Source organism: Pseudomonas sp. B21-032, from assembly GCF_024748965.1.
GTDB lineage: Bacteria > Pseudomonadota > Gammaproteobacteria > Pseudomonadales > Pseudomonadaceae > Aquipseudomonas.
Genome location: NZ_CP087180.1, coordinates 461,374 through 519,044, shown reverse-complemented (window position 1 = coordinate 519,044; position 57,671 = coordinate 461,374). Strand labels below are relative to the sequence as shown.

The 57,671-nt window shown below is 62.7% G+C and carries 48 protein-coding genes, 2 pseudogenes and 1 riboswitch (1 of these 51 running past the window's edge); of the genes and pseudogenes, 21 read left to right on the top strand and 29 right to left on the bottom strand.

Annotated features, from left to right (window positions below):
- The 3 genes in view from LOY54_RS02285 to LOY54_RS02275 are tightly spaced (at most 47 nt apart) and all read left to right on the top strand, a layout consistent with a single transcriptional unit that may run on beyond the window.
- Positions 1-865 carry the 3' portion of an FAD-binding oxidoreductase gene (locus LOY54_RS02285; protein WP_093376795.1) on the top strand. The gene continues 311 nt to the left of window position 1, outside the view, so 865 of the gene's 1,176 nt are visible here — the last part of the coding sequence; its start codon lies off the left edge, out of view; it ends in the stop codon at positions 863-865.
- Entirely contained in the window at positions 862-1,671 is an 810-nt protein-coding gene (locus LOY54_RS02280) for an aldo/keto reductase (protein ID WP_258609067.1), read from the top strand. Before LOY54_RS02285 ends, LOY54_RS02280 begins: the two co-directional genes overlap by 4 nt.
- A 47-nt stretch (positions 1,672-1,718) precedes the next feature.
- Positions 1,719-2,681 carry a hypothetical protein gene (locus LOY54_RS02275; protein ID WP_045193775.1) on the top strand — a complete coding sequence of 321 codons (963 nt, stop codon included), beginning with the start codon at positions 1,719-1,721 and terminating at the stop codon, positions 2,679-2,681.
- Between the two features lie 33 nt (positions 2,682-2,714).
- On the opposite strand, the gene hldE is transcribed toward LOY54_RS02275, so the two are convergent.
- The 3 genes from hldE to LOY54_RS02260 form a co-directional block, all read right to left on the bottom strand.
- Positions 2,715-4,136 (bottom strand): bifunctional D-glycero-beta-D-manno-heptose-7-phosphate kinase/D-glycero-beta-D-manno-heptose 1-phosphate adenylyltransferase HldE, encoded by a 1,422-nt coding sequence (gene hldE, locus LOY54_RS02270; protein ID WP_258596061.1) that lies wholly within the window; start codon positions 4,134-4,136, stop codon positions 2,715-2,717.
- 131 nt (positions 4,137-4,267) lie between these two features.
- Positions 4,268-6,076 carry a lipid A export permease/ATP-binding protein MsbA gene (gene msbA / locus LOY54_RS02265; RefSeq protein WP_045193777.1) on the bottom strand — a complete coding sequence of 603 codons (1,809 nt, stop codon included), beginning with the start codon at positions 6,074-6,076 and terminating at the stop codon, positions 4,268-4,270.
- Between the two features lie 15 nt (positions 6,077-6,091).
- Positions 6,092-7,267, bottom strand: a complete 1,176-nt coding sequence (locus LOY54_RS02260) for an O-antigen ligase (protein WP_258609066.1) — start codon at positions 7,265-7,267, stop codon at positions 6,092-6,094.
- A gap of 99 nt (positions 7,268-7,366) precedes the next feature.
- Between LOY54_RS02260 and LOY54_RS02255 the strand changes: the two genes are divergently transcribed.
- Positions 7,367-7,969, top strand: coding sequence for a toluene tolerance protein (locus LOY54_RS02255; RefSeq protein ID WP_045193779.1), 603 nt, complete (start codon positions 7,367-7,369; stop codon positions 7,967-7,969).
- A gap of 5 nt (positions 7,970-7,974) precedes the next feature.
- On the opposite strand, the gene LOY54_RS02250 is transcribed toward LOY54_RS02255, so the two are convergent.
- The 10 genes and pseudogenes from LOY54_RS02250 to putP all read right to left on the bottom strand — a co-directional run bounded on the left by LOY54_RS02250 (position 7,975) and on the right by putP (position 18,737).
- Complete coding sequence (locus LOY54_RS02250; protein ID WP_258609063.1) at positions 7,975-9,069, bottom strand: glycosyltransferase; 1,095 nt, start codon at positions 9,067-9,069, stop codon at positions 7,975-7,977.
- Between the two features lie 48 nt (positions 9,070-9,117).
- Complete coding sequence (locus LOY54_RS02245) at positions 9,118-9,891, bottom strand: glycosyltransferase family 2 protein (protein ID WP_093376811.1); 774 nt, start codon at positions 9,889-9,891, stop codon at positions 9,118-9,120.
- Positions 9,892-9,958: 67 nt separating this feature from the next.
- Positions 9,959-10,915, bottom strand: a complete 957-nt coding sequence (locus tag LOY54_RS02240) for a glycosyltransferase (RefSeq protein ID WP_045193782.1) — start codon at positions 10,913-10,915, stop codon at positions 9,959-9,961.
- Positions 10,916-10,966: 51 nt separating this feature from the next.
- Positions 10,967-12,061, bottom strand: a pseudogene (locus LOY54_RS02235) (PIG-L deacetylase family protein); the annotation flags it as partial.
- A 98-nt stretch (positions 12,062-12,159) separates the two neighbouring features.
- Positions 12,160-12,367 (bottom strand): annotated as a pseudogene (locus LOY54_RS27505) (PIG-L family deacetylase); the annotation flags it as partial.
- The gene (locus tag LOY54_RS02230; RefSeq protein WP_258596052.1) at positions 12,364-13,260 is read right to left on the bottom strand and encodes an antimicrobial resistance protein Mig-14; all 897 of its coding nucleotides are present in this window, start codon (positions 13,258-13,260) and stop codon (positions 12,364-12,366) included. The gene LOY54_RS02230 and the pseudogene LOY54_RS27505, both read right to left, overlap by 4 nt.
- The gene (locus LOY54_RS02225) at positions 13,260-14,390 is read right to left on the bottom strand and encodes a glycosyltransferase (RefSeq protein ID WP_258609060.1); all 1,131 of its coding nucleotides are present in this window, start codon (positions 14,388-14,390) and stop codon (positions 13,260-13,262) included. The genes LOY54_RS02230 and LOY54_RS02225 overlap by 1 nt, the downstream gene beginning before the upstream one ends.
- Positions 14,374-16,131 (bottom strand): carbamoyltransferase, encoded by a 1,758-nt coding sequence (locus LOY54_RS02220; RefSeq protein WP_038997493.1) that lies wholly within the window; start codon positions 16,129-16,131, stop codon positions 14,374-14,376. The genes LOY54_RS02225 and LOY54_RS02220 overlap by 17 nt, the downstream gene beginning before the upstream one ends.
- Positions 16,132-16,289: 158 nt before the next feature.
- On the bottom strand, positions 16,290-17,126 hold the full coding sequence (locus LOY54_RS02215; protein ID WP_258609058.1) for a 23S rRNA (adenine(2030)-N(6))-methyltransferase RlmJ: 837 nt from the start codon (positions 17,124-17,126) through the stop codon (positions 16,290-16,292).
- A 126-nt stretch (positions 17,127-17,252) separates the two neighbouring features.
- Positions 17,253-18,737, bottom strand: coding sequence for a sodium/proline symporter PutP (gene putP, locus LOY54_RS02210; protein ID WP_195885531.1), 1,485 nt, complete (start codon positions 18,735-18,737; stop codon positions 17,253-17,255).
- 352 nt (positions 18,738-19,089) lie between these two features.
- Here putP and putA point away from each other — a divergent pair, with 352 nt between their 5' ends.
- Positions 19,090-23,043 (top strand): trifunctional transcriptional regulator/proline dehydrogenase/L-glutamate gamma-semialdehyde dehydrogenase, encoded by a 3,954-nt coding sequence (gene putA / locus LOY54_RS02205; protein WP_258609055.1) that lies wholly within the window; start codon positions 19,090-19,092, stop codon positions 23,041-23,043.
- A gap of 73 nt (positions 23,044-23,116) precedes the next feature.
- On the opposite strand, the gene LOY54_RS02200 is transcribed toward putA, so the two are convergent.
- Positions 23,117-23,584, bottom strand: a complete 468-nt coding sequence (locus tag LOY54_RS02200; protein WP_258609053.1) for a hypothetical protein — start codon at positions 23,582-23,584, stop codon at positions 23,117-23,119.
- Positions 23,577-24,176: a hypothetical protein gene (locus LOY54_RS02195; protein WP_258609051.1), complete on the bottom strand. Its 600-nt coding sequence runs from the start codon at positions 24,174-24,176 to the stop codon at positions 23,577-23,579. The genes LOY54_RS02200 and LOY54_RS02195 overlap by 8 nt, the downstream gene beginning before the upstream one ends.
- A gap of 189 nt (positions 24,177-24,365) precedes the next feature.
- On the opposite strand from LOY54_RS02195, the gene LOY54_RS02190 reads away from it, so the two are divergent.
- The 7 genes from LOY54_RS02190 to yccS all read left to right on the top strand — a co-directional run bounded on the left by LOY54_RS02190 (position 24,366) and on the right by yccS (position 35,497).
- Positions 24,366-26,168 carry an acyl-CoA dehydrogenase gene (locus LOY54_RS02190; RefSeq protein WP_258609050.1) on the top strand — a complete coding sequence of 601 codons (1,803 nt, stop codon included), beginning with the start codon at positions 24,366-24,368 and terminating at the stop codon, positions 26,166-26,168.
- Between the two features lie 32 nt (positions 26,169-26,200).
- The gene (locus tag LOY54_RS02185; RefSeq protein WP_258609048.1) at positions 26,201-27,643 is read left to right on the top strand and encodes a TldD/PmbA family protein; all 1,443 of its coding nucleotides are present in this window, start codon (positions 26,201-26,203) and stop codon (positions 27,641-27,643) included.
- A complete protein-coding gene (locus LOY54_RS02180; RefSeq protein WP_258609046.1) occupies positions 27,643-28,974 on the top strand; it encodes a TldD/PmbA family protein in 1,332 nt (443 codons plus the stop codon). Before LOY54_RS02185 ends, LOY54_RS02180 begins: the two co-directional genes overlap by 1 nt.
- Before the next feature lie 40 nt (positions 28,975-29,014).
- On the top strand, positions 29,015-30,472 hold the full coding sequence (mdtD, locus tag LOY54_RS02175) for a multidrug transporter subunit MdtD (RefSeq protein WP_258609045.1): 1,458 nt from the start codon (positions 29,015-29,017) through the stop codon (positions 30,470-30,472).
- A 105-nt stretch (positions 30,473-30,577) separates the two neighbouring features.
- The gene (gene dbpA, locus LOY54_RS02170) at positions 30,578-31,915 is read left to right on the top strand and encodes an ATP-dependent RNA helicase DbpA (protein WP_249744453.1); all 1,338 of its coding nucleotides are present in this window, start codon (positions 30,578-30,580) and stop codon (positions 31,913-31,915) included.
- A gap of 98 nt (positions 31,916-32,013) precedes the next feature.
- Entirely contained in the window at positions 32,014-33,195 is a 1,182-nt protein-coding gene (locus tag LOY54_RS02165) for an NAD(P)/FAD-dependent oxidoreductase (protein ID WP_258609044.1), read from the top strand.
- A gap of 118 nt (positions 33,196-33,313) precedes the next feature.
- Positions 33,314-35,497 carry a YccS family putative transporter gene (yccS, locus tag LOY54_RS02160; protein ID WP_258609043.1) on the top strand — a complete coding sequence of 728 codons (2,184 nt, stop codon included), beginning with the start codon at positions 33,314-33,316 and terminating at the stop codon, positions 35,495-35,497.
- On the opposite strand, the gene LOY54_RS02155 is transcribed toward yccS, so the two are convergent.
- The gene (locus LOY54_RS02155; RefSeq protein ID WP_093376858.1) at positions 35,498-36,238 is read right to left on the bottom strand and encodes an ABC transporter substrate-binding protein; all 741 of its coding nucleotides are present in this window, start codon (positions 36,236-36,238) and stop codon (positions 35,498-35,500) included.
- Positions 36,239-36,470: 232 nt separating this feature from the next.
- On the opposite strand from LOY54_RS02155, the gene LOY54_RS02150 reads away from it, so the two are divergent.
- Positions 36,471-36,923 (top strand): GNAT family N-acetyltransferase, encoded by a 453-nt coding sequence (locus LOY54_RS02150; RefSeq protein ID WP_093376860.1) that lies wholly within the window; start codon positions 36,471-36,473, stop codon positions 36,921-36,923.
- An 80-nt stretch (positions 36,924-37,003) separates the two neighbouring features.
- Here the strand turns inward: LOY54_RS02150 and LOY54_RS02145 are convergent, their stop codons facing one another.
- The 9 genes from LOY54_RS02145 to tkt form a co-directional block, all read right to left on the bottom strand.
- Positions 37,004-37,300: a helix-turn-helix domain-containing protein gene (locus tag LOY54_RS02145; RefSeq protein ID WP_093376863.1), complete on the bottom strand. Its 297-nt coding sequence runs from the start codon at positions 37,298-37,300 to the stop codon at positions 37,004-37,006.
- A 17-nt stretch (positions 37,301-37,317) separates the two neighbouring features.
- Positions 37,318-37,818, bottom strand: a complete 501-nt coding sequence (locus LOY54_RS02140) for a YgjP-like metallopeptidase domain-containing protein (protein WP_045193804.1) — start codon at positions 37,816-37,818, stop codon at positions 37,318-37,320.
- A gap of 39 nt (positions 37,819-37,857) precedes the next feature.
- Positions 37,858-39,978 (bottom strand): bifunctional diguanylate cyclase/phosphodiesterase, encoded by a 2,121-nt coding sequence (locus LOY54_RS02135; protein ID WP_258609036.1) that lies wholly within the window; start codon positions 39,976-39,978, stop codon positions 37,858-37,860.
- A gap of 213 nt (positions 39,979-40,191) precedes the next feature.
- A complete protein-coding gene (fba, locus tag LOY54_RS02130; RefSeq protein ID WP_043863595.1) occupies positions 40,192-41,256 on the bottom strand; it encodes a class II fructose-bisphosphate aldolase in 1,065 nt (354 codons plus the stop codon).
- Positions 41,257-41,351: 95 nt separating this feature from the next.
- Entirely contained in the window at positions 41,352-41,678 is a 327-nt protein-coding gene (locus LOY54_RS02125; RefSeq protein ID WP_045193810.1) for an MliC family protein, read from the bottom strand.
- A 51-nt stretch (positions 41,679-41,729) separates the two neighbouring features.
- A complete protein-coding gene (locus tag LOY54_RS02120; protein ID WP_045193812.1) occupies positions 41,730-41,948 on the bottom strand; it encodes a hypothetical protein in 219 nt (72 codons plus the stop codon).
- 31 nt (positions 41,949-41,979) lie between these two features.
- Positions 41,980-43,143: a phosphoglycerate kinase gene (locus LOY54_RS02115; protein WP_045193813.1), complete on the bottom strand. Its 1,164-nt coding sequence runs from the start codon at positions 43,141-43,143 to the stop codon at positions 41,980-41,982.
- Positions 43,144-43,155: 12 nt separating this feature from the next.
- Positions 43,156-44,223 (bottom strand): erythrose-4-phosphate dehydrogenase, encoded by a 1,068-nt coding sequence (gene epd, locus LOY54_RS02110; protein WP_258609035.1) that lies wholly within the window; start codon positions 44,221-44,223, stop codon positions 43,156-43,158.
- Positions 44,224-44,326: 103 nt separating this feature from the next.
- Positions 44,327-46,324: a transketolase gene (gene tkt, locus LOY54_RS02105; protein WP_093376877.1), complete on the bottom strand. Its 1,998-nt coding sequence runs from the start codon at positions 46,322-46,324 to the stop codon at positions 44,327-44,329.
- Positions 46,325-46,583: 259 nt separating this feature from the next.
- Between tkt and LOY54_RS02100 the strand changes: the two genes are divergently transcribed.
- The 4 genes from LOY54_RS02100 (at position 46,584) to LOY54_RS02085 (ending at position 51,094) form a co-directional block, all read left to right on the top strand.
- Complete coding sequence (locus LOY54_RS02100; protein ID WP_258609034.1) at positions 46,584-47,585, top strand: metalloregulator ArsR/SmtB family transcription factor; 1,002 nt, start codon at positions 46,584-46,586, stop codon at positions 47,583-47,585.
- Between the two features lie 12 nt (positions 47,586-47,597).
- The gene (gene metK, locus LOY54_RS02095; protein WP_038997515.1) at positions 47,598-48,788 is read left to right on the top strand and encodes a methionine adenosyltransferase; all 1,191 of its coding nucleotides are present in this window, start codon (positions 47,598-47,600) and stop codon (positions 48,786-48,788) included.
- 171 nt (positions 48,789-48,959) lie between these two features.
- Positions 48,960-50,639, top strand: a complete 1,680-nt coding sequence (gene ligB / locus LOY54_RS02090; RefSeq protein ID WP_258609032.1) for an NAD-dependent DNA ligase LigB — start codon at positions 48,960-48,962, stop codon at positions 50,637-50,639.
- A 59-nt stretch (positions 50,640-50,698) separates the two neighbouring features.
- Complete coding sequence (locus tag LOY54_RS02085; protein ID WP_045193820.1) at positions 50,699-51,094, top strand: DUF1090 domain-containing protein; 396 nt, start codon at positions 50,699-50,701, stop codon at positions 51,092-51,094.
- 46 nt (positions 51,095-51,140) lie between these two features.
- Here LOY54_RS02085 and LOY54_RS02080 read toward each other — a convergent pair whose 3' ends face one another.
- The gene (locus LOY54_RS02080) at positions 51,141-51,587 is read right to left on the bottom strand and encodes a cytochrome c (RefSeq protein WP_093387186.1); all 447 of its coding nucleotides are present in this window, start codon (positions 51,585-51,587) and stop codon (positions 51,141-51,143) included.
- A gap of 130 nt (positions 51,588-51,717) precedes the next feature.
- Here LOY54_RS02080 and LOY54_RS02075 point away from each other — a divergent pair, with 130 nt between their 5' ends.
- Complete coding sequence (locus LOY54_RS02075; protein WP_258609029.1) at positions 51,718-52,869, top strand: murein transglycosylase A; 1,152 nt, start codon at positions 51,718-51,720, stop codon at positions 52,867-52,869.
- A 6-nt stretch (positions 52,870-52,875) separates the two neighbouring features.
- Here the strand turns inward: LOY54_RS02075 and LOY54_RS02070 are convergent, their stop codons facing one another.
- Positions 52,876-53,262, bottom strand: a complete 387-nt coding sequence (locus tag LOY54_RS02070) for an MAPEG family protein (RefSeq protein WP_093376890.1) — start codon at positions 53,260-53,262, stop codon at positions 52,876-52,878.
- A 25-nt stretch (positions 53,263-53,287) separates the two neighbouring features.
- Positions 53,288-54,121: an EamA family transporter gene (locus LOY54_RS02065; protein ID WP_045193824.1), complete on the bottom strand. Its 834-nt coding sequence runs from the start codon at positions 54,119-54,121 to the stop codon at positions 53,288-53,290.
- Positions 54,122-54,321: 200 nt separating this feature from the next.
- Here LOY54_RS02065 and LOY54_RS02060 point away from each other — a divergent pair, with 200 nt between their 5' ends.
- Positions 54,322-55,557 (top strand): sodium:proton antiporter, encoded by a 1,236-nt coding sequence (locus LOY54_RS02060; protein ID WP_045193825.1) that lies wholly within the window; start codon positions 54,322-54,324, stop codon positions 55,555-55,557.
- Positions 55,558-55,623: 66 nt separating this feature from the next.
- Here LOY54_RS02060 and LOY54_RS02055 read toward each other — a convergent pair whose 3' ends face one another.
- On the bottom strand, positions 55,624-56,022 hold the full coding sequence (locus tag LOY54_RS02055; protein ID WP_010221517.1) for an acyl-CoA thioesterase: 399 nt from the start codon (positions 56,020-56,022) through the stop codon (positions 55,624-55,626).
- Positions 56,023-56,358: 336 nt separating this feature from the next.
- Here LOY54_RS02055 and LOY54_RS02050 point away from each other — a divergent pair, with 336 nt between their 5' ends.
- Both LOY54_RS02050 and LOY54_RS02045 read left to right on the top strand, forming a co-directional pair.
- Entirely contained in the window at positions 56,359-56,865 is a 507-nt protein-coding gene (locus LOY54_RS02050; RefSeq protein WP_123564896.1) for an inclusion body family protein, read from the top strand.
- A gap of 78 nt (positions 56,866-56,943) precedes the next feature.
- Positions 56,944-57,453, top strand: a complete 510-nt coding sequence (locus tag LOY54_RS02045; protein WP_258609027.1) for a hypothetical protein — start codon at positions 56,944-56,946, stop codon at positions 57,451-57,453.
- Positions 57,454-57,552: 99 nt separating this feature from the next.
- Positions 57,553-57,657, top strand: a riboswitch (S-adenosyl-L-homocysteine riboswitch).
- Positions 57,658-57,671 lie beyond the last annotated feature (14 nt).

Sequence of the window (57,671 nt, the reverse complement as noted above, 5' to 3'; positions counted from 1 at the left end):
ACCTGGCACCCTGGCCGGCAACCTCACCAGCTTCTTTGCCAGCAAGGCCGTGCGCGGCCGGGTCGATCAGGTCAAGGGCGAGCAGTTGCCACCCGCCCTGCAGGACCGTGCCTTCAAGGGCAAGGTCTATCGCCTGGCCGAATTGGTCGTCGATGTGCCAAGCCTGCTCAACAAGCTCGCGGAACTGGCCGGTGACAGCCTGCTTGCCGGGCAAAGCATCGAACCGTTTGAAGAAAATGGCGAACTGGCCGGCCTGCGCGTCGATGGCCGCGAAATTCGCGCCCAGCGCGTGGTGCTCAGCGCCGGTGCCGGCAACGCCGCCTTGCTCGAAGCCTTGGGCCTGAGCCAGCCAGCCATGCAGCGCCGGCCGCTGCACATGGTCATGGCCAAGGGCGCCAGCCTCAAGCCGCTGTACGCCCATTGCCTGGGCGGCGGGCCGAAGCCGCGCATCACCGTCACCAGCCACCCGGGCGCCGATGGCCAGTGGGTCTGGTACCTGGGCGGCGACCTGGCCGAAGCCGACGGCGTAGCCCGCGAGCCTGAAGCGCAGATTGCCGCGGCGAAAAAAGAAGTCAGCAACCTGCTGCCCTGGATCGACCTCAGCCAGGTGCGCTGGGCCACCGTGCGCATCGACCGCGCCGAGCCTGCGCAATCGGGCCTGGTGCGCCCCGACAACGCCTTCCTCGCCGAACAGCAGCGCCTGCTGGTGGGCTGGCCGACCAAGCTGGCCCTGGCGCCGGACTTCAGTGACCGGGTGCTGGCCAACCTTGAGCGCGACGGCATCAAGCCAGGCGGCCAGCCGGCCCTGCCCGAATTGCCGCGACCGCCCATGGCCCTGCCGGTGTGGGAGCAACTGCTGCCATGAGCCTGCCGAGCCTGCACGATTTGCATCGGCCCCTCGGCAGTACCGGTCTGACGGTTTCGCCACTGGGCCTGGGCACGGTCAAGCTTGGCCGTGACCAGGGCGTCAAATATCCCAGCGGCTTCACTATTCCCGACGACCACGAAGCACGGATGCTGCTGACCCAGGCTCGCGAGTTGGGCATCAACCTGATCGATACCGCACCCGCTTATGGCCGCAGCGAAGAACGCCTCGGCCCGCTGTTACGCGGCCAGCGCGACCAGTGGGTGATCGTCAGCAAGGTCGGCGAGGAGTTCGAAGACGGCCAGTCGCGATTCGACTTCAGCGCAGCGCACACGCGCTTTTCCATCGAGCGTAGCCTCAAGCGCCTGGAAACCGACTGCATCGACCTGGTACTGGTGCATTCCGACGGCAACGACTTGCACATCCTTGAGCACGAGGAGGTTTACCAAACCCTCGAAGCCCTCAAGCAGGAGGGCAAGATCCGTGGTTTCGGGCTGTCCGGCAAAACCGCAGCGGGCGGTCTCAAGGCGCTCGAGCGCGGCGATTGCGCCATGGTCACCTACAATCTGAACGAACAAGCCGAACGGCCGGTGATTGATTACGCCGCCAACCACGGCAAGGCGATCCTGGTGAAAAAGGCCCTGGCCAGCGGCCATGTGTGCCTTAGCCCGGGTGTCGACCCGGTGCGTGCCAGCTTCGAACTGCTGTTCGCCCACCCCGGGGTCAGCAGTGCTATTGTCGGCACCATCAATCCGCTGCACCTGGCCCATAACGTGGCAACCGTTGCCAAGGTGCTGCGCCGCTGACACTCACGCCGCCGCCGCGGCCGACCCCAACGCAAGACGGAGCCGACATGCCGCGAACGCTGATCCGCAAGAACCCGAGCAACTTCAAGACCCTGCCCTTGCACGTCGAGGCCAGCCCCGAAGGGCTGGTGTACCAGAGCATCGGCATGCCGCTGAACTTCGCCCAGACCCTGCAACGGCGCAAGCCGATCCAGGTTGCCGACAGCCAGCACTTTGCTGTCGAACTGGCCAACCTCGGCGTCTCGGTGCGCCTGACCCTGCGCTGGCAGAACCGCGATTACTGGGTGCTGGTACGCCAGCGCCGCCAGGACCGTGGCGATGTCGTACTAAAACTGATTTCAGGCTATGTGCCGGCTCAGGAGCTGAACCTGCCGCTGCATACGGCAATTCAGGAGGTGGCCGAGGAATGCCTGCTGGAAACCCCGGAAGGCTGGCTGGGCGGGCGCTTCAACGATACCTGGCTGCCAGCGCCCTACGCCGACGCCCTGCACTATCGCGAAGCCCTGCCCTTCGTGCTGACGCCGCAGTCCGGCGCCGCACGCCCGGTACGCTGCGCCAACCTGCAATTGCTGGAACGGCCACGGGCATATGTACACTTGCCAACTGCCTCGCTGCAACTGATCTACGACCTGTGCCTGCAAGTACCACGCGAGGCCAAGTCACTGAGCCTGTTCCACGTCGACGAACGCCTTGAAGGCGACCAACTGGTCGCGCGCCTCAACCGTAAACGCCCCGACCTGTACCTGATGCCGCTGGAAGACGGCCAGCCACGCGCCGAGCTCTACACCCTGAGCAAGGATCGCCTGGTGCCGGCCAGCACCCGCGGGCTGTACCTGGCAGAAAGCTTTGCCCAACAGGATGGCTGGCTGGTCAGGGATGAGCGGATTCGCTGGAAGGATTGGGTCAGGCAGCAAGGCCTGACACCCGCAAAACCGGACAGCGGCTTGAAGCGGCTGACCGGCAGGGCACGGGAGTTGTTGCAGATGGCGCGTGGCGGGCTGCGCAAGTAGAACCGAGTGCGGGGCGACTTGCCCCGCGATGCTTCAGTTCTTGCGAATCTTCTCGACGATGGCGGTGGTCGAGCTGTTTTCCACCAGCCCCAGCACCTTCACGGAACCGCCGTAGGCCTTGACGATGTCGGCGCCGACCACCTGGTCGATGCCATAGTCACCACCCTTGACCAGCACATCCGGCTTGACCTGGCTCAGCAGGTTTTCCGGGGTGCCCTCAGGGAAGCTGATCACCCAGTCCACGGCGCCGAGGCCAGCGAGTACGGCCATGCGCCGGTCAACGCTGTTGATCGGCCGGCCCGGGCCTTTAAGGCGGCTGACCGAGGCGTCGTCGTTGACCGCGACGATCAGGCGATCGCCCTGGGCCCGGGCCTGCTCCAGGTAGGTCACGTGGCCGGCATGGAGAATGTCGAAGCAGCCGTTGGTGAAGACGATCTTCTCGTTGTGCGCGCGGGCATCGTCGATGGCCAGCAGCAACTGGTCGAGGCTCAGTACGCCACGCTCGGAACCCTCTTCGCGCTGGATCGCGCGGCGCAGCTCGGGGGCACTGATAGCTGCAGTACCCAGCTTGCCCACCACGATACCGGCGGCAAGGTTTGCCAGGCCGACCGCATGAGGCAGCTCTTCACCGGCAGCGATGGCGGCGGCGAGGGTCGAGATCACAGTGTCACCGGCACCGGTCACGTCGAACACTTCACGGGCCCGGGCCGGCAAGTGCAAGGCCGGGTGATCGGGGCGCAGCAGGGTCATGCCGTGCTCGCCACGGGTCACCAGCAAGGCACCCAGTTCCAGCTCGCTCATCAACTGGGCGCCCTTGGCCACCAGCTCGGCCTCGTCGGCACAACGGCCAACGATGGTTTCGAACTCGCTGAGGTTCGGGGTGATCAGGCTGGCGCCTCGGTAGATCGAGAAATCCTTGCCCTTGGGGTCGGCCAGCACCGGAATGCCTTTGGCGCGGGCGGCCTGGATCAGGCTCTGGTGGTTTTTCAACGCGCCCTTGCCGTAGTCCGACAACACCAGCACCTTGACGCCGTCGAGCAAGGTATCGACCTCGGCGCCCAGGGACAGCGGGTCGGTGGCGAAGGGTTCTTCGAAATCGATACGCAGCAACTGCTGGTGGCGGCTCATGACCCGCAGCTTGACGATGGTCGGCTGATGGGCAATACGCTGGAAGATCGAGCGCACACCGGCAGCCTGCAGGCTGTTGGCCAGGCTGTCGGCAGCCTCGTCCTGGCCGGTCACCCCGACCAGCGCCGCCGGCGCGCCAAGGGCAGCGATGTTCAAGGCGACGTTGGCGGCACCGCCCGGACGGTCCTCGATCTGTTCGACCTTGACCACCGGCACCGGCGCTTCAGGTGAAATCCGTGAGGTACCGCCATGCCAGTAGCGGTCGAGCATGACATCGCCCACCACCAGTACCGGGGCTTGATCGAAACGCGGCATGGACAACTTCATGGGCAACCCATATACAAAATAATTAACAGGGGCAGGATATTAGCACAGGCAAAGCGACGGCTTGTTTACCGCCTTGTTGCCAGGCATTCCAGGGAAACGCTGCCGGGGCACAAGGCCCCGGCGCGGTTGACTCAGGTGATGTCGACCTTGGCCGGCTCGTCCAGGCCCATGGCGTGCAGCCTGGCGTAAAAGCCGTTGGCTGCCAGCAGCTCGGTATGGGTGCCACGCTCGACCAGCTTGCCCTGGTCCATGACCAGGATCATGTCGGCCTTCTCGATGGTCGACAGGCGGTGGGCGATCACCAGGGTGGTGCGGCCTTTCATCACATGATCCAGGGCTGCCTGGATGTGGCGCTCGGACTCGGTATCCAGGGCCGACGTGGCCTCGTCGAGAATCAGCAATGGCGCATTCTTAAGCAACGCCCGGGCAATCGCCAGGCGCTGGCGCTGGCCACCGGAGAGCAGCACGCCGTTTTCACCGACCTGGGTGTCGAAGCCTTGCGGCAACTGCTCGACGAACTCCTTGGCATAGGCATCGGCGGCAGCGGCTTCGATCTCGGCCCGCGGCGCCCCGGCCAAGTCGCCATAGGCGATGTTGTTGGCCACGGTGTCGTTGAACAGGGTCACGTGCTGGGTCACCTGGGCGACGTGCTTGCGCAGGTTGCGCAGGCGGTAGTTCTCGATCTCCACGCCGTCGAGGAGGATCTGTCCGTCATCGTGGTGATAGAAGCGTGGTATCAGTGCCGCCAGGGTCGATTTGCCGCTACCTGAACGCCCCACCAGGGCGATCATCTGCCCGGGCTCTGCGGTAAAGGAAATATCGGTCAGCACCTGGCGGTCAGTACCCGGATAGGTAAAGTTCAGGTTGCGCACTTCAAGCCGCCCGACCACGCGGTCCAGCTCGACGGTGCCGCTGTCGACCTCCGGCGCCTCGTCCAGTTGCTCGAAGATGCTTTCGGCACCGGCCAGGCCTTTCTGGATGGTCGAGCTAACCTCCGACAACTGCCGAATCGGCTTGGGTAGCAGACCCGCTGCGGTAATGTAGGCTACCAGGTCACCGGCAGTAGCCTCGCCACGCAGGAACAGCACCAGGAACATCAATGCCGCCATGGCGGTGTAGATCACCAGTTGCAGCATCGGCGTGTACACCGCGCCGGTCTTGGTCATGCGCAACTGCTTGTCAGTGTTGCTCTGGCTGGCGTTGGCAAAGCGCTGCTGCTCGTAGCTCTCGCCACCGAAGCTGCGCACCACGCGGTAGCCCTGGATGGTTTCCGAGGCAACATGGGTGACATCACCCATGGCCACCTGGATCTTCTTGCTCTGCTTACGGAATTTCTTGCTCGCGGTACCGACCATCACGGCGATGATCGGCAGGATCGCCAGCATCACCAGGGTCAGTTTCCAGTTCATCCACAGCAGGTAGATGAACAGGAAGACCACGGTCAGGCCTTCGCGGATCACCACCTTGATGGCATCGGTCGCAGCACCGGTGACCATGGTCACGTTGAAGGTGATGCGCGAAATCAGGTGGCCGGAATTGTGGCTGTCAAAGTAGCGGTTGGGCAGCACCAGCAGCTTGTTGAACAACTCGACCCGCAGGTCGTGAACCAGACCCAGGGAAACCTTGGCCAGGAAGTAGTTGCCCAGGAACGAGCCCAGACCCTGCCAGGCGGCGATCAGCACGATCAGCAGCGGCACGGCCTGCAGCAGTTGCAGGTCCTTGAGATACGGCACGTTGGGGAACAACACCGCCTGCGGGTTGCTCAAGCCATCGACGAAGTACTTGAGGATGCCGGCCAGCATCGGCTGGGTCGAGGCAAAGATCACGAAGCCGATGATACTCAGCAGAAAAATGCCGATATACGGCTTCACGTAGCTCAGCAGCCGGAAGTAGATTTTCAGGCTGGAGCTCTGCTCCGCCTCTCGCGGTGTTTCGGCCATCGTCGAGCTCGCTGTTCAGATAGAACCGGAAATTTTATCACAGCCTGGCGCCCGGGCACGTACCCAGACCAGGACAGTGGCCAGGCCGACCGGCAGCCAGCTGATGAACCACTCGGCACGCGGGGTGCCGGTCAGGCTTGCGGCGTCGAACTGCATGGCCAGGGTCGAGAACAACCACAGGCCCATCAGACCTTTGCCAAAGGCTGTATCGCGGGTTTTCCAGATTTCGCGCAAAGTGCACAGCCACACCGCCAGCCACAACAGCATGCCGGGGATACCCAGTTCGATGGCAATGTGGGTGAACATGTTGTGGGTGTGGTCGAACTGCATACCGGCGGCGCTGATGGAGTAGAACGACCCCAGGCCCAGGCCGGTCCAGGGATGTTCACCGATCATCTGCAGGCTTACCTCGAAGATCTCCGGCCGGTAGGACGCCCCCCGGTACATGACCAGCGAGTACAACAGCGCAAAACCAATGGCAGCGCCTACCAGCGCTGTTGCAGCAATCACCCGGCTTCTGCGGTCACGGCACCAGAGCGGCATGGCCAGCATCGTGATCAGCAAGCCCAAGGCCGCACCACGACTCTGGCACAACAACACGAATGCCCCCAGGCAGAGCAGGGCAACACCCCAGAGCAACTGCATCAGGCGTTGTTTAACTGGCCAATGGATCATCCAGACAATCGCTGCGCCGATGACGTAAGAACCAAGGATTGGGTGGGAAATTTCACCGATGCCATACAGCCTGGATGCCCACTCCTCGCCGCGGACCAGATAAAACTGCACGATCGACAATACGGCACCGATAGCCAGCCCCGCCCCACCCAGAAGCATCAGCAGGCGAATGCGCTGCTCCCCGAGTTGGGCCAACAGGGGGAAGAACAGCAGGAATACCGCTATGTACAGCAGGCGCTTGAGTTCACGCCCGGGCTCCTCTGTGGCGGCCCACGACAAGCTCAAAGCGGTCCAGCCGAGCATCAGCAGCAACGCCAGGCACAGTGCCTTTTGTGCATGCCAAAGCTCGACCAGCAATGCGCGGGCAGACCACAGCATGACCAGCGTAGGCAGCCACAGAAACGCAACCAGCCCTTGCTGGTAAAGCTTGTTGCTTGGCGCCAGGGCAATGCCCACCAAAAACCAGAAAAAGCCAATTGCCAGCCAGGCCTGCGCCCAGCGCCTCGAATACATCATGCACTTCCCCATTGATTCAACAACACCGGCATGGTGCAACCCTGAACTTTTCGGCATTATTGCCGGTCATTTTGCTTGCCCGCTAACAAGGCCCCTACCATGCAATGTTCCCGGCTCCCCCAAGTCGACTTCAATCAGCTGACGCTTGGTGCCCAGATACTGGAGGCCGACAGCTACGGCGCTAAAGTCTACCTGTTAACAGACGGCAATATCCTCAAGCTCTTCAGGCGCAAGCGGTTAATTTCATCTGCGCTGCTGCGACCTTACTCCCGACGCTTTATCGATAACGCGGTGATGCTAAAGAAAAAGGGAATTCCTACGCTTGAAGTGCTGGAGTACTACAAGCTGGACGCACCTGGAATGACGGCGGTACTGTACCGTCCACTGCCCGGCAAAACCTTGAGCCAGCTGTCTCGCGAGCCCGGTTTCAGCTGGCAGGAACGCCTTCCGGATCTGATCGGACTGGTGCGCCACCTGCATCAGGCGGGTATTTACTTCCGCTCACTGCACCTTGGCAACATTGTTGTTACCCCTGAGCAGCAACTTGGCTTGATCGATGTCGCCGACATGCGTTTCCTGCGAGCCCCGTTGTCCAGCCGAATGATTCGACGCAACGTGCAACATTTTGCCCGGTACATTGCCCGGGAACAGTTGGCTGACCAGTTTCCCCTGGCTGAGCTTGAGCGCGCACTGCTGCCGTAAAGAACTCAGGCCCTGCCCAGTAACGCCCTGGAAGCCTGACTGAAGCGTTGCCAGGCCTGCTCGGGCTGCAGGGCCTGGTATTGAGCGTTGGCAACAGTGCTTGCCTGAAGATCCGAGCACGCGGCAATCGCGTTGCTCCAGGCGCCGACATCACCCGCCGGCGCATAGTAGCCTGCGCTTCCCAACTGCTCGCGAAACACCGGCAACTCGCTGCACAGGACAGGCACATCGGCCATTACCGCCTCTTGCAGCACCAGGCCCAACCCTTCGGAGTGCGAAGGAATCAACAGCCAGTCAAATGCCCTGTAGAGCTTTTCCAGCCCGACACAGTGCCCTGGCATCGAGACTTTCTGAGCCAGGTCAAGCGCCTGGATCCGCGCCTGCAACTGTGAGCGCAAGCCGCCCTCACCGAGGATCACCAGGCGCAGATCAGCTTGCTGCCGAGCAGCCTGGGCAAAGGCATCGAGCAAGTAGTCAAAACCCTTGCTATCGACCAACCGGCCGACTGCGCCCAGGACACGTACGCCGTGCTCCGCGAGCCCCAGCGCCTGACGTGCCTGTTGCCGGCCTAGCAAGTTGCGACGAAAGCCATCTGGTTCAAGGGCGGTACGCAACACCTGCACCGGCACCCCGAGGTCTTGCTCCAATGCATCGGCAAGGGTTTGTGAGACGGCGACAAACGTCAGCCGAGAGGCAGGAAAAGCGCGCAACAAGGCAATATCGGCCCGGCGCAGGCGGGTCTTGCCATGAAACACGACGGTGGCCCGCAAGTCCGGCATGACCTTGAGCAGCGGCAGTATCAAGCGCGACACGCCCAACCCGTCAAGCAACAGCACCTGAGCATTGGCTTGTTCCAGCGCATCGCGAAACCGCCCCCGCAACCAGGGACGCAATGCGCGCCAGACATGCCGCCCCTTGAGCAGGCGATGGGACAAATGCCACTCGCGCGTTGACTCACCGCCATAGCAGGCACCCTGCCCCTGCAGCAGCCAACTGCTGATTTTCGCCCCAGGCCCGGCCTGGGACAGAATGTGTTGATGCACCTTGTGCACCGAGACATACGGCGAACCGCCAGCCCACATAATGTTGACGATATTCACGGGGATGTACCCCTTGTATCGGACTGGATCACTGGCAAGCCAGTTGAATCAATTCGCAAGAAAGCCAATAGCCACTCCCACTGCCAAACCGATCAACAAGGCAGCTGCCAGCTTGACCCGCTCGCGCTGACGCCGGCGTGCTTTGCGCTGACGCTCTTCAGGCAGGCTGACGTGCATGCCAAAGCCGGTATGCAACACGGCATCACCTTCCAGGCTCACGCCGGTCAGGTTCAATTCTGCATAGCGCTTTGACAGTGCCTTTTCACCAGCATAGGCGGCGAACGGCGCACAGCGCTGATAATCGCTCAAACGGCGCAACCCCGGGTTCAGAGAAAAACTCTGCCACTCAGGCTTGTCCGACAACAACGGGTAGCAGGGCACACCGGCAATCACCTGGCGCTCACCAAGGTGGATGTAGGGGCTATGCAACTTCAGGTCATAGACATAACTGCGCAACCAGACCTGAAGCAGCTCAGGGCTGACCGCCAGGATCGCTTGCGAGTCTTCGACGAAGCCAGGACGGTAGAACTCCCAGTCATCTTCACAATGGAAGATGTAAGAGGTTTTTACATGGCTGTAAGCGAGATCGATCGAGGCCAGCTGCCCCAGTTTCGGACGATTGACGAAGACCTTGCAGTGCGGCTTCCAATGCTCGGGCACAGCCTGGTGAACAGCGTCATCTCCCGAATCTTCGGTGATGAACACTTCACGGATAGGCGCGGTATTGAAGCGGTCAAAGCTTTCCAGCGTAAGTTTTAGCAAATCGAAGCGTCCGCAACTGGTGACAACCAGTGTTACGTCGCTATCTTGGCAGAATCGCACCGGACTCCCTCCCCATAAACTGTATTCAAATGTTCGAGACTACTTGCCTGGTTTCAGGACAGCCGGCTCATATGCCCAGTCTCAAACGCAAGCGTTGCCAGCCGGTCAGGGCTGGACGGGGACGAAGAGGTGGCTGCATTTTTTCCACGATGCTACGACCTACCTGGGCGAAGCTGAATTGCGAGACGGCCAGATCACGGCCGTTGTTGCCGATACGCTCGACCAGCCCGGGGTCGGCACGCAATACTTTCAGCTTCTCTTGCAACTGGGCAATGCTGTCATAGAGCACCACGTTATGCATGTCTTTCAAACCCAGGGCGCGATTTTCCGCCTCACCCTGGTCAAAGGCCAGCAAAACGCAGCCACAGGCCATCGCCTCGAAATTCTTGATCATGTATTCGCCCATGCCGACATCCGCGCTAACAAAAAAACGGATGCGGTTGAGCGTGTCGCAATACTCTTCACCGGACTTGGTACGGGTTACCAGCAGGTTTTCCACCTGCGCCAACTCATCGAGCAATGCCTTGCGGCCACTGTAGGCAACGCTGTTGGTGCTGCCGACAAAAGCCAGCTCGATATCCCGTTCACGACCCTGGTCGGCCAACAGCTGCTGGTCGTAGCCCTTGGGTACGAACTCGGCATCGAAACCCTCCTGACGCAGGCGCTCACTGACCATGTAACCGGAACTGATGACCCGCGCCCAAGGCAGTTGGCGGTAATGGGCGCTGAACTTGCCGGTGTACTTGCAGGGGATGTAGTTCTGGTAGGCATCATGTTCGAGGATGACCAGATTGGGCACCGTGCGAATGAAACCGACCTGGCGAATCTCTTGCTTGAAGCGCAGGAAAAACACGATCCGGTCGTACTTGTCGACGTCGACTTCGCGGCGGAAGTAGCGGCGCAGGTTGCGCTGCTCGTCACTGCTCAGCCAGCGCAGGTCGCAGTCGCTGTGCGCAGCAACGCCGTCATACAAACGGTCGAGGATCGCCCGTTGTTCTTTCTGCACCAGAAATAGAACTTTCATTGTCTTCCTTGCGGCGCTCAGGCCACAGCTTTCAATCTTGTAGCATCGTGATCAGAGCTCACGACGCCAGAACAATTCGTGTCGACGCACAGCCTTGCGAAAGAATTCGTTCTCGCCATAGGGCGAAGGACGACGCCCGGCCAGCCAGCGTTGCAGCAGGCGGCGCAGGCGGCGCTTGAACGGCGCAGGCGGCTGCAGGTCGTGCATCATGCCCAGGGCCATGGCTTTGTCGCGCTGGGCGGGCAGGCCCAGCACCAGGCAGTAGGGAGACCAGGCCTGGGCTGCTTGCAGTTGCGGCGGCAAAGCAATGCCTGCACCGCTATTACCCATGGGCCAGCGGTCGTTGTCATGCAGGTGATTGGCATAGCACAGCAGGGTTTCAGGCTGCCACTCAAGGCCTTGCAGCGCTTCGAGCACAGCAGCCTGGGCGCAGATATGATCAGGGTGCGGATCGAGGGTCGGGTGCGGCATCACCAGCACCTGCGGTCGGGCCCTGAGCAACAGTGCACGCAGATCGGCCAGCAGGTTGTTCCAGGTTGGCGCGCCGTCTTCATCACCCGGCAGGGTCAGCGGGTTGAACTGGCGAAACAGGCGGGTATCGGCAAGCCCGGCCTCGCGCGAAGCCATTGGCTCTGCAGGCGCGGCCTGCATGGCCGGGAGTTGCAAGCAGAAATACCCCAGCTGCACGCAGCGAGACTCGGGCACCCCGGCCCAACGCGGCACAGCGATGCTGTCCCAGGCTCGTAAACGACCTTTCAGGCGCGCAGCCTCGGCCTTTACCAGGCCCATTTGCTGGTAGTGTTCGGCTTCGATTTCACCGGCAGTCAAGGTCACCACCCAGGTTTCCTCGGCCTGGCTGTAGAAGCCAAAGGCTGCGAGCTCGGCATCATCGGCATGGGGCGCAATGACCATGACCCGGCGCTGGCGAAGATCGGCCTGTGGCGCAACCCATAGCGTTGCCTCGCCCACCAGGCGGCAGTGGCGTCCACGCAGGCGCAACTGTCCAGCCATCAACGCCTCGGCCAGCCCGGTGAGGTTCAGGTAACGCAGACCGTTCACGCCCCGCTCGAACGTCTGAACGTCGTCACTGCCCAGGCTTACCGCAGGATCAAGGAACCGCCCCAGCCAATTGCTTTTCAGGTGCACCTGAAGAATCACCGTCTGCTCAGCACCAAGCTGCAGCGGCGATTCCAGGCGCACAATTCCATCGACCAGTCCGACCGAATGCGCCACACAGTCTGGCGGGAACTGATACTGATAGTCTTCAGCCGGAGAGTAGAACAGATGGTCGGCAAACCACGCCTCGTGGGCGACCCACAACAGCGGCAACAGCAGCAACGGCAGCCACCACTGGACAAAAAACCCCAGGGCAAGCAGCACCAACAAGCCGATCAGCAGCCCGAGGCGCTTGTTGCGCCGGTGGCGCTTGAGCAACTGCTGCTTGCGGCTCACACCTGAAACACCGGCACGGGGTTGCACCAACGGTCCTTGTACTCGCGATCGGCACGGCCGAAGGAGAACCGCAAGGGTTTGTTACGCGTACGGGCATCTTCCCAGGCAGCCTGGGTATTGAGGAAGCTGAGCACGCTACCTGGGCTGAAAGCCTTGGTTTGCGGATCGACACCACCGTTGATGTACTCGACGCTGATCCACGCTGGCGCTTCGACCCGATAAACCAGCTGGATGGCAATCGGCGCATCGTCAAGAAACAGCACCGAACCGATCAACAGCTCGCGCAGGCGCTCGATCACCTCGGCCATGCGCTCGGCGCCAGTAGCCGGAAACTCCCAGCGGCGCTGGAACAGGTCGCAGTAGATCGCCGCAAGTTCGCTACTGGAAAAATCCGTGACCGGCCGCACCTGGCCGCCCGCCTCTTCCAGCAGGCGCAATTCACGGCGCTGGTTGTAGCGAAACTTCTTCGACAGGTCTTCCGGCGTACGGGCCATGGCCAGCGATTCGGCCTGCGCCTTGAGGTTGGCAAAACGGCCCTGGTTGAGCTCGGACAGATAACGCCCGGCATGACGCAGCGGCGCCTGGGCATCGGCAGCGGCGGGCAGGATCAGCTCGGCATTGCCCAGGTCGTACAGGCCTTTTTTGCCCTGACGCTTAAGCACATCTTTGGACAGCGCCAGGTAGCGACCCCAGGTGGGAATCGCAGCCTTGAGCTCGCCGTTTTGCTCCCAGCCCAGGTAACGCACCGGGATCTGCGCCAGGTCAGCCAGCTGTTCAACAACCAGTGGATGGGTGGCGACACTGCCGCCAAACTTTTCCCAGGCCAGGGCGTAGGTTGGCGCATCGATCTGCGTCCAGCCGCGCTCGCGCCAGCCCTGAATATGGTTGAGCATCAGGCCTCCGCTGTCAGGGCACGAACGTGCGGCAGTTGCCAGAAGGACTCGCGCACTGCGGCATCGGAGAAGCGCTCGCGCAAACGCTCAAGCATGCGCCCGGCGCACTCCTGGCGCTGCCCGGCATCCAGTGCGGCCAGGTGCTGCAAACCTTGCCCAAGACGCTCGGCGTCGCCCAGCGGGAAGAGGATGCCGACACCCTCGACCACCTCGACCGCACCGCCGCAGGCCGTAGCCAGTAGCGGCACGCCGGCGACCATGGCTTCGAGCAGGACCATGCCGAATGGCTCATGGTCGGAGCTCAAGGCGAAGGCGTCAAAAGCACGAAAGTAGCGACGAGCGTCAGGCACCTGGCCGAGAAAATCCACCTGCGCGGCGATTCCCAGTTCGGCGGCTTGCTCTTTGAGTTGCTGCTCCAGGCGACCCTTGCCAAGAATGGCCAGGCGAGCGCCGGCCGGCAGTTGCGGCAAGGCCTGGGCGAAACCACGCAGCAAGGTGGCCTGGTCTTTGTCTGGATGCAGGCGGCCGACGTTGCCGACGATCCACGCTTGCGGGTCCAGGCCCAACGCCTCGCGCGCCTGCGCGGCGGGCACCTGGCTGGCCTGCAGCGCCTCGATGTCGATGCGATTGTAGAGGGTCTGGATACGCTCGGCCGGCCACTTGCGCAGGCATTTGCGCATGTCGTCGCGCACTGCGTCAGAAACACCGAGCAGGCTCAGGCGTTTGCTGAACAGGTTGGCAAACAGCTGGCGGCTGCGGCGCAGGTAGTCACCGAAGGCGTGGTGCACGCCGACCACTGGCAAGTTGCTGCCGAGCAAGGCGATATAGATCGGCTTGAAGCGGTGCGCGATGCAGAAGCTGAACTGGCGGCTGGCGACGATCCGCCGCAAGGCGCGGATCGCCCCCAGCTTCAGGCCACGAATGGCCTTGGAGCTGAACTCGAGGAAGATCACCTCGTCCGAGGCGCAGCCGGCCGCGACCTGAGGGTCGGCAGCGCCGGTCAGGAACACCGTCGTGACCTTGTAGCCGCTACCGTCGAACAGGCTGGCGTACTGGCGCGCACAGTCCAGGAACGGACCGTCATAACCATGACAGAACTGCAGGACGCGTTTTTCAGCCCTGGACGTCATAAGTGTCCGCGCCGTCCTTGACCACCAGGATGTCTTCCATGATCAGGTACTGCAGGTCCGAGCCGAAGAACATGTTCAGCGCATCGGTCGGCGAGCAGATCATCGGCTCGCCACGACGGTTGAGCGAAGTATTCAGCGACACGCCGTTGCCGGTCAGGGTCTCCAGCGCCTTCATCATGTCGTAGTAGCGCGGGTTGTACTCGCGCTTGAGCACCTGGGCGCGCGAGGTGCCGTCTTCGTGGACGACTTCCGGCACGCGGGTCTTCCACTCTTCAGCCACTTCGAAGGTGAAGGTCATGAACGGCGCCGGGTGATCGATCTTGATCATCTGCGGCGCGACGGTGTCGAGCATCGACGGGCAGAAAGGCCTCCAGCGCTCGCGGAACTTGATCTGGTGGTTGATGCGGTCGGCAACGCCTTCCACGCTCGGGCAACCGATGATCGAACGACCGCCGAGGGCACGCGGGCCGAACTCCATGCGGCCCTGGAACCAGGCCACCGGGTTGCCGTCGACCATGATCTTGGCGATCTGCTCGGGCATGTTCTCCAGCTTGCGCCATTTTGGCTGGCTCGGATGACGGGCACAGGCGGCAATCACATCTTCGTTGGAGTACGCAGGGCCGAGGTAGACGTGCTCCATCTTCTCAACCGGTACACCACGGGCGTGGGACACATAAGCAGCAGCTCCGACCGCGGTGCCGGCGTCGCCGGAAGCCGGCTGGACGAACAGTTCCTTGAGGTCAGGGCGGGCAATGATCTTCTGGTTGAGCTTGACGTTAAGCGCGCAGCCGCCAGCGAAGGCCAGTTTGCCGGTCTCCTTGAGGATGTCGCCCAGGTAGTGGTCGATCATCTGCAGGGCGAGCTTCTCAAACAGCGCCTGCATGCTCGCGGCGTAGTGGATGTACGGCTCGTCGGCGATGTCGCCTTCGCGTTTCGGGCCCAGCCACTCGATCAGTTTTGGCGAGAAGTAGAAACCCTTGCCCTTCTCTTTATAACGACGCAGGCCGATGACATTGGCGTAGTCGGTGTTGATCACCAGCTCGCCGTTTTCGAACGAGGCCAGGCGCGAGAAATCGTACTTGCTGGCGTCGCCGTAAGGCGCCATGCCCATGACCTTGAACTCGCCATCGAGCATTTCGAAACCGAGGAACTCGGTGATCGCGCCGTACAGGCCACCGAGGGAGTCCGGATCGAAGAATTCCTTGATCTTGTGGATCTTGCCGTTTTCGCCGTAGCCAAAGAAGGTCGTGGCGTATTCACCCTTACCGTCGATACCGAGGATCGCGGTTTTCTCTTTGAAACCGGAGCAGTGGTAGGCACTGGAGGCGTGGGCCAGGTGGTGCTCGACCGGCTCGATCTTGACCTTTTTCGGGTCGAAGCCCAGTTGCTCCAGGCACCAGACGATCTTCTTGCGGTAGCGCTTGTAGCGACGGTTGCCCATCAGGATCGCATCAAGGGCGCGGTCCGGGGCGTACCAGTAACGCTTGGCGTAGTGCCAGCGAGCCTCGCCGAACAGGCTGATCGGGGCGAACGGAATCGCCACCACATCAACGTCGGACGGCTTGATACCGGCCTGCTCCAGGCAGAACTTCGCCGATTCGTAGGGCATGCGGTTCTTTGCATGTTTATCGCGCACGAAGCGCTCTTCTTCAGCGGCGGCAATCAGCTTGCCGTCGATGTACAGGGCCGCGGAAGGGTCATGACTAAGGGCGCCGGACAGGCCAAGAATCGTCAATGCCAAGGGTCTAGCCTCTTCAATCTGTAAATATGCGCGCTGGCACGTGGGCCGAGCGGCAGCCAAAGAGCGGGATTATAACGCAAAGCGTAGGAGCGGGCTTGCCCCGCGATTGCATACATTCAGACATACCGCATCGCGGGGCAAGCCCGCTCCTACAGCGGTTACTCGGCGATCAACCAATCCATCCGCCAGCTGCCCTGAGTCTGCGCCAGCACCTGCGACAGCCATGGCAACAGCGTGCGCAGTTCTTCTTCCAGGCCCCATGGCGGGTTGGCGATGGCCAGGCCCGAGCCGTTGAGGCCCTGCGGGCTGTCCTGCGGGTGCACATACAGCTCGACCCGCAGCAGTTTAGGCGCGCCGGTGCTGGTCAGGTCCTGGTAGAAGCGCACCAGCTGGCGCTGGTCCTTGATCGGGTACCAGATGGCCGCGACAGTCTGGCGCATGCGACTGATGGTCTCTTTCATCGCCTGGGTGCAACGCTTGAGCTCGTCGGCCTGCTCGAACGGCGGGTCGATCAGCATCACCGCACGCTTTTCCTGCACCGGCAGCAAGGCCCGCGGCACATGCCAACCCTCGCCCAGGTGCACGGCAACGCGCGGGTCCTTCTTCATGTTGTCCTTGAGCAGACGACCGTCTTCGGGGTGCTTCTCGTTGAGCAGCACGCGATCCTGCTGACGGGCCAGGCGTCGGGCCAGTTCCGGGGAGCCCGGGTAATAGCGCAGCTCGCCATCGGGGTTCATCTTGTGCAGGATGCGCAGGTAGTCTGCGGTGATTTCCGGCAGGTCGTCGCGCCCCCAGAGGCGGCCGATACCTTCCAGCCACTCGCCGGTACGTGTCGCCTGATCGCCCTGCAGGTCGTAAAGACCCAAGCCTGCATGGGTGTCGAGGTAGGCGAACGGCTGCTCCTTGCGCGACATCAACGCGATGAGGCGGGTCAGCACAAGGTGTTTGAAGACGTCGGCGTGGTTGCCGGCGTGAAAGGCGTGACGATAGTTCATGGCAACTCCTGCAAGACCGCGCAGTTTACCTTGTCCCGCAGGCGCCGTCAGGCACGGCCCGCCAAAACGACCAAGGCCCGGACTCTCGCGAGGCCGGGCCTTGGTAAGACGCCACTCAACAGTCGATCAATGACCGGCCTTGAACGCCTCGTCGGCGGCTTCGAAGCGCGAAACCATCGCCTTCGACGGGCTGCCGGCCCGGCTGACGAAGTAGATCGCCAGGGCGCCGAGGATGAAGCCCGGGATGATTTCGTACAGGCCCCAGATGGAGAAGTGCTTCCACACCACCACGGTGATCGCACCGACCAGGATACCGGCCAGTGCGCCGTCACGGGTCATGCCTTTCCACAGTACCGAGATCAGTACCACCGGACCGAAGGCAGCACCGAAGCCGGCCCAGGCGTAGCTGACCAGGCCCAGCACGCGGTTCTCAGGGTTGGAGGCGATCAGGATGGCGACCACGGCCACCAGCAGCACCATGGCGCGACCGACCCAGACCAGCTCCAGCTGCGAGGCACCCTTGCGCAGGAAGGTCTTGTAGAAGTCTTCGGTCAGGGCGCTGGAGCACACCAGCAGCTGGCAGCTCAGGGTACTCATGACAGCCGCCAGGATGGCCGACAGCAGGACACCGGCAATCCATGGGTTGAAGAGGATCTTGGCCAGCTCGATGAACACACGCTCGTGGTTCTCGGTGACCGGGCCTGCGACTTCAGGGTGCGCCGAGAAGTAGGCGATACCGAAGAAGCCCACAGCGCAAGTACCTACCAGGCAGAGGATCATCCAGGTCATGGAGATGCGACGGGCCTTGGCGATCGACTTGACCGAGTCAGCGGCCATGAAGCGCGCCAGGATGTGCGGCTGGCCGAAGTAGCCCAGACCCCAGCCCATCAGCGAGATAATGCCGATGAAAGTGGTGCCCTTGAGCATGTCGAAGTTGCCCGCGTCCTTCAGCTCGATGGCAGCGAAGGTGGTGTCAAAACCGCCGGTTGCGATCAACACGATAACCGGGGTCAGGATCAGGGCGAAGATCATCAGCGTAGCCTGGACGGTGTCGGTCCAGCTCACTGCCAGGAAACCACCAACGAAGGTGTAGGCAATGGTTGCCGCCGCACCAGCCCACAGCGCTGTCTCGTAGGACATGCCGAAGGTGCTTTCGAACAGACGGGCGCCGGCAACGATGCCGGAGGCGCAATAGATGGTGAAGAACACCAGGATCACCACGGCGGAGATGATCCGCAGCAGCCCGCTGTTATCTTCGAAGCGGCTGGAGAAGTAATCCGGCAGGGTCAGCGCATCACCGTTGTGCTCGGTCTGCACCCGCAGGCGGCCGGCAACAAACAGCCAGTTCAGATAGGCACCGATGATCAGGCCGATGGCGATCCAGCTTTCCGACAGGCCCGACATGTAGATAGCGCCCGGCAGGCCCATCAACAGCCAGCCACTCATGTCCGAAGCACCGGCCGAAAGCGCGGTAACCACGCTGCCGAGGCTGCGACCGCCAAGAATATAGTCGGAAAGGTTGTTGGTAGAGCGATAGGCCATGAAGCCGATCAGCACCATTGCCGCGATATAGATCACGAACGTGATCAAGGTTGGATTGCTTACACTCATTGTTGCGCCCTGGCGTTTGTTTTTATGTAGCGACAGCCTCGAAGAGGTTGCACCCAGGCCGCGAATCCTATGCAACAACGCAAAGAGGGTGCAACCTGTTTTTACAATCAAGTTGCACCTCGTCGGAAATTTTGCGTAACAGCGGGTTTTTGCTCCCTTTTGGAGCAAGAAGACCTGTTTTCAGAAGAAAATGCACCACAAACAGCCATTTTTGCTGTGTGGTTTTACCCTCCGGACGAGTAGCACTTTTTTCCTGCATATTTTGGGTTGCACTAGGTTGCACCCAAAATCGCGCACGGCTAATCTTGGCGCCAGCTTAAGCCACAGCCTGTGGCAATAATGAGGATAAGAAATGGCGACGACCACCCTTGGGGTCAAACTCGACGACCCTACCCGTGAGCGACTCAAAGCAGCTGCGACCTCTATCGATCGCACGCCGCACTGGTTGATCAAACAAGCGATCTTCAATTACCTGGAGAAGCTCGAGGGTGGCGCCACCCTGACCGAACTCAACGGTCAGCCCGGCATTCATGCCGACGATGCCGGTGAAGTACAGGCCGACCACGCCCACCAGTGCTTCCTAGAATTTGCCGAAAGCATCCTGCCGCAGTCGGTCTTGCGCTCGGCCATCACCGCCGCCTACCGCCGCCCTGAGCCGGAAGTGGTACCGATGCTGCTGGAGCAGGCGCGCCTGCCGGCCGCCATGGCCGAGGCCACCAACAAGCTGGCCGCCGGCATCGCCGAAAAACTGCGTAACCAGAAGAGCGCTGGCGGCCGTGCCGGCATCGTTCAGGGCCTGCTGCAGGAATTCTCCCTGTCGTCGCAGGAAGGCGTGGCGCTGATGTGCCTGGCCGAAGCCCTGCTGCGCATCCCCGACAAAGGCACCCGCGACGCCCTGATCCGCGACAAGATCAGCACCGGCAACTGGCAGCCGCACCTGGGCAACAGCCCGTCGCTGTTCGTCAACGCCGCCACCTGGGGCTTGCTGCTGACCGGCAAGCTGGTCTCGACCCACAACGAATCCGGCCTCACCTCTTCGCTCAGCCGCATCATCGGCAAGAGCGGCGAGCCGATGATCCGCAAGGGCGTCGACATGGCCATGCGCCTGATGGGCGAGCAGTTCGTGACCGGCGAAACCATCGCCGAAGCCCTGGCCAACGCCAGCAAGTTCGAAGCCAAGGGTTTCCGCTATTCCTACGACATGCTCGGTGAAGCAGCACTGACCGAGCACGACGCACAGAAGTACCTGGCGTCCTACGAGCAGGCCATCCATTCGATCGGCAAGGCCTCTCACGGTCGCGGCATCTATGAAGGCCCGGGCATCTCGATCAAGCTCTCGGCCCTGCACCCACGCTACAGCCGCGCCCAGTACGAGCGCGTCATGGACGAGCTGTACCCGCGCCTGCTGTCGCTGACCCTGCTGGCCAAGCAATACGACATCGGCCTGAACATCGACGCCGAGGAAGCCGACCGCCTGGAGCTGTCCCTGGACCTGCTCGAGCGCCTGTGCTTCGAGCCGCAACTGACCGGCTGGAACGGTATCGGTTTCGTCATCCAGGCCTACCAGAAACGCTGCCCGTATGTGATCGACTACGTCATCGACCTGGCCCGCCGCAGCCGCCATCGCCTGATGATCCGCCTGGTAAAAGGTGCTTACTGGGACAGCGAGATCAAGCGCGCCCAGGTCGAAGGCCTGGAAGGCTACCCGGTGTATACCCGCAAGGTGTACACCGACGTTTCCTACATTGCTTGTGCACGCAAACTGCTGTCGGTGCCGGAAGTCATCTACCCGCAGTTCGCCACCCACAACGCCCACACCCTGTCGGCCATCTACCATATCGCCGGCCAGAACTATTACCCGGGCCAGTACGAATTCCAGTGCCTGCACGGTATGGGCGAGCCGCTGTACGAGCAGGTTGTCGGCAAGGTCGCCGATGGCAAGCTGAACCGTCCGTGCCGCGTGTATGCCCCGGTCGGTACCCACGAAACCCTGCTGGCCTACCTGGTTCGCCGCCTGCTGGAAAACGGCGCCAACACCTCGTTCGTCAACCGTATTGCCGACCAGTCGATCTCGATCCAGGAACTGGTCGCCGACCCGGTCGCCACCATCGAACAGATGGCTACCCAGGAAGGCAATACCGGCCTGCCGCACCCGCGCATTCCGCTGCCGCGTGACCTGTATGGCACCGAGCGGGCCAACTCCGCCGGTATCGACCTGGCCAACGAACACCGCCTGGCTTCGCTGTCCTGCGCCCTGCTGGCCAGCGCCCACAACGACTGGAAAGCTGCGCCGATGCTCGGTTGCGCCTCCAGCACCGAAGCAGCTGCGCCGGTGCTGAACCCGGCTGACCTGCGCGATGTGGTGGGTCATGTCCAGGAAGCCAACGTCACTGACGTCGACAACGCCATCCAGTGCGCGCTCAATGCCGCGCCGATCTGGCAGGCCACCCCGCCGGCCGAACGCGCCGCGATCCTGGAGCGTGCCGCCGACCTGATGGAAGCCGAGATCCAGCCGCTGATGGGCCTGCTCGCCCGCGAAGCCGGCAAGACCTTCGCCAACGCCATCGCCGAAGTGCGTGAAGCCGTCGACTTCCTGCGGTACTACGCCGTCCAGGCGCGCAACGATTTCAGCAACGACGCTCACCGCCCGCTGGGTCCGGTAGTGTGCATCAGCCCATGGAACTTCCCCCTGGCGATCTTCAGTGGCCAGGTTGCCGCGGCACTTGCCGCCGGTAACCCGGTGCTGGCCAAGCCGGCCGAACAGACCCCGCTGGTTGCCGCCCAGGCCGTGCGCCTGCTGCTCGAAGCCGGTATCCCCGAAGGCGTAGTGCAACTGCTGCCGGGCCGCGGCGAAACCGTCGGCGCCCGCCTGGTCGGTGACGATCGGGTCAAAGGCGTGATGTTCACCGGCTCTACCGAAGTCGCCCGCCTGCTGCAACGCAACATCGCCGGCCGCCTGGATGCCCAGGGCCGTCCGATCCCGCTGATCGCCGAAACCGGCGGCCAGAACGCGATGATCGTCGACTCCTCGGCGCTCACCGAACAGGTGGTCATCGACGTCGTATCTTCTGCCTTCGACAGCGCTGGCCAGCGTTGCTCGGCCCTGCGCGTACTGTGCCTGCAGGAAGATTCCGCCGATCGCGTGATCGAAATGCTCAAGGGCGCCATGGCCGAAAGCCGCCTGGGCAACCCTGAACGCCTGGCCGTGGACATTGGCCCGGTGATCGACGCCGAAGCCAAGGCCGGTATCGAGAAGCACATCCAGGGTATGCGCGACAAAGGCCGTACCGTGTACCAGATGGCAATCGCCGATGGTGAAGAGATCAAGCGCGGCACCTTCGTGATGCCAACCCTGATCGAACTGGAAAGCTTCGACGAACTGCAACGCGAGATCTTCGGCCCGGTCCTGCACGTGGTGCGCTACAACCGCAAGAACCTCGACCAGTTGATCGAGCAGATCAACGCCTCCGGCTACGGCCTGACCCTGGGTGTCCACACCCGGATCGACGAAACCATTGCCAAGGTCATCGACAACGTCAATGCCGGTAACGTCTACGTCAACCGCAACATCGTCGGCGCCGTGGTCGGCGTGCAGCCATTCGGCGGTGAAGGCCTGTCCGGTACCGGCCCGAAAGCCGGTGGCCCGCTGTACCTGTACCGCCTGCTGTCGACCCGCCCGGCGGGCGCCATCGAGCAGTCGTTCCAGCGCACCGACGGCGAAAACGCCCCGGACACCCGCCTGCGCGACAGCCTGAGCAAACCGCTGCAAGCCCTCAAAGCCTGGGCGGCGAGCAATCAGCTGAACGACCTGAGCGGCCTGTGCGAGCAGTTCGCCCAGCAATCGCAAAGCGGTATCAGCCGCCTGCTGGCGGGCCCGACCGGCGAGCGCAACAGCTACACCATCCTGCCGCGCGAGCACGTGCTGTGCCTGGCCGAGGTCGAAGCTGACCTGCTGACCCAACTGGCGGCGGTACTGGCCGTGGGCAGCTCGGCGGTGTGGCCGGAAGGCGAGCTGAGCAAGACCCTGCGCAATCGCCTGCCGAAGGAAGTGCAAGCGCGCATCCAGCTGGTGGCCGACTGGAACAAGGATGACGTGGTATTCGACGCCGTCCTCCACCATGGCGACTCCGACCAACTGCGCGCCGTGTGCGAGCAGGTGGCCAAGCGCGCCGGCGCCATCGTCGGTGTTCACGGCCTGTCGTCGGGTGAAACCGCGATTGCCCTGGAGCGCCTGGTAATCGAGCGCGCACTGAGCGTCAACACTGCTGCTGCCGGTGGTAACGCGAGCCTGATGACGATCGGCTGATAGCCAGCAGCGCCTCTATCGCGGGTCAAGCCCGCTCCTACAGCGTAGGAGCGGGCTTGACCCGCGATGCTTTCTAGCCCAGAAACTTCGCACGTTGATGACGTACCAGCCACCCCAGGCTACCCGCCTTCACGACCTCGGAAGCAATGACGAAAACCAGCATGAGCCAGAGACTGTAGGCTGGCGACAGCTTTGCCCACACCAATAGAATCGAAATGGACGGCACCATGAACATCAGGCGAAAAGGAGTCTGTAGCAAACCGAGATAAGCCCCCGACTTTCGCCCCGCCAGCAACAGCAAGCAGCTGACAATGATCGAAAGATGCAAGGTGAAGCTCATACCCGCCAGCCACTTGGCGAGCATGCCATGATCCTGAAGCAACCCGATCATGTTTTGGGCGTCGGTGTAATAGGGAATCTGACCGCCACGAAGACTACCCTGGACATAAAAGACTATAAAAAGTGCATCCATCCCACCCCACCAAAACCGGGTCATACGTGGGAGCTGATTCATAGGCTGACGACCGAAGGCCTCAGACATCAACAAAGATCCCGATGAAAAAACCTGCCAGCAAAACCACGAGAAAAGACACCAGCACTATCCAAACCAGAATCCCGACCGACATCCAGGCCCAATTCAGGAGTGACAAGCGGGAATTAGACTGGCCTTTCGGGTCGCCTACGCAGGTGTTTATCGCCCCCTGAATCCTGGCCATTACCCAAAGAATCACGACATCCATAGCCAATACCGCACTCAACAACGGCAGCGGCGCCAGCTCCATCATCTGGTTTGCCCACAACGAGAGCGCTGTCAGCAGGATCAAGGCGCATACCAACCAGAACGGTGACCACCTGTAGCTACGACCAGACAGGTGTAATTGCCGATCGACCCTGCTCAGCAGGCTGTAAAGAAACAGAATGCCGAAGATGCTTCTTACCAGCGGCAACACTCGCTCCCCGGTTTCCCGCCGGTAGAGCGCCCAGCTTTGGTAATGGCAAAAAAGCCAATAAAAACCAAAGGTGAACAGGTTCATCACGATCATCTTTCTGATCGATACGACGAAGAACATTGGCCCCCTGCCTGGAGCATCAGAGAGATCAGGGCTCATCGAAGCGGTGCTGTTAGTGGTCATGGCTACGGCCTTCGGTAATGGGCCGACTATCTAAGCCTGCTCGTGCATCACAGATCTGCCCTCTGGCTCCGAAGCAAGGGTACGAACATTCCCAAACGCCTTGTGCCTTGCCATCACCCGTATCTATTTCACTGTGCAGTAGCATCGTCACTACCTAGACTCGGCCCATCCCCAGACAGGAATGCCGCCATGTCCGAGACCCTGCTCAGCGCCCGCAACCTGGCCTTCGAACTCTACGAAGTGCTCGACGCCGAGGCCCTGACCCAACGCCCGCGCTTTGCCGAGCACAACCGCGAAACCTTCGATGCCGCTCTGAGCACTGCGCGGACCATCGCCGAGAAGTATTTCGCCCCGCATAATCGCAAGGGCGACGAGCACGAGCCGCGCTATGAAAATGGCGAGGCGCTGTTGATCCCCGAGGTCAAGCCTGCGGTCGATGCCTTCCTTGAAGCCGGCTTTCTCAACGCCAGCCGCGACTTCGAAGCCGGTGGCATGCAGTTGCCGACCTTGCTCTCGCAAGCCTGTTTCGCCCACTTCCAGGCGGCCAACGCCGGTACCACGGCCTACCCGTTCCTGACCATGGGCGCCGCCAACCTGATTGAAAGCTTTGGCAGCGACGAGCAGAAGCGCCTGTTCCTGCAACCGATGATCGAAGGCCGCTTCTTCGGCACCATGGCCTTGACCGAGCCGCACGCTGGCTCGTCCCTGGCCGATATTCGCAGCCGCGCCGAGCCAGCCGGCGATGGCAGCTATCGGCTGCGCGGCAACAAGATATTCATTTCCGGCGGCGACCATCCGTTGTCGGAAAACATCGTGCATATGGTCCTGGCCAAGCTGCCCGATGCGCCGCCCGGGGTGAAGGGCATTTCGCTGTTTATCGTGCCCAAGTTCCTGGTCAACGCCGACGGCAGCCTCGGCCCGCGCAACGATGTGTTGCTGGCCGGGTTGTTCCACAAGATGGGCTGGCGCGGCACCACGTCGACGGCGCTGAACTTCGGCGACAACGGCCAGTGCGTCGGCTACCTGGTGGGCAAGCCACACCAGGGCCTGGCCTGCATGTTCCAGATGATGAACGAGGCGCGTATCGGCGTCGGCATGGGCGCGGTGATGCTTGGTTATGCCGGCTATCTGTACTCGCTGGAGTACGCCCGCCAGCGTCCGCAAGGGCGCCTGCCAGACAACAAGGATCCGGCCACCGCTGCCGTGCCGATCATCAATCACAGCGACGTCAAGCGCATGCTGCTGACCCAGAAGGCCTACGTCGAAGGCGCCTTTGATCTGGGCCTGTACGCCGCGCGGCTGTTCGATGACACCCAGAGCGGCGAAAGCGATACGGTTCGCCAGCAGGCCCATGAACTGCTCGACCTGCTGACGCCGATCGTCAAGTCCTGGCCTTCGGAGTTTTGCCTCAAGGCCAACGAGCTGGCCATCCAGATTCTCGGCGGCCATGGCTACACCCGCGAGTACCCGGTCGAACAGTACTACCGCGACAACCGCCTGAATCCGATTCACGAAGGCACCCACGGCATCCAGTCGCTGGACCTGCTCGGGCGCAAGCTGGCGCAGAACGGTGGTGCCGGGCTCAAGCAACTGGTCCGCCTGATCGCCAGCACCTGCGAGAGAGCCCATCCGCACAGCAGCCTGGATCGTCTGCGGGTACCGCTGGAGCAGTTGCTCAATCGCCTGCAGGAAGTGACCCTCGGCCTGCTCGGCGATCTGGCCCAGGGCCAGGTCAACGCGGCCCTGGCCAACTCGGCGCTGTATCTAAAGGCATTCGGTCACTGCGTGATCGGCTGGCGCTGGCTGGAGCAGGCAATCCGCGCTGAGCAGGGTCTGGCCCGGGGCAACCCGGCCGATCGCGACTTCTACCTGGGCAAATTGCAGGCCGCGCGTTATTTCCTGACCTGGGAAGTGCCGGGCTGCCATAATGAGCTGGCATTGCTCGCGGCCCGTGACGATACCTGCCTGAGCATGCACGACGAGTGGTTCTGAGGGGGAACCACCGCGCACACGGAGGTTCCCGCATGTTCGAGTTGACCGCATTGCTGCGCCAGCGCTTCGCCGCTCTGCGCAGCAGTGGCGAATTTTTCTCCCTGCGTTATGTGCAGCAAAGCCAGCAACACCTGTCGGTGCGCAAGAATATCGCCGAGCCGCCGTTTCTCAGCCGCGACGAAGGCGCGATGCTCACCGTGCGCATCCATGGCGTGGAAACCTACGCCGCCACCGCCGACCTCTCGCAAGCCGGCTTGCAGCGTGCCTTGGAGCAGGCTGAGGCACTGGCCCGGCAAATCGCCGGGCGCGCCCTGCTCGACCTGCGCGAGCAACCGCTGGCCACAGGCCGCGCCGATTACTGCTCGCCCAACCTTGAGCAAGCCTTCCCGTCCCTGGCCGACTGCTACGCCCTGCTTGCCCAGGAATCTGCCAGCGTGCCGGACGACAGCCGCCTGGTGAACTGGCAGGCAAGCCTTGGCATCAGCACTATCGAGCAGATCTACCTGAACACCGCCGGCGCCGAACTGCGCCAGGCCCAGCGCTTTATCTACCCGGGCTTCAGCACCACCGCCTTCGACGGCCAGGACAGCCAGACCCGTACCCTGGGCCGGGAGAACTTCGGCCAGCAGGGCGGCCTCGATGTAATCGAGCGTTGCGGCCTGGTTGGTGCCGGGGCCAAGGTCGCCGAGCAGGCCCTGCAACTGTTGCTGGCGCCGAACACCCCCAGTGGTGTGCGCGACCTGCTGTTGATGCCCGACCAGATGATGCTGCAGATCCACGAATCGATCGGCCACCCGCTGGAAATGGACCGCATCCTCGGCGACGAGCGTAATTACGCCGGCACCAGCTTTGTCAAAGCCAGCGACTTCGGCAGCCTGCAGTACGGCTCGAAATTGCTCAACGTAACCTTCGACCCGTCGATCCGCGAAGAGCTTGCCAGCTACAGCCACGACGATGACGGCAGCGCTGCGCACAAGCAGTACCTGATCAAGGACGGTTTGCTGGTCCGCCCGCTCGGTGGTGCCCTGTCGCAGTTCCGTTCCGGCCTTGAAGGGGTGGCCAACAGCCGCGCCTGCGGCTGGAACCGCGCACCGATCGACCGCATGGCCAACCTCAACATCGAGCCGGGGGACAAGACCCTGGCGCAACTGATCGGCGGTATCGAACAGGGCATCCTGATGCGCACCAACCGCTCGTGGTCGATTGATGATGCGCGCAACAAGTTCCAGTTCGGCTGCGAATGGGGCCAACTGATCGAAAACGGCGAGCTCAAGGGCGTGGTCAAGAACCCCAACTACCGCGGCATCTCCGCCCGGTTCTGGGGCAATCTCAGCGCCGTCGGTGACGCCAGCACCTTGCAGGTACTGGGCACGCCAAACTGCGGCAAGGGCGAGCCGAACCAGGTGGTACGCGTGGGCCACGCCTCCCCCGCCTGCGTATTCAGCCAGATCGACGTATTCGGAGGAGACGCCTGATGGCTGCCACCCCACTGCAAAGTTTCCAGCACCTGGTCGCCAGCCTGCGCGACGCGGTGTGCGCGCCAGAGCATTTCACCTTGAGCTACAGCGGCGAGCACTCGCAGTTCATCCGCTTTAACCACGCCAGAGTGCGCCAGGCCGGCGAAGTGCAACAGGCCAGTTGCGTGCTCAAGCTGGTCGCCGACGGGCGCCAGGCCGAGCTGCAGTTCACCCTCGGCAACGACGCCGAGGTCGATCAGTTGCGCCTGCAACAAGCCCTGGAGCAACTGCGCCAGACCCTGCCGCTGCTCGAGCCCGACCCTTACCTGCAACTCAACGACAGCGCCTGGCACAGCCATAGCGTGCAGGATCAAGCGCTGCCAGACAGCGCTGCGGTGCTGGCGCAGATCGAGCAAGGCGCGGGAGATCTGGACCTGGTTGGCATCTACGCCGCGGGCCCGATCTGCCGGGGTTTTGCCAGCTCGTTCGGGGCCTTTGGCTGGCACCAGGCCAACAGTTTCAACTTCGACTGGAGTCTGTTCCACAGCAACGGCGAGGCGGTCAAAGCCAACTATGCCGGCCAGTCCTGGGACGGCGAAGCCTTCGCCCTGCGCCTGCAGCAGGCCCGCGAACAGCTCGACTACCTCGGCCGCCCGCTGAAAAAACTCGCCCCCGGCCAATACCGCGCCTACCTGGCACCGGCAGCGCTGGACGAGATCATGGGCATGCTCTGCTGGGGCGGCTTCTCGGCCCAGGCCATCGCCACCAAGAACAGCCCGCTGCAACGCCTGTACAGCACCGATGCCAGCCTCAGCCCGATGGTCCACATTAGCGAACAAGTCAGCGGTTCGCTGAGCCCGTCGTTCTCGGACGAGGGCCTGGTGCGCAGCGACCTGCGCCTGATTGACCAGGGCCGGGCCCACGATCGGCTGATCTGCGCCCGTAGCGCCGCCGAGTTCGAACTGGCGGCCAACGGTGCCGATAGCTACGAGTCGCCATGCGCGCTGAGCATGGCCGGCGGCGAGCTTGGGCAGAGCGCGGTCCTCGCCCGCCTGGGCACCGGCCTGTACATCAGCAACCTCTGGTACCTGAACTACTCGGACCTGCCCGCTGCGCGCATGACCGGCCTGACCCGCTTCGCCACCTTCTGGGTCGAGAACGGCGAGATCCAGGCACCGGTGAGCACCATGCGCTTTGACGACAGCGTCTACAGTTTGCTGGGTTCGCAACTGGAGGCATTGACGACCGAACGCGAGCTGATTCTGTCGACCAGCACCTACGGCCAGCGCCAGACCAGTTCGAGCCATTTGCCGGGAGCGTTGGTCAAACGCCTGACGTTGACACTGTAATTAGCCCATCGCGGGTCAAGCCCGCTGCCACAGACCCGCGATGAGGCCCTCAAGGACTGCACACCAACCCATGCCCAACCGCGCCCCGCTGGACCCGACCACCGCCCGCTGGATTCCCTGGGTGGTGGCCATCGCCTTTTTCATGCAGTCGCTCGACGGCACCATCCTCAACACCGCCCTGCCGGCCATGGCCCGCGACCTGGCCGAAGACCCGCTGCGCATGCAGTCGGTGATCATCGCCTACATGCTCACCGTGGCCCTGCTGATCCCGGCCTCGGGCTGGATTGCCGACCGCTTTGGCACCAAGCGCATCTTCTTCGGTGCCATCCTCCTGTTCAGCCTTGGTTCGCTGCTCTGCGCCCTGGCCAGCAGCCTCGGCATGCTGGTAGCGGCACGGGTGATCCAGGGCCTGGGCGGTGCCTTGATGCTGCCGGTCGGGCGCCTGGTGGTGCTGCGTGCCTATCCGCGCTCGGAGCTGGTGCGGATCATGAGCTTCATCACCATCCCCGGCCTGCTCGGGCCGTTGCTGGGCCCGACCATGGGCGGCTGGCTGGTGGAAATTCTCAGCTGGCACTGGATTTTCCTGCTCAACCTGCCGGTTGGCGCCATCGGCTGTTATGCGGTGTGGAAGTTCATCCCCGACCTGCGCGGCTCTGAGCGTACCCGCTTCGACGGCATCGGCTTCGTGCTGTTCGGCGCGGCAATGGTGTTGATCACCATTGCCATGGAAGGCCTGGGCGAGCTGCACCTGCCGCACCTGCGGGTAATGCTGCTGCTGTTTGCCGGGATGGCCTGCCTGGCCGCCTACTGGCTGCGCGCCGGCAGCGTCGACAACCCGCTGTTTTCGCCAAAACTGTTCCGCACCCGGACCTTTTCGGTGGGTATCCTCGGCAACCTGTTTGCCCGCCTGGGCAGCGGCGCCCTGCCGTTCCTGGTACCGCTGTTGCTGCAGGTGGCGCTGGGTTACTCACCGTCCCAGGCCGGCATGAGCATGATCCCCCTGGCCGCGGCGGCGATGGTCGCCAAGTCGATTGCCCGGCCGCTGATCGAGCGCTTCGGCTATCGCAATATTCTCACCGGCAATACCCTGCTGCTGGGCCTGCTGCTGGCAAGCCTGGGGCTGGTCGACGAACAGACGCCCTACGCCCTGTTGCTGTTGCAACTGGGCTTGCTGGGTGCAGTCAACTCGATGCAGTTCACGGCAATGAACACCGTGACCCTGATCGATCTCGACGACAACAGCGCCAGCAGCGGCAACAGCCTGCTGTCGGTAGTCGCGCAATTGTCACTGAGCCTCGGTGTGGCCTGTGCCGGCGCCCTGCTTGGCGGTTTTACCGCAGCGGGCAGTGCCGAAGGCGTCGAGAGCACCCTCGGGGCGTTCCAACTGACCTTTGTGACCATCGGCCTGATGGCCATGCTGGCGGCGGCGATCTTCATGCAGCTGTCCAGGGCGGACGGAAGGCGTGCCCCTCGTCCGGAACCGGAGATCGAGCCTTAGGGCTAAAGGCCATGAGGCTGGTACACTGCGCGACATTTTGTTTTGCAGGCCCGTCTCGTGACCACCATTGCCACCGCCTTCGCCACTTTGCCGCTGTCCGCCGCCATGCTGGCCAACCTGGACGCCCTCGGCTACGCCCAGATGACCCCGATCCAGGCCCAAAGCCTGCCGGTGATGCTCAAGGGCATGGACCTGATCGCCCAGGCCAAGACCGGCAGCGGCAAGACCGCCGCCTTCGGCATCGGCCTGCTCAACCCGCTCAACCCGCGTTACTTCGGGTGCCAGGCGCTGGTGCTGTGCCCGACCCGCGAGCTGGCCGACCAGGTGGCCAAAGAGCTGCGCCGCCTGGCCCGCAGCGAAGACAACATCAAGATTCTGACCCTCTGCGGTGGCGTGTCCCTGGGCCCGCAGATCGCTTCGCTGGAGCACGGCGCGCACATCATCGTCGGCACCCCGGGCCGCGTGCAGCAGCACCTGAGCAAAGGCACCCTGGTGCTCGATGGCCTCAACACCCTGGTGCTCGATGAAGCCGACCGCATGCTCGACATGGGCTTCTACGACGCCATCGCCGACATCATCGGCCAGACCCCGAAGCGCCGCCAGACCCTGCTGTTCTCCGCCACCTACCCGGCCGGCATCAAGCAACTGGCCTCGGCGTTCATGCGCGACCCGCAAACCGTCAAGGTCGAGTCGCAGCACGCCGACAGCCAGATCGAGCAGCGCTTCTACGAGATCACCCCGGAACAACGCATGGACGCGGTGAGCAAGCTGCTCGGTCACTTCCGCCCGCAGTCGTGCGTAGCGTTCTGCTTCACCAAGCAGCAGTGCCAGGAGCTGGTCGAGCACCTGCAGGCCAAGGGTATCGCCGCCCAGGCCCTGCATGGCGACCTGGAGCAGCGTGACCGCGACCAGGTCCTGACCCTGTTCGCCAACCGCAGCCTGTCGGTGCTGGTGGCCACTGACGTCGCCGCCCGCGGCCTGGATATCGACGCCCTGGACATGGTCATCAACGTCGAGCTGGCCCGCGATGCCGAGATCCACGTGCACCGCGTCGGCCGTACCGGCCGTGCTGGCGAGAAAGGCCTGGCGGTGAGCCTGGTGGCCCCGGCCGAAGGCCATCGCGCCCAGGCCATCGAAGACATGCAGAAGGCCGCCCTGCGCTGGGAACAGCTGGACAGCCTCAAGGCCCAGAATGGTGCACCGCTGCTGCCGACCATGAGCACCCTGTGCATCGCTGCCGGGCGCAAGGACAAGCTGCGCCCTGGCGACATTCTTGGCGCCCTGACCGGCGATGCCGGACTGCCGGGCACCCAGGTCGGCAAAATTGCCATCTTCGACTTCCAGGCCTTCGTCGCCGTCGAGCGCGCGGTGGCCAAACAGGCCTTGCAGCGGCTCAACAGCGGCAAGATCAAGGGCCGCTCGTTGCGGGTGCGGATCGTCTAATTACCTTTTCGCGGGGCAAGCCCGCTCCTACACACCCTCCCTGTAGGAGCGGGCTTGCCCCGCGATCGCTTCACCACCGAATTCTCGAGGATTTTGCAGTGCGTTCCACCGAAGTGATCATCATCGGCGCTGGCGCCGCCGGCCTGATGTGCGCCCTGAGCGCCGCCAAACGCGGCCGCCAGGTGCTGCTGCTCGACCACGCCAACAAACCGGGCAAGAAGATCCTCATGTCCGGCGGTGGCCGCTGCAACTTCACCAACATGTACACCGAGCCGAGCAATTTCCTCTCGCACAACCCGCACTTCTGCAAATCGGCCCTGGCCCGCTACACCCAGTGGGACTTCATCGAGATGGTCGGCAAGCACGGCGTGCCCTACCACGAGAAAAAGCTCGGCCAACTGTTCTGCGATAACAAGTCCAGCGACATCCTCGGCATGCTTCTGGACGAGTGCGACAACGCTGGCGCCGAGCTGCGCATGGACACCCGCATCGAGCAGATCGAAAAACTCAACAGCGGCTACCTGCTGGAAACCAGCGCCGGCCAGTTCCAGTGCCAGTCGCTGGTCATCGCCACCGGCGGCCTGTCGATCCCGACCCTGGGCGCCACCGGCTTCGGTTACCAGGTGGCCCGCCAGTTCGGTCACACCCTGCTGCCGACCCGTGCCGGCCTGGTGCCGTTCACCATCACCGAGCCGCAGCTCAAGGCGATCTGCACTGAACTGTCGGGCACCTCGGTGGATTGCGTGGCCAGCTGCAACGCCAGCAGCTTCCGCGAAAACCTGCTGTTTACCCACCGCGGCCTGAGCGGCCCGGCGATCCTGCAGATTTCTTCGTTCTGGCAGGCCGGCGACACGGTTGAGATCAACCTGCTGCCCGAGCACGACGCCCTGAGCTGGCTGCAACAGCAGCAAGCCGAGCGCCCCAACAGCGAGCTCAAGACCCTGCTCGGCGAGATCTTCACCAAGAAGATGGCCAACCTGCTGGCCGAGCACTGGTTCGTCTCCAAACCGATGAAGCAGTACACCCCGGCGGAACTGGCCCAGGTCAGCGACAAGCTCGGAGCCTGGCAGGTGGTGCCGGCCGGTACCGAGGGCTACCGCACCGCCGAGGTAACCCTGGGCGGCGTCGATACCCGCGAGGTTTCGTCGAAAACCATGGAGTCGCTGAAAAGCCCGGGGCTGTACTTTATCGGTGAAGTGCTCGATGTCAGTGGCCACCTGGGCGGCTTCAACTTCCAGTGGGCCTGGGCCTCGGCGTACGCGGCCGCGCAGTTCGTCTAACCTTCGCGGTAGAATCAGCGCATCAAGGAACAAATTTTGCTGGTCAGATGGCGGCGGTAACACCGCTGCCATCTGACTGGCTCAATTTCGATCATCGCCCAAGGCCTGCCGACCCGACATGTCATCTTCCTCGTTCAGCCAATCGTTGCGCCGCCTCTGGGCCCTGGACAAGTTCAGCTACGCCATCCGCGTTCTCATCGCCCTGACCGGCAGCATGCTGCTGTGCTGGTACAAGGACGAGATGAGCCTGCTGATCCCGCTGTTTCTGGGGATTATCGCCAGCGCCCTGGCCGAGACCGACGACAGCTGGCAGGGGCGCCTGAATGCCCTGGCGGTGACCCTGGTGTGCTTCACGGTTGCCGCGCTGTCGGTGGAGTTGCTGTTCCCCTACCCGATCATCTTCGGCTGCGCCCTGGCCCTGGCCAGCTTTGCCCTGACCATGCTCGGTGCGCTCGGCGAGCGCTACGGCGCGATTGCCTCAGCGACGCTGATTTTGTCGGTGTACACCATGATCGGCGTCGACCAGCGCGGCGGCGAAGTCACTGACTTCTGGCACGAGCCGTTGCTGTTGGTGGCCGGCGCCGCCTGGTACGGCCTGCTTTCAGTGCTATGGCAGGCGCTGTTTTCCAACCAGCCGGTGCAGCAGAGCCTGGCCCGGCTGTTCCGCGAGCTGGGTCGCTACCTCAAGCTCAAGGCCACCCTGTTCGAGCCGATCCGCCAGCTGGATGTCGAAGCCCGGCGCCTGGAACTGGCGCAGCAGAACGGCCGGGTGGTGGCCGCACTGAATGCGGCCAAGGAGATCATTCTGCACCGGGTCGGCAATGGCCGGCCTGGCTCGAAGGTCAGCCGCTACCTGAAGCTGTACTTCCTGGCCCAGGACATCCATGAGCGTGCCAGTTCTTCGCACTACCCCTACAACGCCCTGACCGAAGCCTTTTTCCACAGCGACGTGCTGTTCCGCTGCCAGCGCCTGCTGCGCCAGCAGGGCGTTGCGTGCCAGCAGTTGTCCGAATCCATCCAGCTGCGCCAGCCGTTCACCTACGACACCAGCTTCGCCCAGGCCCTGGAAGACCTGCACGCCTCGCTCGAACACCTGCGCATCCAGAGCAACCCGGCCTGGCGTGGCCTGCTGCGTTCGCTGCGGGCGCTGGCGGCAAACCTGGCGACCCTCGACCGCCTGCTCAGCGATGCCAGCAACCCCGACAACCTTGCCGATGCCAGCGACAGCAGCCTGCTCGACCGCTCGCCGCGCAACTTCAAGGACGTCTGGAGCCGCCTGCGCCAGCAACTGACGCCGACCTCGTTGCTGTTTCGCCACGCCCTGCGCCTACCTCTGGCGCTGTCGATCGGCTATGGCATGGTGCACCTGATTCACCCGACCCAGGGCTACTGGATCATCCTCACCACCCTGTTCGTCTGCCAGCCCAACTACGGCGCCACGCGGCGCAAGCTGGTGCAACGGATCATCGGTACGGGCATCGGCCTGACCGTCGGCTGGGCGTTGTTCGACCTGTTCCCCAGCCCGATCATCCAGTCACTGTTCGCCGTGGCCGCCGGGGTGGTGTTCTTCGTCAACCGCACCACCCGCTACACCCTGGCAACCGCAGCGATCACCCTGATGGTGCTGTTCTGCTTCAACCAGATCGGCGATGGCTACGGGCTGTTCCTGCCGCGCCTGTTCGACACCCTGGTGGGCAGCCTGATCGCCATCCTCGCGGTATTCCTGTTCCTCCCCGACTGGCAGGGCCGGCGCCTGAACAAGGTGCTGGCCAACACCCTGAGCTGCAACAGCACCTACCTGCGCCAGATCATGCAGCAGTACGCCCAGGGCAAGAGCGACGACCTCGCCTACCGCCTGGCCCGGCGCAATGCCCACAACGCCGACGCTGCGCTGTCGACCACGCTGGCCAACATGCTCATGGAGCCGGGGCATTTTCGTAAGGAGGCCGACGTCGGTTTCCGTTTTTTGGTGCTGTCGCACACCCTGCTCAGCTATCTTTCGGGCCTCGGCGCACATCGCGATAGCACGCTGGATACCGAGGTTCGCCAGCAATTGATCGATGGCGCCGGGGCCAGCCTGGCCAGCAGCCTGGATGAAATCGCCGAAGGCCTGGCCAGCAAGTTGCCGGTGGCGATTCACAGTGATGCCGAAGAGGCCCTGGCCAATGAGCTTGAGCAGATGCCCGAAGAGCTCGACGAAAACCAGCGCCTGGTGCAAACCCAGCTGGCGCTGATCTGCCGGCAACTGGCGCCACTGCGCACCCTCGCCGCACACCTGATCAAGGACAGCGCGCCGGCCTGATTACAGGCCGTGCTGCTTGAGCAGCCGGGCATAACTGCCATCGGCTTTCATCTGGGCAATGGCGCGGTCGAAACCGGCGACGATCTGCTGGTGCTCGGGATTCTTCAGGCTGACGAGGATATGCAGGCTGTTCTCGCTGACCGGCTTGTCGAAGAACTCCACCGCCTCACGCACCTCTTTCGGTTCGCGCTTGAGGTAATAACCGGCAACGAATTCATCCTCCAGCGCCAGGCGTACACGCCCGGCGGCGAGCATGCCGACAGCAACGGAAAAACTGCGCACCGGAACCTTCTGCAATTGGGCGTCACTGTCGAACTCGGGCGAGTAGGCGTAATCGCGTACCACGGCGACTGGGAACGGATGGAGGTCGCTCAAGGCATTGAAGCGCAGCGCATCGCCTTTGCGCTTGAGCAGGCGAATACGGTTGGTCAGGTAGCTGGCGGAGAACTGGCCAATTTGTGTACGCGAGTCGTTGTACCAGGCGTTGACCAGCACATCGTAGCGGCCTTCCCCCACCCCCAGCAGCGCCCGGGCCCAGGGCACCTGCTCGTACTGGCTGGTATAGCCGGCACGGGTCAGGGCGGTGGTGACGATGGCTGTGGCCAGGCCGCCGTTGGCCATGCTGGCATCGGTGAACGGTGGCCAGCTGTCGGCCACCAGCCGCAGCCGGGTGGCCTGCGCCGATGTGCTCAGCAGTAGCAGTATTCCCATTGAAGCCAAGACTCGAAGCAATGGCCGCATGCTCAAATCCTTTAGCGAACCCTTGGTTCGCGCCGTTGATTTCAACTGCTTGAGAATGTTCAGTGCCTATCAGCCATCGCAGGTTACACAAAGAAGAAGTAATCGGGCAGAGGCAAATGATATCAAATGGCCTCTATTCCGGTCGACTTCGAGCCTGTATTGACCTGGCGCAATTAGACCCTCGCCGCGCAGTCTGCCATGATCAGGGCTATCAACCGCTTGAGAGACGCCCATGGCCATCGACTGGATCTGCAAACACCACAGTGACATTGGCAAGGAACAACTCTATGCCATTCTGCGACTGCGTACCGAAGTGTTCGTGGTCGAACAGAAATGTGCCTACCAGGAAGTCGATGGCCAGGACCTGGAAGGCGACACCTGCCACCTGATGGCCTGGGAAGGTGACCAGTTGCTGGCGTACCTGCGTTTGCTCGATCCACAGTCCCAGGGCGGTGACGTGGTCATAGGCCGGGTGCTGATCGCCCCCGAGGCACGTGGTCGTGGACTTGGCCATGAACTGATGGAGCATGGGCTCAAGTACGCAGAGCATTACTGGCCTGAAGTGCCGGTGTACCTGTCAGCCCAGGCGCACTTGCAGGGCTACTATGCACGCCATGGTTTCAAGGTGGCGGGAGAGGAGTATCTGGAAGACGATATCCCACACATTGGTATGCGGCGGGACTAGCAGCATCGCCGCTCAAGTCGGGTCGCCGCACCGCCGCTCCCACAATTATGTAAGAGCGGGATTGACCCGCGATGGGGCCTTCAGGGATAGCCCAGCACTTCACGAATACCACGCAAATGCTGGGTGATCCACTGCTTGTCGATCGCCCCCCAGTCGCGAATCCGGTAGTGCCCGGCATGATTGCGCGCCCCTGCCTGCTGCTCGAACTCACAGACGATGTCCAGGTCGGCCAGGGCGGCAATGGTGTCCTGGGCGGTGCGCCGCGGCATGCCGGTGGCTTCCATCAAGGCCGGGACGGTGCTGGCAGTCTGGCTGTCGATCAGCCAGGCGACATACAGCCGGCGGTAGAAACTGCTCTTGGTCTTGCTCACTTCCATTGGCAAATCCTCAGGGCCTACAGGCTGGCGGGCAGCTCGCGGTAGGTCAGGTAAACGCGCAGGTCGAATTCCAGTTGATGGTAGCCCGGCTGCATATATTCACAGAGCTGGTAGAACGCCTTGTTGTGATCGGACTCTTTCAGGTGCGCCAGTTCGTGCACCACGATCATCTTCAGAAACTGCGGCGCCGCCTCCTTGAACAACGAAGCGATGCGGATTTCCTTCTTGGCCTTGAGCTTGCCGCCCTGCACCCGCGACACCGCCGTGTGCAGGCCGAGCGCGCGGTGGGTGAGGTCAAGGCGGTTGTCGAACAGCACCTTGTCGAGGTTCGGCGCGTTGCGCAGGTGCTCCTGCTTGAGCGCCTGGGCATAGCTGTACAGCGCCTTGTCGCTTTGTACCGCGTGCCGGTCCGGGTAGCGCTGCTGCAAGTAGTCGCCCAGGCGATTGCTGGCAATCAACTGGCGGACCTGGTCTTGCAGGGCGGGCGGATAGGCTTGCAGGTACTTGAGCACGGTCATGGGCAAAACGGCTGACGGTAAAGGCGCCAGTGTACCCAACTACAGCTGCTGCCAGGCAAAAAAGCCCGGAAACGCCCCGGCATCACTGGCCGTCATCGGTCGCGCCACCAAAAAGCCCTGCACATATTCGCAGCCGTTGGCCTGCAGCCAGTGCGCCTGATCGAGGGTTTCGACACCTTCGGCGATCACGCTGATTGCATACTGGCGACACAGGTCGATGACGCAACGCACCAGCGCCGCGTCCGCTTGCGAGCCGGGCAAGCGTGCGACCAGGTGGCGGTCGAGTTTAAGCGTGTCGATTGGCAGGTCGCGCAGCAGCCGCAGCGAACAATCGCCCGCACCAAAATCGTCGAGGGCGATGCGCACGCCCAGCTCGCGCAACTTGTGCAACTGTTTCAAAGCCACGTCGTTATTGACCATCAACGACGTCTCGGCCACCTCGACCTCCAACTGCGCCGGATCAAGGCCCTGGATGGCGATCACCCGGCCCAGTTCCTCGGCCAGGTTGGGCATGGCGAACTGCACGCGGCTGAGGCTAATGCCCAGCACCAGTGGCGGCTCGAAGCATTCCTGCCAGTCACGCCGCTGCGCCGCGCCCTGGGCGTATATCCAGCTGGCCAGGCGCGAAATCAGCCGCGCCTCTTCCAGCAAGGGCAGGAACAACCCCGGCGGCACGTCGCCGACACTGGGGTGCTGCCAACGCAGCAGCGCCTCGAAGCCGCGCAGACGGCCGTCGGCAAATGCCACCTGCGGCTGGTAGACCAGGCTGAAATCCTTGTGCTCGATGGCGCTGCGCACCGAGTCTTCGAGCATCAGCCGCGAGCGCGCCCGGCCATTGAGGTCCTGGTCGTAGTAGCGATACTGCTGGCGCCCGGCCTGCTTGGCCGCATACATCGCAGCGTCGGCCGCGCGCAGCAGGCCGTCGAGGTTGGCGCCGCAATCGGGGTAGGTGGCAATGCCGATGCTCACGCCGAGGGTCACTTCCATGCCCTCTATCTGCTGGCAGATCGACATGCGCTCGATCACCCCCTCGGCGAAACGCGCCGCCTGCTCGGGGTATTCCAGGGCATCGAACAAGGCGGTGAACTCATCGCCGCCCATGCGCGCCAGGATCGCATTGGCGCCCAGGCAATCCTTGAGCTGCTCGGCGACCCAATGCAGCACCCGGTCGCCGGCCTCATGGCCGAGAAAATCATTGATGCGCTTGAAGCCGTCAAGATCCAGGTACATCAGCGCCTGGGTCTTGTCGCTGCGCTCATTACGCACCAGGGCGCTTTCAGCGGCCTGGTAGAAGCCACGGCGGTTGAGCAGCCCGGTCAAGGGGTCGGTAACCGCCTGAAACTCCAGTTGCTGGTGCAGGTGACGCACCACCGACATGTCCAGCACCGTCACCACCATGGCGCGCTGGCCGTCGGTCAATGGCGAGCACGACAGCGCTACCGGCACCGGCTGGCCGCCGGCGGTACGCAGCAGGGCATCGTGGATACGGAAGATCTGCCGCTCCAGGTAGGCCTGGTAGAACGCCGATTCGGCCCACAAGGTCATCCCCGGCGACTGCACGAAATCCAGCAGGTTGGCACCTTGCAGCAGCTCGACCGGGGCTTGGAGCAATTGCGAAATGGCCGGGTTGGCAAAGCTGATCTCACCCTTTTCGCCCACCACCAGGATGCCTTCGGCGGCATTGTTGAGCACCGACGCGTTGAACGCCCGCGCCGCTTCCAGGTCGCGGCTCAAGCGCTGCAGCGAGCGCCGGTTGCGCTGCTGCTCGAGCAGGGCCTGAACCTTGGGCTTGAGGATTTGCGGATCGAAGGGTTTGAACAGGTAATCCACCGCACCACTGGCATAGCCCTTGAGCACAGCGGCCTGGGACTGTTCGTTGGCGGTGAGGAAGATGATCGGCGTCAACCGCGTACGCTGGCTACCGCGCATCAGGCGGGCAACCTCGAAACCGTCCATGCCCGGCATCTGCACATCGAGCAGCACCAGGTCCACTTCATGTTCGAGCAGCGCGCTCAGGGCTTCCGTCCCCGAGCTCGCGGTGAGTACTTGCCAGTCCTGGCGGGCCAGCAAGGCCCGCATGCTGATCAGGTTTTCCGGATAATCGTCAACGACCAGCAGTACTGAGCCGCTATCGTGTGACTGAGGTTGCGCGCAATCCATGCTGCTTCTCTTAAGGCACCAATGCCGGGCTTCGGCTGAAATCTGTGCGTAACTCTAGACCCGGCTGCCGTAAATCTGAAGTCAGCACATTGCCATCATGGGCGGAATGGCCTGTTAGCCGACTAACGGTCTGTCCGCCCGGGCCATGCGCATTGCCTTCCTGGCGCGCAGGCACAAAAAAGCCCGCATCGCTGCGGGCTTTTCTGTTCAGGCTTAGTTGACCTTGGCGGCCAGCTCACCTTTGGCGTAGCGCTGGAACATCGCTTCGAGGGAGATCGGCTTGATCTTCGAGGCGTTACCAGCAGTGCCGAAGGCTTCGTAACGGGCGATGCAGACGTCGCGCATGGCCTTGACGGTTTCGCCGAAGAACTTGCGTGGGTCGAATTCGCTCGGGTTGGTGGCCATCAAGCGACGCATGGCACCGGTGGACGCCAGGCGCAGGTCGGTGTCGATGTTGACCTTGCGCACGCCGTACTTGATGCCTTCGACGATTTCTTCAACCGGCACGCCGTAGGTTTCCTTGATGTCGCCGCCGTACTGGTTGATGATCGCCAGCCACTCTTGCGGTACCGAGGACGAACCGTGCATCACCAGGTGGGTGTTGGGGATGCGCTTGTGGATTTCCTTGATGCGGTCGATCGCCAGCACGTCGCCGGTAGGCGGCTTGGTGAACTTGTAGGCACCGTGGCTGGTACCGATGGCGATGGCCAGGGCATCGACCTGAGTGCGTTTGACGAAGTCGGCGGCTTCTTCCGGATCGGTCAGCATCTGGCTGTGATCCAGTACGCCTTCGGCGCCGATACCGTCTTCTTCACCGGCCATGCCGGTTTCCAGCGAACCCAGGCAGCCCAGCTCGCCTTCAACCGAAACGCCGCAGGCGTGAGCCATGGCAACGGTTTGCTGGGTAACACGGACGTTGTAGTCGTAGTCAGTCGGGGTCTTGCCGTCTTCGCCCAGCGAGCCGTCCATCATCACCGAGCTGAAGCCCAGCTGGATCGAGCGCTGGCAGACGTCAGGGCTGGTGCCGTGGTCCTGGTGCATGCACACCGGGATGTGCGGGAATTCTTCGATCGCAGCCAGGATCAGGTGGCGCAGGAACGGCGCGCCGGCGTATTTGCGGGCACCGGCCGAGGCCTGGACAATCACCGGGGAGTCGGTCTTGTCAGCGGCTTCCATGATGGCGCGCATCTGCTCGAGGTTGTTGACGTTGAAAGCTGGAACGCCGTAGCCGAATTCAGCGGCGTGGTCCAGCATCTGGCGCATGCTAATGAGTGCCATTGTGTATCTCTCTCCCGACAAGCGTCGTTTTTCGTGCAAGCCTGCCGCAGCGGCGGTTGCTATTCAAGTAGTGTGGGCCTTCGAGGCCCGGCCAGTCACGGCGCCTTGCAGCCCCGCCCTATCAAATCGTTGGTGGCGACCCAGTACACCAGGCCTTCGTCACCCTTGCTGTGGAACGCCAGCACTCCATCGCTGTACAACGCACCCGAGCCACTGGGCTCCGGCTTGAGCCGGTAGACCTGGTCGCCGCCACCCAGGCGTACGTCCACCTCCTGCTGGCTGCTGTCGGCAAAGCGCCAGAGCACTTCAACCTGGCTGTCGCAGACCCAGCGGGTCCAGTTGTCGGCCGGTGCCGGCGCAGGCTTGAGGCTTGCGCAACCACCGAGTACTGCCAGGGCCATCAAGGCCGCAACCGCTTTCATCCAATATCCTCTAGCAGACCACAAACCGGCCGGTAGGTTGCCGTGAACCGATCAAGGGCAACCCTGGGCCCGGCGCTGATGTTCGTCGTCGTATTTTTCCAGGCCATCCGGGCCCAGCCTTTTGTTGATCACCGGTGCCGTTTCAGCCTGCCATTCAGACTGATAGCAGCCGCCTTTCGGCGCGCCGGGCTTTGCCGGCGCCTGCTCCGGGTTACTGGAGCAAGCGCCGAGCAGACCGGCCAGGATAATCACAGGCAATTGCTTGACCATGCAGGTCGCTCCCTTTGCCAGGCCGAATGGATCAGGCCTTGGCTCGCTGTTCCAGCACTTCAACGGCCGGCAGCACTTTACCTTCGACGAACTCGAGGAAAGCACCGCCACCGGTAGAAATGTAGGAGATTTGCTCGGCAACGCCATATTTGTCGATGGCCGCCAGGGTATCGCCACCACCGGCAATGGAGAACGCCGCGCTCTCGGCGATGGCCTGGGCCAGGACCTTGGTGCCATTACCGAACTGGTCGAATTCAAACACGCCGACCGGGCCGTTCCAGAGGATGGTCTTCGACGACTTCAGCAGCTCGGCGAAGTTGGCCGCGGTTTGCGGGCCGATGTCGAGGATCATGTCGTCTTCGGCAACGTCGGCAACCAGTTTGACGGTAGCGGCGGCGCTTTCGGCGAATTCCTTGGCAACCACGACGTCCACTGGCAGCGGTACGTTGACCTTGGCAGCGATGGCCTTGGCGGTGTCGATCAGGTCAGGCTCGTACAGCGACTTGCCGACCGGGTGACCGGCCGCGGCCAGGAAGGTGTTGGCGATGCCGCCGCCGACGATCAGCAGGTCGCAGATCTGGCTCAGGCTGTTGAGTACGTCCAGTTTGGTCGACACCTTGGAGCCGGCAACGATCGCCGCCATCGGCTTGGCCGGGGCTTTCAGGGCCTTGCCCAGGGCATCCAGCTCGGCCGCCAGCAGCGGGCCGGCAGCAGCGACCTTGGCGAACTTGGCCACGCCGTGGGTCGAGCCTTCGGCGCGGTGAGCGGTACCGAAGGCGTCCATCACGAACACATCGCACAGGGCGGCGTACTTCTGCGCCAGCTCGTCGGCGTTCTTCTTCTCGCCCTTGTTGAAGCGCACGTTCTCGAACAGGACGATGTCACCGGCCTTGATTTCGACACCGTCAAGGTAGTCGGCAACCAGCGGCACGTCGCGGCCCAGGGCCTTGCTCAGGTACTCGGCGACCGGCTTGAGGCTGTTCTCGGCAGAGAACTCGCCTTCGCTCGGGCGGCCCAGGTGCGAGCAGACCATCACGGCCGCGCCCTTTTCCAGGGCCAGCTTGATGGTCGGCAGCGAAGCGAGGATGCGCGCATCGCTGGCAACCACACCGTCCTTCACAGGCACGTTGAGGTCTTCGCGGATCAGTACGCGCTTACCTTGCAGATCGAGGTCGGTCATCTTCAACACGGTCATGAATGCAGTCCTTCAGGGCTGTTTACAAGTGGAGCGGGTTTGATTGACGACGTGCAGAAAGTGATCGGCAACGTCGAGCATACGGTTGGCAAAACCCCATTCGTTGTCGAACCAGGCCAGCAGGTTGACCAGCCGGGGGCCGGAAACGCGGGTCTGGCTGGCATCGACAATCGCCGAATGCGGGTCATGGTTGAAATCACAACTGGCGTGCGGCAGTTCAGTGTAGGCCAGCAGCCCCTGCAGCGGGCCGCTCAGGGCGGCTTCGCGCAGCACCCGGTTGACCTCGGCCGCAGTGGTGTCGCGGGCGGTCTGCAGGGTGATGTCCAGGCACGACACATTGACAGTCGGCACGCGTATGGCTTTGGCCTGAATTCGCCCGGCAAGTTCCGGCAGCAGCCGTTCGATACCACGGGCAAGGCCCGTGGACACCGGGATCACCGACTGGAACGCCGAACGGGTACGGCGCAAGTCTTCGTGGTGATAGGCGTCGATGACCGGCTGGTCGTTCATCGCCGAGTGGATGGTGGTAATCGACACGTACTCCAGGCCAAAAGCCTGGTCCAGCACCCGCAACAGCGGCACGCCGCAGTTGGTGGTGCAGGAGGCGTTGGACACCAGCTTCTCGCTGCCGTCCAGGCAATCCTGGTTGATTCCGTAGACCACCGTGGCGTCGACATCCGCCTCGCTGGCCATGGGCTGGGAAAACAGCACCCGCGGCGCGCCGGCGTCGAGAAAACGCATGGCATCGGCGCGGGTGTTGTAGGCGCCGGAGCACTCCAGCACCAGGTCGACGCCCAGCGCCGCCCAGTCGATCCCTTCCGGGGTGGCACTGCGCAAGACTTTCACGCAGTCGCCATTGATATGCAGACAATCGCCGTCGACCTTCACCTCTCCGGGGAAACGCCCGTGGGTGGAGTCGAAGCGTGTCAGGTATTCGATACTGGCCTGGTCGGCCAGGTCGTTCAGCGCAACGATCTCGAAGCCCGCCTTCGCCCCCCGTTCAAAGAGTGCGCGCAAGACGCAACGACCAATACGGCCGTAGCCGTTGAGTGCAACTTTGTAAGGACGCGATTGGGGCATGGGATGCTCACGGAACAGAAGCGTTATCTGCAATCGCGGGGCAAGCCCGCTCCTACAGAACTGTAGGAGCGGGCTTGCCCCGCGATGATTCCAGCACTGTTGATCAGTCTTCCAGCAGCTCTTCAGCAGTACCCAGGATGTTTTCCAGGGTGAAACCGAACTCTTCGAACAGGGCCGATGCAGGTGCCGACTCGCCGTAGGTGGTCATGCCGATGACGCGGCCTTCGAGGCCGACGTACTTGTACCAGAAGTCGGCGTGGGCCGCTTCGATGGCGATCCGCGCGCCGACTTGCAGTGGCAGTACCGACTGCTTGTAGCCAGCATCCTGGGCATCGAACACGCTGGTCGACGGCATCGACACGACGCGGACCTTGCGGCCTTGCTCGGTCAGCTTGTCGAACGCCTGAACCGCCAGGCCGACTTCGGAACCGGTGGCGATCAGGATCAGCTCAGGCTCGCCGGCGCAGTCCTTGAGGACGTAGCCGCCGCGGCTGATGTTGGCGATCTGCCCGGCATCACGCTCTTGGTGCTGCAGGTTCTGACGCGAGAAGATCAGCGCCGACGGGCCGTCTTTACGCTCCAGGGCAAACTTCCAGGAGACCGCCGACTCGACGGCATCGGCTGGGCGCCAGGTGTCCAGGTTCGGGGTGCTGCGCAGGCTGGTCAGTTGCTCGATCGGCTGATGGGTCGGGCCGTCTTCGCCAAGACCAATGGAGTCGTGGGTGTAGACGTGGATGACCCGCTGTTTCATCAGCGCCGACATGCGCACCGCGTTGCGGGCGTATTCCATGAACATCAGGAAGGTCGCGCCGTAAGGCACCAGGCCGCCGTGCAGGGCGACGCCGTTCATGATCGCGGTCATGCCGAACTCGCGCACGCCGTAGAACATGTAGTTGCCGCTGGCGTCTTCAGCGCTGACGCCTTTGCAGCCTTTCCACAGGGTCAGGTTGGAACCGGCCAGGTCAGCCGAGCCGCCGAGCAGTTCAGGCAGCAGCGGGCCGAAGGCGTTCAGGGCGTTCTGGCTGGCTTTACGGCTGGCGATGGTCTCGCCCTTGGCCGCGACTTCAGCGATGTAGGCTGCTGCTTTCTCGGCGAAATCGGCCGGCAGGTCACCGCTCAGGCGACGCACCAGTTCGTTGGCCAGCTCCGGGTGTGCGGCGGAGTAGGCAGCGAAACGCTGGTCCCACTCGGCTTCGACGGCCTTGCCGGCTTCCTTGGCGTCCCACTCGGCGTAGATCTCAGCCGGGATTTCGAACGGGCCGTGGTTCCAGTTCAGCTCTTTGCGCGCCAGGGCGATTTCGTCGTTGCCCAGCGGAGCACCGTGGCAATCTTCCTTGCCCTGCTTGTTCGGCGAGCCGAAACCGATGATGGTCTTGCAGCAGATCAGGGTCGGCTGCTCGCTCTTGCGCGCGGTGTCGATGGCGGTGCGGATTTCGTCGGCGTCATGGCCGTCGACATTGCGGATCACCTGCCAGTTGTAGGCTTCGAAACGCTTAGGGGTGTCATCGGTGAACCAGCCTTCGACTTCGCCGTCGATGGAGATGCCGTTGTCGTCGTAGAAGGCGATCAGCTTGCCCAGGCCCAGGGTACCAGCCAGGGAAGCGACTTCGTGGGAAATACCTTCCATCATGCAACCGTCACCCAGGAACACATAGGTGTGGTGGTCGACGACGTTGTGGCCTGCGCGGTTGAACTGGCCAGCCAGGACTTTTTCCGCCAGGGCGAAACCGACGGCGTTGGCCAGGCCCTGGCCCAGCGGGCCAGTGGTGGTCTCGACGCCCGGGGTGTAACCGAACTCCGGGTGGCCCGGGGTACGGCTGTGCAGTTGACGGAAGCTTTTCAGGTCGTCGATCGACAGGTCGTAGCCAGTCAGGTGCAGCAGCGAGTAGATCAGCATCGAACCGTGGCCGTTGGACAGCACGAAGCGGTCGCGGTCGGCGAAGTTCGGGTTGGTCGGGTTGTGCTTCAGGTAGTCACGCCACAGAACCTCGGCGATATCCGCCATGCCCATAGGGGCACCGGGGTGGCCGCTGTTGGCCTTTTGCACGGCATCCATGCTGAGGGCACGAATGGCGTTGGCACGCTCACGACGGCTGGGCATCGCTTATCTCCTGGGTGTTGAATTAGTTACGAAACGAAAAAAGGCGGCCATTTTCGCCCAGGCACGTGTCCGGGGGCAATGACGGATGGTCGATGCAGCATGATTTTCCTGTGATTGAGCAAAGAATCAGGCGTTAACCCGGGCAAACAGCCGGATCGGTCGCTTGGCCTGCGACGAATTGCCCCGCTTATCGAGCAATATCAAAACTTTTTGATATTGGCCTTGCGAGGCAATCGTTGCCTGACTAGACTGCCGCTCCATGAACCTACCCGTGCCGTCGATCCGCCAAGAGCAAAGCGATGCGCTGGCTGCCCTGTGCAAAGCCGGCGGCGATCCGCTGCGCCTTAACGTATTGCGCGCCCTGGCCAGCGATTCGTTCGGCGTACTGGAACTGGCGCAGATCTTCGCCATTGGCCAGTCGGGCATGAGCCATCACCTCAAGGTCCTGGCCCAGGCAGGCCTGGTCGCGACCCGTCGCGAAGGCAATGCGATCTTTTACCGCCGCGCCCTGCCCGATGGCCTGAGCCTGGGCGGCAAACTGCATGCGGCATTACTTGAAGAAGTCGACGGGCTGAGTCTGGCCGATGAGGTCCAGGCCCGTATCGCCCAGGTGCAACAACGCCGGGCTGCCACCAGTCAGGACTTTTTCCTGCGTGTCGAAGAAAAATTTCGCGCCCAGCAGGATTTGATTGCCGGCTTGCCGCAGTACCGCGAAAGCTTGCTGGCCCTGCTCGACAAGCTCAGTTTTGAAGCCGCCGCCGAGGCCCTTGAAGTGGGCCCCGGCGATGGCGAGTTTCTTCCCGAGCTGGCCCGGCGCTTTGCCCGGGTCACCGCCCTGGACAACAGCCCGACCATGCTCGACCTGGCCCGTAGGGTCTGCGAGCGTGAAGGTCTGGCTAATGTGAACCTGCAGTTGGCCGATGCACTCAGTGCAACGGATGTGGAAGCCGACTGCGTAGTGCTGAACATGGTCCTGCACCATTTCAGCGCCCCGGCCGAAGCCCTGCGGCAGCTGGCCAACCGCGTGAAACCAGGCGGAAGCCTGTTGGTAACAGAGTTGTGCAGCCACGACCAGAGCTGGGCCAGAGAGGCCTGTGGCGATATCTGGCTGGGCTTCGAGCAGGACGACCTGGCCCGTTGGGCCAGCGCTGCGGGACTGGCTCCCGGGGACAGCCTCTATGTGGGCTTACGTAATGGTTTCCAGATTCAGGTCCGCCATTTTCAGCGACCGGCTGGCGACATCACCATCGGTAAATTTTAGGAACCCGTCGAGATGAGCGAATACTCCCTTTTCACCTCCGAGTCCGTGTCTGAAGGGCATCCGGACAAAATCGCCGACCAGATTTCGGATGCGGTGCTGGACGCCATCATCACCCAGGACAAATTCGCCCGCGTGGCGTGCGAAACCCTGGTAAAAACCGGCGTCGCGATCATCGCTGGCGAAGTCACCACCTCGGCCTGGGTCGATCTGGAAGACATCGTTCGCAAAGTCATCGTCGATATTGGTTACAACAGCTCCGACGTTGGCTTCGACGGCGCGACCTGCGCGGTCATGAACATCATCGGCAAGCAATCGGTAGACATCGCCCAGGGCGTTGACCGCAGCAAGCCTGAAGACCAGGGCGCCGGCGACCAGGGCCTGATGTTCGGCTACGCCAGCAACGAAACCGACGTGCTGATGCCAGCACCGATCTGCTTCTCGCACCGTCTGGTCGAGCGCCAGGCCGAAGCGCGCAAGTCCGGCCTGCTGCCGTGGCTGCGCCCGGACGCCAAATCGCAGGTTACCTGCCGTTACGAAGGCGGCAAGGTAGTGGGTATCGACGCCGTGGTGCTGTCGACCCAGCACAACCCTGAAGTGTCGCAAAAAGACCTGCAGGAAGCGGTGATGGAGCTGATCGTCAAGCACACCCTGCCGGCCGAACTGCTGCACAAGGACACCCAGTTCCACATCAACCCGACCGGCCAGTTCATCATCGGTGGCCCGGTAGGCGACTGCGGCCTGACCGGTCGCAAGATCATCGTCGACAGCTACGGCGGCATGGCCCGTCACGGCGGTGGCGCGTTCTCCGGCAAGGACCCGTCCAAGGTTGACCGCTCCGCCGCCTACGCCGGGCGCTACGTGGCCAAGAACATCGTCGCCGCCGGCCTCGCCGAGCGTTGCGAGATCCAGGTTTCCTACGCCATTGGTGTCGCTCAGCCGACGTCGATCTCGCTGAACACCTTCGGCACCGGCAAGATCTCCGACGACAAGATCGTCCAGCTGGTGCGCGAGTGCTTCGACCTGCGTCCGTACGCGATCACCACCATGCTCGACCTGCTGCACCCGATGTACCAGGAAACCGCTGCCTACGGTCACTTCGGCCGTATCCCGCAGCAGAAGACTGTCGGCGACGACACCTTCACCACCTTCACCTGGGAACGCACCGACCGCGTCGACGCCCTGCGCGCTGCTGCCGGCCTGTAAGGGCTGAAGCTACAAGCTGCAAGTTGCAAGCTGCAAGCAAAAGCCCCGACCGGGTAACTGGTCGGGGCTTTTTCATTGGCCTAGACACATGACCTGACATGTTGAACACCTTCAAGGTGAACAATCTTTCCTAGGCTTGGTGTTCCACCCTACCGGGCAAGGATGCTCGCCATGTTGCACAAATCCTTTTTGTCTCTTCTGCTCGTGTTCTGGCTGTTCCCGGCACACGCGCAGACTTGCCCCGACTGGCCGCCTGTTCAGGCCCGGGCTGAAATCCGCCAGCTCCAGCAGACGCTTGCCGACTGGGACGATCACTATCACCGTCAGGGTGTCTCGCTGGTCGCTGACGAACTCTATGACCAGAGCCGCACACGCCTGGGCCATCTGCAAAGCTGCTTCCCGACGCCAGCCAGGCCGCAGGACAGCCCGTTGAAAACCGCTGTCGGCCCCTTGCGCCACCCGATTGCCCATACCGGCCTTGGCAAGCTGGCCGACGATGCGGCGGTCAAAGCCTGGATGCACGGCAAGCAAGAGCTGTGGATTCAACCCAAGGTCGACGGCGTGGCCGCCACCCTGGTCTATCGCGCAGGCAAACTGGTGCAACTGATCAGCCGCGGCGATGGCGTCCACGGCCACGACTGGAGCCGGCACATCCCGGCCCTGGGCACACTCAACCAGCAATTGTCCGAACCCCTCGATCTGGTACTCCAGGGCGAGCTGTTCTGGCGCCTGGACGGCCATGTGCAGGCCAATGCCGGCAGCCTCAACGCCCGCGGCAATGTCGCCGGCTTGCTCGCGCGCAAACGCATCAGTGCCGAACAGGGCGCGGTGGTCGGGCTGTTTGTCTGGGCTTGGCCGCTGGGGCCGGCCAATCAGCGCGAGCGGCTCAAAGGCCTGAGCGCGTTGGGTTTTGAGCATAGCGAGGGTTACAGCGAGCCCTTGAGCAGCTTCGCCGAGGCTGCCCGCTGGCGCGAACACTGGTACCGCAGCCCGCTGCCCTTCGCCAGCGACGGCGTGGTGCTGCGCCAGGGCCAGCGCCCGCACGGCAGTCGCTGGCAAGCGCGCGACCCGTACTGGGCAACGGCGTGGAAATACCCCTTTGCCCAGGCGCTGGCGCAAGTCCGGGGCGTACACTTCAACATCGGCCGTACCGGGCGTATCACCCCGGTATTGAAGATCGAGCCGGTGCAGCTGGATGACCGGCAGATCCGCCAGGTCAGCCTCGGCTCCTTCCAACGCTGGCAGCAGCTGGACATCCGCCCCGGCGACCAGGTGGCCATCAGCCTCGCCGGGCTGACCATTCCACGCCTGGATGAGGTGGTGCACCGCAGTGTTCAACGCATGGACATCGCAACCCCTGACCCTGCCCACTACCACTCGCTAAGTTGCTGGCAACCCGACGATGGCTGCCGTAGCCAATTCGTCGCCCGCCTCAATTGGCTCAGCTCCAAGCAAGGCCTGAACATGCCCCGTTTGGGCCCAGGCACCTGGGAAAAACTCATCGACAGTGGCCATGTGCAAGGCCTGGGCGACTGGCTCGACCTGCAGGATGAAGACTTGCAATCGGTGCCAGGGCTTGGCGAACGCAGCCGTCAGCAGTTGCTGCAAGCCTTCGACCAGGCCCGCCGGCAACCCTTTGTTCGCTGGCTCAGTGCCCTCGGCGTTCCAGCCGCGACGCCCTTGGCAGCAGACACCACCTGGGCAGACCTGCGCCAGCGCGATGCCGGGCAATGGCTGGCCGAGCCAGGTATTGGCCCAGGCCACAGCGCGCAATTGCTGGCATTTTTCCGCTCACCGCAGGTGCAGATAGTGGCCGAACAATTGCGCAGACACACAATCGAGGGTTTCTAATTTCGCCGGATCAGGGCAGCATCATGGATTCTGCCAAGCCCGCGACAACGGAGCCCCTAATGAAACTGCTTTCCCCGCTTGCCCTGTTCACCGTCTGTTCACTCCTGGCCACGCCCCTGCTGGCTGCCGAACAACAGCCAGGCCTGACCGGTTGCGCAGCCAAGAAGCAAGCCATCAGCGAACAGATCGAACAGGCTCGCGCCCATGGCAACAGCAATCAGCAAGCCGGCCTGGAAAAAGCCCTCAGCGAAGTGACCGAGCATTGCACCGATGCCAGCCTGCGCAAAGAGCGCGAACAGAAAGTCCTCGATGCCCGTCACGAAGTGAACCAGCGCACCAAGGACCTGGACAAGGCCATGAAAAAAGGTGACGCCGAGAAGATCAACAAGCGCAAGGACAAGCTGGCAGAGTCCAAGCAGGAACTGCAAGACGCTCTGAAAGAGCTGGAGAAGTAACTGACAGCGTTATTGTCGGAGCGGATTTATCCGCTCCCACAGCCACTCAGTGATTTCGAAACTCGGTATGACAGGCTTTGCACGCCGCCTCGACCTTGTCCATCGGCGCAGCCAGGTCAGCCGCCTTGAGCGGCTGGGTGCGGGTCACCGCGACCAGTTCGGCGGTACTGGCCTCCATCTGCCGAGCCAGGTCCTGGAAGCGTGCCTGCTTCTCCCAGACATCGGCGCGGGCGCTGGTATCATCCTCTTCGCGAACCTGTGGAAAGTGCTTCCAGGGCTCGCGGGACAGGTTATCGAGCTTGACCGCGCCATCGGCGAACTTCTGCCCATCGAAGGCCAGGCGCCCACGCAGCATGCCGCCGAGGTCTTCACTGGTCTTGAGCATTTGCTTGAAGATCGTCTTGCGCTGGCCCAGTGGCGAGTTGGGATCGACCCCGCCACAGGCACTCAGGGTCAAACACGCCAGCAGTACAACAGAAAGTCGCTTGAGCATCTTGATCACTTCGGCTCACGGAAAAAGGCGGCCAGTATCCTCGCCTCACCGGCAAAGACCAATACCCTTATTAAAACTACGGTTTGCGAAAACGGCTGCAAGCCACGCCAACCGTCGAGGAACCCCGTTGATGAAACTTCCTTTGCGCCACCTCGGCTGGACCCTGTCGGTGCTGGCCCTGCTGGCCGGCTGCAACGGCAGCGCGCCGGAAAAACCCAAGCCACACCCGCTGGCTACTTACGTCGGCGCCACCTGGAAAGACCTGCCACAGGTCAGCGACAGCGACCTGGTCGCCGGTTTCGAGTCCTGGCGCAGTGCCTGCGAGCGGCTCAAGCGTGATGCGATCTGGGCCAACACCTGCAGCGCAGCGGCAGCCATTGCTGCCAGCCCGGCTGAAGTACGCAGCTTTCTTCAGGCGCAGCTGGACGTCTACAGCATGCGTTCGGCCGAGAACAACGCCAACGGCTTGATCACTGGTTACTACGAGCCGGTCTACCCCGGTAGCCTGACCCAGACCGACAGCGCCACTGTGCCGGTCTATGGCGTACCGGACGACATGATCGTGGTGGCGCTGGACAGCGTCTATCCCGAACTCAAGGGCAAGCGTCTGCGTGGCCGCCTCGAAGGCCGGGTACTCAAACCCTACGACACCGCAGAAACCATCAATGCCCAGGGCGCCAAGGCACCGGTACTGGCCTGGCTGACCGACCCGATGGACCTGCAGTTCCTGCAGATCCAGGGTTCTGGCCGCATCCAGCTGGAAGACGGCCGCCAACTGCGCATCGGCTATGCCGACCAGAATGGCCACCCCTATCGCCCGATCGGCCGCTGGCTGGTGGAACAAGGGCAATTGAAGAAAGAAGAAGTGACCATGGGCAGCATCCATGCCTGGGCCCAGAGCAATCCGGCGCGGGTTCCGGAACTGCTGGCGAGCAACCCCAGCTATGTGTTCTTCAGCACCCGCCCGGACAGCAACGAAGGCCCGCGCGGCTCGCTCAATGTGCCATTGACCGCCGGCTACAGCGTGGCCATCGACCGCAAGGTGATTCCGCTGGGCAGCCTGCTGTGGCTCTCGACCACGCGCCCTGATGGCGCGCCGGTGGTGCGTCCGGTGGCCGCCCAGGATACCGGCGGGGCGATCACCGGCGAAGTGCGCGCCGACCTGTTCTGGGGCACTGGCACTGAAGCCGGCAAACTGGCCGGCGACATGAAGCAGCAAGGCCAGATCTGGCTGCTGTGGCCCAAGGGCACAGCCTTGCCGGCCGTACCCCAGGTGCCGTGACGCGGCTCAGATCGAGACGAAGAAGAACGACGCGATCAGGCCCAGGCCGACGAACCACACCAGCGAACGCAGGGCGGCCCAGTCGGCCAGGTAGCAGATGATGTAGAGCAGGCGGCTGGTGATGTACAGCACCGCCAGCACGTCCTGGGTCACCTGCTCGGCGTTGCCGACGATGTCGGCGATGATCACTGCCGCGGCGAACGCCGGGAAAGCTTCGAAGCTGTTCAATTGCGCCGCGTGGGCCCTGCGCGGCAAGCCTTCGAGTTTGTCGAGGAAAGCCCGCGGGTCGTGGTTCTGGCGCAGGTTGAAGCGCCCGCTGGCAACCTTGGCGATGCTGGTACAGACAATGGGCAAAAACAACGCAATCAGTACACACCAGAAGGCAACGGTCATGGCCAAGTCCTTGTCAGTAGAATTATCAGAGTTTCATGATCAGCATGCCGATCAGCACCAGGGCACAGGCTAAGAGCCTCGGCCCGCCAAAAGGTTCTTTGAGGTAGCGCATGCCGAACAGCACCACCAGAATCACGCTGACCTCGCGCAGCGCCGCCGCCTCGGCCACCGACCCCAGTTGCATGGCCCAGAGCACCAGGGCATAGCTGAACAACACGCAAAAACCCACCGCCAGGCCCAAGCGCCACTGCAGCCGCCAGAACAGCATGAACGGCGCGCGCCGGGCCACCCCTGCCAGCAGCGGAAACGGCCAGGCACTGATCAGCGTCAGCCATACAAGATAGTCCAGCGGCTGCGACCACAGGCGGATCGCCTGGCCGTCGAGCCAGGTGTAGCAACCGATGCACAGGCCGATCAAGGCCACCACCGGCAGCATCGACCAGGGCAGCCGGTCACCGCCACCGCCCTGCCAGAGCAGGCAGGCCATGCCACAGGGAATGAGCAGGATGCCGATGATCTGCTGGCTGCTCAGGGCTTCGCCGGCAAAGGTCAGGGTCAGCGCCAGCACCACCAGCGGCGACAGGCCGCGCATCAACGGATAGACCAGCCCCAGGTCACCGACCCGATAGGCCTGTATCAGCAGGAACCGGTAGAAGAGTTCAAACACTGCCGAGGCCAGCATCCACGGCCAGACCTCGGCCGGCGGCACCTGGACGAACGCGACCATGGCGAGGGCAAATACCAGCGCCACCACGTCCATGCTGGCAATCACCAGCAGGCGTTCGCCGCTGAATTTGATCAGGGTGTTCCAGGTCGCGTGCAGCAGCGCCGCGACCAATACCAATGAGGTGGCTAACACGCAATGGTCCTTGGCAAGGCAGGTGAGGTCATCAATGGCCAGGCGCTATATAACCACTTCAGCACAGGCGGCTGGAAACGAAATCGAAAGAACGCGGTCAACGAAACCAGTCAAAAGTGTGTCCCGAAGCCCTCGGCAGGTCATCAAAGAAATGCCCGAGGCTATCGGGTGTCGACTTGGAAGCCACTACAGGACCTAGGATGCTTGAGCTCGTTGCTGCGTTTATCTGTTTGACCACCCTCCTCACCTATGTAAATTACCGTTTCATCGGCCTGCCCCCAACCATCGGCGTGATGGTCACCGCCTTGCTGTTCTCGCTGCTGCTGCAAGGCTTGAGCGTGATCGGCTACCCCGGCCTGGAAGAGCGCGTGCAGGGTTTGATGAACCAGATCGACTTCAACGATCTGCTGATGCACTGGATGCTGTCGTTCCTGCTGTTCGCCGGCGCCTTGCACGTAAACCTTGCCGACCTGCGCAGCTACCGCTGGCCGATCGGGCTGCTGGCGACCGTCGGCGTGCTGATCGCCACCGTGGTCATCGGCTTTCTCGCCCACTGGATTTTCGCCCTGTTCGGCTGGCATGTGAGCCTGCTCTACTGCCTGCTGTTCGGTGCCTTGATCTCGCCGACCGACCCGATCGCGGTTCTCGGCGCACTGCGTACCGCCAATGCCTCCAAGCCACTGAAGACCACCATCGTTGGCGAGTCGCTGTTCAACGACGGCACTGCAGTCGTGGTGTTCACCGTATTGCTGGGCATCGCCCAGCTTGGCGAAACACCGACGGTGGCCGACACCGCGATCCTGTTCGCCCGCGAAGCCATTGGCGGCATTCTGTTCGGCGGCCTGGTGGGCTACATCACCTACCGCATGATCAAAAGCATCGAGCAGTACCAGGTCGAGGTCATGCTGACCCTGGCACTGGTGATCGGCGGTTCGGCCATGGCCTATGAGCTGCACGTTTCGGCGCCGATCGCCATGGTCGTGGCCGGCCTGATCATCGGCAACCTGGGCCGCAACCTGGCAATGAACGACATGACCCGCCGCTACCTGGACGGTTTCTGGGAACTGATCGACGACATGCTCAACGCCCTGCTGTTCGCCCTGATCGGCCTGGAGCTGTTGCTGCTGCCATTCTCGTGGATGCACCTGGCCGCGGCCGGCGTGCTGGCGGTGGCGATCCTGCTGTCGCGGCTGCTGACCGTGGCACCGGCCATCCTGATGCTGCGCCGTTGGCGCACCGTTCCGCGCGGTACCGTGCGGGTGCTGACCTGGGGTGGCCTGCGTGGCGGTGTGTCGGTGGCCCTGGCGCTGTCGCTGCCATCGGGCACCGAGCGTGACCTGCTGCTGAGCATCACCTACATCGTGGTGCTGTCGTCGATCCTGTTGCAGGGCCTGACGATCGGCCGGGTGGTGCGCGGGGTTACCGAGCAGCCTTGAGACCGCTATCGCTGGCAAGCCTGCTCCCACAGGGATATATGGGAGCCGGCTTGCCGGCGGCGCCTATCACTCCACCGCGGTATCGAACTGATCCTTGATGTACTTGATCTCGGTGCGCCCGTGCGGCGCCGGCAAGCCGTCTTCACCGAGGTTGACGAAGACCATGCGGTCGACGGTGAGGATGCTCTTGCGGGTGATCTTGTTGCGCACTTCGCACTTGAGGGTGATCGAGGTGCGGCCAAATTCGGTGGCGGTGATGCCCAGTTCGATGATGTCGCCCTGGCGCGAAGCGCTGACGAAGTTGATCTCCGAGATGTACTTGGTCACCACGCGCTGGTTGCCCAGCTGGACGATCGCATAGATCGCCGCCTCTTCGTCGATCCAGCGCAGCAGGCTGCCGCCGAACAGGGTGCCGTTGGGGTTGAGGTCTTCGGGTTTTACCCATTTGCGGGTGTGGAAATTCATCGTTACTCCTGACCTTGGCCTCTGAAAAACAAGCACCGAAGGGCAATCTCAGCCCTTGGGCTCTTGCGTTACATGGTAGTCCCATTCCGGGGGATTCGACCATTACGACCATTGGTCAGTAGCCAGCAAAATTCCGCTCGGCACGCTTTGACAGCCCAATCGATGCGGCTAGCCTGAGCATGTGATCCGCAGATCACTCCAGGTAGTCGGACCACCGGAACTTGGCATACGGCGCGGCAGCACCAGCATCGCAGGAAGCGAAGCTCCGGGCAGTGCCAGTGGAGAGCATCCGAGGCTCACCATTGACCTACTCGTACAGTGAAAAGGAATCCACTCATGTCCAGAGTTATCGACGTCAGCATCAACTTCGACACCGAAACCATACTCAAGAAATTTCCCAATCCGAGCAAAGACCCGAACAAGCCCACGTTCATCCCGCCAGAACACATCTACATGGTCACCTACCAGGACAACGTCATCTCTGGCCAGGCCGGTGGCGAGTTGCACCTCAAGGGTCGCGTAGGTGATGTGGTGCGCTGGCGTGAACAGAGCATTTCCTTTGGCTTCGAGCAGTCGGTGATCCTCTATGGGTTCGTTTGCGACGACCCCAATCACCAACTGCTGGAAGACCCTCGGGCACTGAAGGCCAAAGTGCAATCGGCCGTGCCCAATGCCAACAACAAAACCGTGCCGACCTGCCAGATCAACGACAACTACTACTGGCGTGGCGACTTGCTTGCGCAAGGCAAGGTCACCTACCACTTCAAGTTCATGATCGTCGATCGTGATTGCAAGTGCTGCGGCTACTTCGAATGGGATCCGTTCATCACCATCACCAACTGATCCAGGGCAAGCGCCGCCGGCCAGCCGGCGGCGCACACCACAACCCGCCCCAATTGGTGCTCATGGAAGGAGCTCATCATGGCTACGGAGAAACCTGAACACGTTGTACTGATCGTCGATGCCCAGGGCCTGCTTGCCTCGCTCGACCCTTTGCCCGGCAACCCGGGTACGCCCGTCGCGCTCAACCCTCGCCACCTGTGCATCCTGCACACCCGAGCGGAGCCGGACGGCTCTCTGCTTGTCGACTCCCCCCGACTGACCGTCGAAGCCGGGACCCCGCTACTGCTGCGCATGGTGCCGGTAGCACTGCTCGGCGAAGAAATACTGTTCAGCCACAGCCCTGCCAGCACGCCGCCGCTGACAATCGAGCTGATCGAACAGCACAATCTGCGCCTGGCACGTCCGGAGGCATCCGCACCATTGCAACCGTCGTGCCGCGAGGTCGACGACTACCACTGGCATCTGCACAGCGACCATCCGGGCGAATTCAAGCTGACCTGGCAGGTAATGCTGCTGACCCAGGGCTGCGAGCCGCTGGCATACCTGAGCCTGCACCTGGACCTGCTGGTCACGGCGCCGACCGACTGAGCCGCAGATTTGTCTTTAGCGCTTGGGAAGCTCGAAAAGCCCGGCTATAATCGCCCGGTATTATTCGACGGTGGCTACATTGGCCACCGTTCCCGCCACCTGTCCGAGGGGCGCTGCAGCAGGTTCAACCTGTCAGGCTCGGATGGGGCGTTGTCCCGCCAGGCCTGCCTGCGGACACTAAACGCACAACGGCGCCCATTCGCACACTACGAATGGAG

Excerpts from the sequence above, each read along its gene's own strand:
- LOY54_RS02280 (WP_258609067.1), top strand. The coding sequence starts at position 862 with ATGAGCCTGCCGAGCCTGCACGATTTGCATCGGCCCCTCGGCAGTACC.
- LOY54_RS02275 (WP_045193775.1), top strand. The coding sequence starts at position 1,719 with ATGCCGCGAACGCTGATCCGCAAGAACCCGAGCAACTTCAAGACCCTG.
- hldE (WP_258596061.1), bottom strand. The coding sequence starts at position 4,136 with ATGAAGTTGTCCATGCCGCGTTTCGATCAAGCCCCGGTACTGGTGGTG.
- msbA (WP_045193777.1), bottom strand. The coding sequence starts at position 6,076 with ATGGCCGAAACACCGCGAGAGGCGGAGCAGAGCTCCAGCCTGAAAATC.
- LOY54_RS02260 (WP_258609066.1), bottom strand. The coding sequence starts at position 7,267 with ATGATGTATTCGAGGCGCTGGGCGCAGGCCTGGCTGGCAATTGGCTTT.
- LOY54_RS02255 (WP_045193779.1), top strand. The coding sequence starts at position 7,367 with ATGCAATGTTCCCGGCTCCCCCAAGTCGACTTCAATCAGCTGACGCTT.
- LOY54_RS02240 (WP_045193782.1), bottom strand. The coding sequence starts at position 10,915 with ATGAAAGTTCTATTTCTGGTGCAGAAAGAACAACGGGCGATCCTCGAC.
- LOY54_RS02230 (WP_258596052.1), bottom strand. The coding sequence starts at position 13,260 with ATGCTCAACCATATTCAGGGCTGGCGCGAGCGCGGCTGGACGCAGATC.
- LOY54_RS02225 (WP_258609060.1), bottom strand. The coding sequence starts at position 14,390 with ATGACGTCCAGGGCTGAAAAACGCGTCCTGCAGTTCTGTCATGGTTAT.
- LOY54_RS02215 (WP_258609058.1), bottom strand. The coding sequence starts at position 17,126 with ATGAACTATCGTCACGCCTTTCACGCCGGCAACCACGCCGACGTCTTC.
- putP (WP_195885531.1), bottom strand. The coding sequence starts at position 18,737 with ATGAGTGTAAGCAATCCAACCTTGATCACGTTCGTGATCTATATCGCG.
- putA (WP_258609055.1), top strand. The coding sequence starts at position 19,090 with ATGGCGACGACCACCCTTGGGGTCAAACTCGACGACCCTACCCGTGAG.
- LOY54_RS02200 (WP_258609053.1), bottom strand. The coding sequence starts at position 23,584 with ATGTCTGAGGCCTTCGGTCGTCAGCCTATGAATCAGCTCCCACGTATG.
- LOY54_RS02195 (WP_258609051.1), bottom strand. The coding sequence starts at position 24,176 with ATGACCACTAACAGCACCGCTTCGATGAGCCCTGATCTCTCTGATGCT.
- LOY54_RS02190 (WP_258609050.1), top strand. The coding sequence starts at position 24,366 with ATGTCCGAGACCCTGCTCAGCGCCCGCAACCTGGCCTTCGAACTCTAC.
- LOY54_RS02185 (WP_258609048.1), top strand. The coding sequence starts at position 26,201 with ATGTTCGAGTTGACCGCATTGCTGCGCCAGCGCTTCGCCGCTCTGCGC.
- LOY54_RS02180 (WP_258609046.1), top strand. The coding sequence starts at position 27,643 with ATGGCTGCCACCCCACTGCAAAGTTTCCAGCACCTGGTCGCCAGCCTG.
- mdtD (WP_258609045.1), top strand. The coding sequence starts at position 29,015 with ATGAGGCCCTCAAGGACTGCACACCAACCCATGCCCAACCGCGCCCCG.
- dbpA (WP_249744453.1), top strand. The coding sequence starts at position 30,578 with ATGCTGGCCAACCTGGACGCCCTCGGCTACGCCCAGATGACCCCGATC.
- yccS (WP_258609043.1), top strand. The coding sequence starts at position 33,314 with ATGTCATCTTCCTCGTTCAGCCAATCGTTGCGCCGCCTCTGGGCCCTG.
- LOY54_RS02155 (WP_093376858.1), bottom strand. The coding sequence starts at position 36,238 with ATGCGGCCATTGCTTCGAGTCTTGGCTTCAATGGGAATACTGCTACTG.
- LOY54_RS02150 (WP_093376860.1), top strand. The coding sequence starts at position 36,471 with ATGGCCATCGACTGGATCTGCAAACACCACAGTGACATTGGCAAGGAA.
- LOY54_RS02145 (WP_093376863.1), bottom strand. The coding sequence starts at position 37,300 with ATGGAAGTGAGCAAGACCAAGAGCAGTTTCTACCGCCGGCTGTATGTC.
- LOY54_RS02140 (WP_045193804.1), bottom strand. The coding sequence starts at position 37,818 with ATGACCGTGCTCAAGTACCTGCAAGCCTATCCGCCCGCCCTGCAAGAC.
- LOY54_RS02135 (WP_258609036.1), bottom strand. The coding sequence starts at position 39,978 with ATGGATTGCGCGCAACCTCAGTCACACGATAGCGGCTCAGTACTGCTG.
- fba (WP_043863595.1), bottom strand. The coding sequence starts at position 41,256 with ATGGCACTCATTAGCATGCGCCAGATGCTGGACCACGCCGCTGAATTC.
- LOY54_RS02125 (WP_045193810.1), bottom strand. The coding sequence starts at position 41,678 with ATGAAAGCGGTTGCGGCCTTGATGGCCCTGGCAGTACTCGGTGGTTGC.
- LOY54_RS02120 (WP_045193812.1), bottom strand. The coding sequence starts at position 41,948 with ATGGTCAAGCAATTGCCTGTGATTATCCTGGCCGGTCTGCTCGGCGCT.
- LOY54_RS02115 (WP_045193813.1), bottom strand. The coding sequence starts at position 43,143 with ATGACCGTGTTGAAGATGACCGACCTCGATCTGCAAGGTAAGCGCGTA.
- epd (WP_258609035.1), bottom strand. The coding sequence starts at position 44,223 with ATGCCCCAATCGCGTCCTTACAAAGTTGCACTCAACGGCTACGGCCGT.
- tkt (WP_093376877.1), bottom strand. The coding sequence starts at position 46,324 with ATGCCCAGCCGTCGTGAGCGTGCCAACGCCATTCGTGCCCTCAGCATG.
- LOY54_RS02100 (WP_258609034.1), top strand. The coding sequence starts at position 46,584 with ATGAACCTACCCGTGCCGTCGATCCGCCAAGAGCAAAGCGATGCGCTG.
- metK (WP_038997515.1), top strand. The coding sequence starts at position 47,598 with ATGAGCGAATACTCCCTTTTCACCTCCGAGTCCGTGTCTGAAGGGCAT.
- ligB (WP_258609032.1), top strand. The coding sequence starts at position 48,960 with ATGTTGCACAAATCCTTTTTGTCTCTTCTGCTCGTGTTCTGGCTGTTC.
- LOY54_RS02085 (WP_045193820.1), top strand. The coding sequence starts at position 50,699 with ATGAAACTGCTTTCCCCGCTTGCCCTGTTCACCGTCTGTTCACTCCTG.
- LOY54_RS02080 (WP_093387186.1), bottom strand. The coding sequence starts at position 51,587 with ATGCTCAAGCGACTTTCTGTTGTACTGCTGGCGTGTTTGACCCTGAGT.
- LOY54_RS02075 (WP_258609029.1), top strand. The coding sequence starts at position 51,718 with ATGAAACTTCCTTTGCGCCACCTCGGCTGGACCCTGTCGGTGCTGGCC.
- LOY54_RS02070 (WP_093376890.1), bottom strand. The coding sequence starts at position 53,262 with ATGACCGTTGCCTTCTGGTGTGTACTGATTGCGTTGTTTTTGCCCATT.
- LOY54_RS02060 (WP_045193825.1), top strand. The coding sequence starts at position 54,322 with ATGCTTGAGCTCGTTGCTGCGTTTATCTGTTTGACCACCCTCCTCACC.
- LOY54_RS02055 (WP_010221517.1), bottom strand. The coding sequence starts at position 56,022 with ATGAATTTCCACACCCGCAAATGGGTAAAACCCGAAGACCTCAACCCC.
- LOY54_RS02050 (WP_123564896.1), top strand. The coding sequence starts at position 56,359 with ATGTCCAGAGTTATCGACGTCAGCATCAACTTCGACACCGAAACCATA.
- LOY54_RS02045 (WP_258609027.1), top strand. The coding sequence starts at position 56,944 with ATGGCTACGGAGAAACCTGAACACGTTGTACTGATCGTCGATGCCCAG.